Annotated in this window: 37 protein-coding genes and 1 CRISPR repeat array (1 of these 38 running past the window's edge); of the genes, 19 read left to right on the forward strand and 18 right to left on the reverse strand. The window is 51.4% G+C overall.

Annotated elements, in window-relative coordinates:
• Window positions 1-41 precede the first annotated feature (41 nt).
• Window positions 42-1,481, forward strand: coding sequence for an aminotransferase class V-fold PLP-dependent enzyme (locus HY774_15845; protein MBI4749959.1), 1,440 nt, complete (start codon window positions 42-44; stop codon window positions 1,479-1,481).
• 158 nt (window positions 1,482-1,639) lie between these two features.
• On the opposite strand, the gene HY774_15850 is transcribed toward HY774_15845, so the two are convergent.
• On the reverse strand, window positions 1,640-5,452 hold the full coding sequence (locus HY774_15850; GenBank protein ID MBI4749960.1) for an IPT/TIG domain-containing protein: 3,813 nt from the start codon (window positions 5,450-5,452) through the stop codon (window positions 1,640-1,642).
• 479 nt (window positions 5,453-5,931) lie between these two features.
• Here HY774_15850 and HY774_15855 point away from each other — a divergent pair, with 479 nt between their 5' ends.
• The 3 genes from HY774_15855 to HY774_15865 all read left to right on the forward strand — a co-directional run bounded on the left by HY774_15855 (window position 5,932) and on the right by HY774_15865 (window position 9,107).
• Entirely contained in the window at window positions 5,932-8,196 is a 2,265-nt protein-coding gene (locus HY774_15855; GenBank protein ID MBI4749961.1) for a methyltransferase domain-containing protein, read from the forward strand.
• Window positions 8,197-8,348: 152 nt separating this feature from the next.
• Window positions 8,349-8,672: an AbrB/MazE/SpoVT family DNA-binding domain-containing protein gene (locus tag HY774_15860; protein MBI4749962.1), complete on the forward strand. Its 324-nt coding sequence runs from the start codon at window positions 8,349-8,351 to the stop codon at window positions 8,670-8,672.
• A gap of 3 nt (window positions 8,673-8,675) precedes the next feature.
• On the forward strand, window positions 8,676-9,107 hold the full coding sequence (locus HY774_15865; protein MBI4749963.1) for a type II toxin-antitoxin system VapC family toxin: 432 nt from the start codon (window positions 8,676-8,678) through the stop codon (window positions 9,105-9,107).
• A 53-nt stretch (window positions 9,108-9,160) separates the two neighbouring features.
• On the opposite strand, the gene HY774_15870 is transcribed toward HY774_15865, so the two are convergent.
• The 3 genes from HY774_15870 to HY774_15880 all read right to left on the reverse strand — a co-directional run bounded on the left by HY774_15870 (window position 9,161) and on the right by HY774_15880 (window position 16,287).
• Window positions 9,161-9,298 (reverse strand): hypothetical protein, encoded by a 138-nt coding sequence (locus tag HY774_15870; protein MBI4749964.1) that lies wholly within the window; start codon window positions 9,296-9,298, stop codon window positions 9,161-9,163.
• 99 nt (window positions 9,299-9,397) lie between these two features.
• Window positions 9,398-15,391 carry a DUF4132 domain-containing protein gene (locus HY774_15875; protein ID MBI4749965.1) on the reverse strand — a complete coding sequence of 1,998 codons (5,994 nt, stop codon included), beginning with the start codon at window positions 15,389-15,391 and terminating at the stop codon, window positions 9,398-9,400.
• A 191-nt stretch (window positions 15,392-15,582) separates the two neighbouring features.
• Window positions 15,583-16,287 carry a hypothetical protein gene (locus tag HY774_15880; protein MBI4749966.1) on the reverse strand — a complete coding sequence of 235 codons (705 nt, stop codon included), beginning with the start codon at window positions 16,285-16,287 and terminating at the stop codon, window positions 15,583-15,585.
• Between the two features lie 272 nt (window positions 16,288-16,559).
• Here HY774_15880 and HY774_15885 point away from each other — a divergent pair, with 272 nt between their 5' ends.
• Both HY774_15885 and HY774_15890 read left to right on the forward strand, forming a co-directional pair.
• Complete coding sequence (locus HY774_15885; protein ID MBI4749967.1) at window positions 16,560-17,567, forward strand: NAD(P)-dependent alcohol dehydrogenase; 1,008 nt, start codon at window positions 16,560-16,562, stop codon at window positions 17,565-17,567.
• 237 nt (window positions 17,568-17,804) lie between these two features.
• A complete protein-coding gene (locus HY774_15890) occupies window positions 17,805-18,413 on the forward strand; it encodes a hypothetical protein (GenBank protein ID MBI4749968.1) in 609 nt (202 codons plus the stop codon).
• Here the strand turns inward: HY774_15890 and HY774_15895 are convergent.
• The 3 genes from HY774_15895 to HY774_15905 all read right to left on the reverse strand — a co-directional run bounded on the left by HY774_15895 (window position 18,410) and on the right by HY774_15905 (window position 21,233).
• Window positions 18,410-19,102: an HAD family phosphatase gene (locus HY774_15895; protein MBI4749969.1), complete on the reverse strand. Its 693-nt coding sequence runs from the start codon at window positions 19,100-19,102 to the stop codon at window positions 18,410-18,412. The genes HY774_15890 and HY774_15895 overlap by 4 nt on opposite strands.
• Before the next feature lie 142 nt (window positions 19,103-19,244).
• Window positions 19,245-20,000: a DeoR/GlpR transcriptional regulator gene (locus tag HY774_15900; GenBank protein ID MBI4749970.1), complete on the reverse strand. Its 756-nt coding sequence runs from the start codon at window positions 19,998-20,000 to the stop codon at window positions 19,245-19,247.
• Window positions 20,001-20,018: 18 nt separating this feature from the next.
• Entirely contained in the window at window positions 20,019-21,233 is a 1,215-nt protein-coding gene (locus HY774_15905; protein MBI4749971.1) for an MFS transporter, read from the reverse strand.
• A gap of 506 nt (window positions 21,234-21,739) precedes the next feature.
• Here HY774_15905 and HY774_15910 point away from each other — a divergent pair.
• A complete protein-coding gene (locus tag HY774_15910; GenBank protein MBI4749972.1) occupies window positions 21,740-22,351 on the forward strand; it encodes a metallophosphatase domain-containing protein in 612 nt (203 codons plus the stop codon).
• A gap of 86 nt (window positions 22,352-22,437) precedes the next feature.
• Here the strand turns inward: HY774_15910 and HY774_15915 are convergent, their stop codons facing one another.
• Window positions 22,438-24,765: a hypothetical protein gene (locus tag HY774_15915; GenBank protein ID MBI4749973.1), complete on the reverse strand. Its 2,328-nt coding sequence runs from the start codon at window positions 24,763-24,765 to the stop codon at window positions 22,438-22,440.
• Between the two features lie 543 nt (window positions 24,766-25,308).
• Between HY774_15915 and HY774_15920 the strand changes: the two genes are divergently transcribed.
• The 9 genes from HY774_15920 (at window position 25,309) to trpA (ending at window position 33,530) form a co-directional block, all read left to right on the forward strand.
• Window positions 25,309-26,238, forward strand: a complete 930-nt coding sequence (locus tag HY774_15920) for a bifunctional 3-deoxy-7-phosphoheptulonate synthase/chorismate mutase (GenBank protein ID MBI4749974.1) — start codon at window positions 25,309-25,311, stop codon at window positions 26,236-26,238.
• A 207-nt stretch (window positions 26,239-26,445) separates the two neighbouring features.
• Window positions 26,446-27,900 (forward strand): anthranilate synthase component I family protein, encoded by a 1,455-nt coding sequence (locus HY774_15925; protein MBI4749975.1) that lies wholly within the window; start codon window positions 26,446-26,448, stop codon window positions 27,898-27,900.
• A gap of 291 nt (window positions 27,901-28,191) precedes the next feature.
• Window positions 28,192-28,782, forward strand: coding sequence for an aminodeoxychorismate/anthranilate synthase component II (locus HY774_15930; GenBank protein MBI4749976.1), 591 nt, complete (start codon window positions 28,192-28,194; stop codon window positions 28,780-28,782).
• 136 nt (window positions 28,783-28,918) lie between these two features.
• A complete protein-coding gene (gene trpD, locus HY774_15935) occupies window positions 28,919-29,905 on the forward strand; it encodes an anthranilate phosphoribosyltransferase (GenBank protein MBI4749977.1) in 987 nt (328 codons plus the stop codon).
• Window positions 29,886-30,653, forward strand: a complete 768-nt coding sequence (locus HY774_15940; protein MBI4749978.1) for an indole-3-glycerol-phosphate synthase — start codon at window positions 29,886-29,888, stop codon at window positions 30,651-30,653. The genes trpD and HY774_15940 overlap by 20 nt, the downstream gene beginning before the upstream one ends.
• Window positions 30,650-31,264 (forward strand): phosphoribosylanthranilate isomerase, encoded by a 615-nt coding sequence (locus tag HY774_15945; GenBank protein ID MBI4749979.1) that lies wholly within the window; start codon window positions 30,650-30,652, stop codon window positions 31,262-31,264. The genes HY774_15940 and HY774_15945 overlap by 4 nt, the downstream gene beginning before the upstream one ends.
• Window positions 31,265-31,338: 74 nt before the next feature.
• Complete coding sequence (locus HY774_15950; protein MBI4749980.1) at window positions 31,339-31,638, forward strand: hypothetical protein; 300 nt, start codon at window positions 31,339-31,341, stop codon at window positions 31,636-31,638.
• Window positions 31,568-32,746, forward strand: a complete 1,179-nt coding sequence (gene trpB / locus HY774_15955) for a tryptophan synthase subunit beta (protein ID MBI4749981.1) — start codon at window positions 31,568-31,570, stop codon at window positions 32,744-32,746. Before HY774_15950 ends, trpB begins: the two co-directional genes overlap by 71 nt.
• Window positions 32,727-33,530: a tryptophan synthase subunit alpha gene (gene trpA / locus HY774_15960; GenBank protein ID MBI4749982.1), complete on the forward strand. Its 804-nt coding sequence runs from the start codon at window positions 32,727-32,729 to the stop codon at window positions 33,528-33,530. The genes trpB and trpA overlap by 20 nt, the downstream gene beginning before the upstream one ends.
• Window positions 33,531-33,550: 20 nt before the next feature.
• Here trpA and HY774_15965 read toward each other — a convergent pair whose 3' ends face one another.
• From HY774_15965 to HY774_15975, 3 genes are all read right to left on the reverse strand, one after another.
• Entirely contained in the window at window positions 33,551-35,698 is a 2,148-nt protein-coding gene (locus HY774_15965; protein ID MBI4749983.1) for a DUF4157 domain-containing protein, read from the reverse strand.
• Between the two features lie 167 nt (window positions 35,699-35,865).
• Window positions 35,866-37,266, reverse strand: coding sequence for a hypothetical protein (locus HY774_15970; protein MBI4749984.1), 1,401 nt, complete (start codon window positions 37,264-37,266; stop codon window positions 35,866-35,868).
• Window positions 37,267-37,540: 274 nt separating this feature from the next.
• A complete protein-coding gene (locus HY774_15975; GenBank protein ID MBI4749985.1) occupies window positions 37,541-37,978 on the reverse strand; it encodes a hypothetical protein in 438 nt (145 codons plus the stop codon).
• 146 nt (window positions 37,979-38,124) lie between these two features.
• Between HY774_15975 and HY774_15980 the strand changes: the two genes are divergently transcribed.
• Window positions 38,125-39,174, forward strand: a complete 1,050-nt coding sequence (locus HY774_15980; protein ID MBI4749986.1) for a Fic family protein — start codon at window positions 38,125-38,127, stop codon at window positions 39,172-39,174.
• 56 nt (window positions 39,175-39,230) lie between these two features.
• Here the strand turns inward: HY774_15980 and HY774_15985 are convergent, their stop codons facing one another.
• The 5 genes from HY774_15985 to HY774_16005 form a co-directional block, all read right to left on the reverse strand.
• Entirely contained in the window at window positions 39,231-42,347 is a 3,117-nt protein-coding gene (locus tag HY774_15985; protein MBI4749987.1) for an efflux RND transporter permease subunit, read from the reverse strand.
• Between the two features lie 455 nt (window positions 42,348-42,802).
• The gene (locus HY774_15990) at window positions 42,803-44,068 is read right to left on the reverse strand and encodes an efflux RND transporter periplasmic adaptor subunit (protein ID MBI4749988.1); all 1,266 of its coding nucleotides are present in this window, start codon (window positions 44,066-44,068) and stop codon (window positions 42,803-42,805) included.
• A 383-nt stretch (window positions 44,069-44,451) separates the two neighbouring features.
• Window positions 44,452-45,450: a CRISPR direct-repeat array (repeat unit 37 nt; unit sequence GTTTCAATCCCCGCGCAGGTCAAAGGTCAATTCCGAC).
• 293 nt (window positions 45,451-45,743) lie between these two features.
• Window positions 45,744-48,908 carry a CHAT domain-containing protein gene (locus HY774_15995; GenBank protein MBI4749989.1) on the reverse strand — a complete coding sequence of 1,055 codons (3,165 nt, stop codon included), beginning with the start codon at window positions 48,906-48,908 and terminating at the stop codon, window positions 45,744-45,746.
• A gap of 260 nt (window positions 48,909-49,168) precedes the next feature.
• A complete protein-coding gene (locus tag HY774_16000; protein MBI4749990.1) occupies window positions 49,169-52,774 on the reverse strand; it encodes a CHAT domain-containing protein in 3,606 nt (1,201 codons plus the stop codon).
• Window positions 52,775-52,929: 155 nt separating this feature from the next.
• Window positions 52,930-53,271, reverse strand: a complete 342-nt coding sequence (locus HY774_16005; GenBank protein ID MBI4749991.1) for a heavy-metal-associated domain-containing protein — start codon at window positions 53,269-53,271, stop codon at window positions 52,930-52,932.
• Window positions 53,272-53,460: 189 nt separating this feature from the next.
• On the opposite strand from HY774_16005, the gene HY774_16010 reads away from it, so the two are divergent.
• Window positions 53,461-54,243 (forward strand): crotonase/enoyl-CoA hydratase family protein, encoded by a 783-nt coding sequence (locus tag HY774_16010; protein ID MBI4749992.1) that lies wholly within the window; start codon window positions 53,461-53,463, stop codon window positions 54,241-54,243.
• Between the two features lie 250 nt (window positions 54,244-54,493).
• Here HY774_16010 and HY774_16015 read toward each other — a convergent pair whose 3' ends face one another.
• Together HY774_16015 and HY774_16020 are read right to left on the reverse strand one after the other, a co-directional pair.
• The gene (locus HY774_16015) at window positions 54,494-54,976 is read right to left on the reverse strand and encodes an NUDIX domain-containing protein (protein MBI4749993.1); all 483 of its coding nucleotides are present in this window, start codon (window positions 54,974-54,976) and stop codon (window positions 54,494-54,496) included.
• A gap of 110 nt (window positions 54,977-55,086) precedes the next feature.
• The gene (locus HY774_16020; protein ID MBI4749994.1) at window positions 55,087-56,793 is read right to left on the reverse strand and encodes a hypothetical protein; all 1,707 of its coding nucleotides are present in this window, start codon (window positions 56,791-56,793) and stop codon (window positions 55,087-55,089) included.
• Window positions 56,794-56,912: 119 nt separating this feature from the next.
• On the opposite strand from HY774_16020, the gene HY774_16025 reads away from it, so the two are divergent.
• Window positions 56,913-57,671, forward strand: the 5' portion of a protein-coding gene (locus HY774_16025; protein MBI4749995.1) for a hypothetical protein. Its footprint extends 468 nt past the window's final position; the window shows 759 of its 1,227 coding nt (coding positions 1-759); its start codon is at window positions 56,913-56,915; the stop codon falls past the right edge of the window.

The following is a 57,671-nucleotide window of genomic DNA, read 5'->3' on the forward strand; positions in this document are numbered from 1 at the left end:
CCGAACCCCGAACCCCGAACCCTTAAACCCTGGTTTAACCTATGTCAACTCACGTTCAAATTGCTCCTTCGCTGTTACTTGATGAATCACACCGCCGTGAACTCTGGCAGCACGTCGTGAACCAGATTGAAACCTATGTCAGTCAGGTGGGTGAATTCCGGGTGGCACCGCCGCTCGATCCAACGGCAATCCGAAAACTGCTGACACCGCTTCAATTCGATCAGCCAATGGATGCCATTCAGGCAATTGACTTTATCGCTGATGGGTTGCGGCGGTATCAGGTCCACAACCCACATCCACGGTATTTCGGCCTGTATAATCCTTCGCCCACTACGATGAGCATTTATGCCGATGCGCTGGTGGCGGCCTTTAACCCGCAACTCGCCGCCTGGAGCCATAGCCCACTGGCAATAGAAGTCGAAAACCACCTGATTCGGACCTTTGCCGATAAGTTTGGGTATGATCCACAGACCGCTGACGGAACATTTACCTCCGGTGGTGCCGAAGCCAACCACACCGGCGTGTTGACGGCTCTGGTCAGGCAGTTTCCGAGTTTTGCCACCGGAGGCGTGCGATCCCTCCCAGCCCAACCCGTGATGTATCTTTCAGCCCAGGCGCATCATTCGTTCCAGAAAGCCGTCAGGTTGTGTGGGTTAGGGTCAAATGCAGTGCGTGAAATCCCGGTCAATGATCAGTTGCAACTGGATGTGACCGTTCTGCGAGAACAAATCAAAGCCGACCGGCTGGCAGGATTTATACCATTTTTGGTGGTAGGAACGGCTGGAACCACCAGCGGCGGCATCATTGATCCGCTTGCTGAACTGGCCGAAATTTGCCGTCAAGAGAAGCTGTATTTTCACGTTGATGCCGCCTGGGGCGGGGCCGCCGTCTTTTTGGACGAACTCAAGCCCGTTCTGACCGGCATTGCCCGGGCTGACTCAATCACGTTTGACGCCCACAAATGGTTTTCGGTCCCAATGGCGGCTGGAATTTACCTGACCCGGCATCCGGGGTTGTTGACGGAAACCTTTGCCACGGCCAATAACTACATGCCGATTGATGCGCACGGCCTGGAAGTGATTGATCCCTATGCCCATTCCATGCAGTGGTCGCGGCGCTTTATTGGCCTCAAAGTCTTTTTGTCATTGCTGGTTGCCGGATGGGAAGGCTACACAGTAGCCATTCGCCACCAGATTGAGATGGGGCAGTTTCTGAGAAACCTGCTTTCCCAAACCAGATGGACGGTTCTGAACCAAACTCCGCTTCCAGTGGTGTGTTTTATTGATGGAGCGCATCCCGAAGGTGCAACCAGAGCCTATCTGGACAAGATTGCCAGTCGGGTGCTGGCATCGGGGCAGGCATGGATTTCAACCACGACGATTGCCCCCCAAACACCGGTTTTGCGAGCCTGCATCACCAATTTCCGAACTCAACCGGAAGATATTCAGATACTGATCGAAGCGCTGGAAGCCGCTCTTTAATCCTGAAGACTGTGGTTCGTTTGGATTGGGAATCCAGAGAGGGAGAAGCCATGGAATTCACTCAAATGTTCATCCCAAATCCGTGTTCCTGAAACAAAAAAAGGTAGTGTAATTGTGAATTACACTACCGAGAGAAGGTTGAGACTGAGAAGATCCAACTACCGAGAATAGCTAAAGGCATACGGAGCTGAGGTTTGCCCCGCCACGGTGACCGTAATTTCGTTCATTCCATTTCTGAGATTCAGCTTTTTCGCCGAACCAGTCAGCGTAATGGTTTGATTGTTGAGTTGCGACATTCGGCTGGACATATCGCTACCGTTAATACGCACCTGAGCGGTTGCCGATCCAAATCCAGTACCTTCGATGGTCAGCATCGGTTTGGTGAAAGACACCTTGTTGACTGTAACTTTTGTGGATGGGTCCCCTCCGCCCTGGGAGTGAGGCACCGCCACACCTTTCACAACGCGGATGGCATTGTGGTTCTTATCGAGAATAAACAAGTTTCCGTGGGTATCAATTTCGAGTGAGGTGACTAACCCAAAACTGGCCTGGAGGGCTGGTCCACCATCCCCCCGGGGGCCAGCTTTTCCAGTACCGACGATTGGAGTAATGTTTTGTCCAGTCTTATCCATCTTAAAAACTCTGTTCCCAACTCCAACAAAGATCGTGTCAGCACCGTCAATCGCCAGCCCCGTGAATCCCACGCAACCCTCATCGCTCGAATCGATCGGGTTGTCGCCAAGACCAAAGGCCGGATTTGTTCGCTCGACAAATACTGTCATCTGACCGGTTTGGGGATTAATTTTAAATATCCGATTGGCACACGGCGAATCGTCATCCGCAGTCGCAAAAATATTGCCCTTAGAATCGAGAGCCAGATAATGAAACAACTCGATCTTCCCCTCGGGTATTCCCAAATTGGCAAGCGTCTTGATTTGATTCGAGGCAAGGTCAATCACCTGCACCATGCACAGATTGGCAATAAACACTTTTCCATCTCTGACTTTGATGGAATCACCACCAAAAATCGCTCTTTCAGTTGCTGGGCCCGGACTTGGGTCAACCGTATACCCGGCATTGCCAGCCACCGTGGTGAGAATCCCCGTTTGGGCATTTACTTTGCGAATCAAACCGTTATACGAATCAGAAAAGTACACATTTCCATCCACATCGCTTTCAATTCCAAGTGCGCCGATGGGCACACTTAAGGCGGGTACATCCTGGCCAATAAATCGTTTGACGTCACCATTTCCAGCGATTGGTTTGATGATGCTGGTTTGACTGTCCACTCCCAAAATCCGTCCATCGGCGCTTATCATCAGGTCACCCGAATCTGTAACATTCAGATCATAGGTATTAAAAAAGGGCGCGCCAATGGCCACCTGATTCTGGCCGGTGAACGGATCCACCTTTTTCGGAACCAGGGTTGTAATGACACCCGTTTGGCCATCCACTTTTCGAATTCCAAAAAAGGTATCCGCAATGAAAATATTGTCTTCGCCATCTAATGTAATGGAGACTGGGAACACATAGGCGTCCACGGCTGGTCCACCTTCGCCGTTGTTTTCGGGGAACTCATTGAAGAAAATTTCTTTTCCGTTTCCGGCAACCGTGGTAATTATTCCAGTCTGGTTGTCAACTCTACGAACCCGGCGATTCCACAATTCACTAATAAACAGGTTTTGATTTGAATCAAACGCCAGGCTGTAGGGTGCAACGCTCGCCTGAGTGGCTGGTCCCCCGTCACCCAGGTTGGAAGCCTGATTCCCCTCACGGCCTGCAATCCTGGAAATAATCCCGGTTCTGGCATCCACTCGCCGAACTGCTGAAAGACCGGCAATCAAGACATTTCCAGATGGGTCAACCAATAAATCCTGAATTTCCAATTGGGCTTTCAGGGCTGGACCATCATCCCCTTTATTGCCACGAATTCCTGTCCCGGCAATAGTCTGGATAATTCCGGTTTTGGCATCAACGCGACGAACCCGGGTCTGATCCGCAAGGTACAAATTATCCTGGTCATCAATCCCCAGACCAAAAACTTCTCCGCCAGCCGATGTTGCCTTTCCTCCATCACCGCTAAAGGTGCGGTTCCCATTCAGGGCAATCGTGGTGATGATATTGGTTTGGGCGTCAATACGCCTGACCCGACTGTTCAAATGATCGGCAACAATCAAACTTCCAGTACTGTCAACGACAGCCCGGATTGCACCAACTCCAGTACTGATGGCTGGAACATTATCTTGAGTGGATTGATACCCCCCATTTCCGGCCACGGTATTGATCACACCTGTTTGGGCATCAATCCGACGGATGCGGGCAGTATTAAAAACTGGTTCAACAATAAAGAGGTTTCCTTTGCTATCTAAAGTCAGTCCTCCTGGGTAAACAATCGCGTTGGCGGCTAACTGACCATCACCCAGATAGGGGATTCCTCCCGCCACAGTGGTAATTTCACCATCCCTCAATTCCGACAGGGGTTGAGGAAGTACCGTCAATCGGCGTTGGGCTAACCCGCCTCTGGTTTGAACCGACACCGTCAATCCACCTGGGAGCGAAACCTTTGGCATCCGAAATCGGATTTGGGTCGCGCTGTCAACGGTTGTATTGCGGATGACCTGATCACCAACCACAACCAGAGATTCCGGCGCAAAGTTCTTGCCGGTAATAATAATTTCCTCCTGGCTATCCATTCGAACGGTTTCAGCACTCAAACTGGAAATTTCAGGGGCGCCAAACGTGACCTGCTTCAAGGCGGCTTCAGGGTCGGTTGCCGGAGCATCCAAAACATAGGTTTTTGCCCCGTCTACCGTGACACTGGTCGGCTGATGAAAAGTGCCGGCTTGCGCCAATTCAACAACTTCCAACTGGTTTGCCTGCACCGGCGTGATGATATAGGCGCCGGTATCGTCCACCACAGTCAGGTTCTGCCCGAACCCAAAACTAACTGAAGCTGGCTGGTCAAACCGAAACCTGTCATTTTGGGCCGGTGATGAGTTCAATGCCTGGCGATTGTGCGGCGCCACGCCAACCGTGGACACCTGACACGTCAGGCGGCCAGTATCGGTTCGGGACAGGCTCAGGAATCGCACCCGGCCATTGTCCTGATCGGCCACGGCCAATACTTGCCCGGAACGGTCAAGTGACAGACCAGCCGGGCGGGAGAATCTGGCTTCGCGGCCTATCCCGTCGGAGGTGCCTTTTTCACCTGGATTTCCAGCCAGCAACTGCAGGCGGTGTTGTTTAAAATCAGCATAATAAATGGCGTGGTTGTCACTGTCTGAAATGAAAAGATTTCCACCCAGATCCGTTGCCGTTCCACGTGGTCCATTTAATTTAACTGCCTCAAACCTGGCCTCCAGATTTTCGTCAAACGCTGATTTTCCGGGAGCACCGTTCCCCAGGATTGTTTCCACCTGATTATTGTATCCAATCCGGCGGATACTATGGTTGAGGGTATCTGCAATGTAGACTCCCCCTTTCGCTCGATTATCAATTCCAATGGCTGTGGGTCCAGCAAAAAGTGACTGGTCAGACGTCCCGTTTCGAAACCCTCGGATTCCCTTAGTACCGGCAAAGACTTTGGCCGAGGCGCTTAATGCCTGACTGGCCTTCATAATCACATTCTGCTGAGGGTTGCTTAGATAGAGTTGTCCGTTCAAATCGGTTTTGACATCACCAGGGACATTTTCTCCCTTGCCTTGATCAATGCGTGCCACGACCACAAAGACTGATGCCGTCATACTGCCATCCACGGCGGTAATGGTTGCAAATCCGCGCTCCAGACCCTGGACCTCACCCGTCAGGCTATCAACTTGAGCAATCTCGGGACTGCCTGAGACCCAACGCACGCCTGAAAGGGGGGATCCCTGGCCATCAATTGCTGTCAGCCGAATTTTGTTTCCTTCATTCACCACTGGATTTCGCTGTTTGATCTTAATTGAAGCAGTATCAGCCTGAGTGCTTCTCATTAGGATTTGGGATGACGGAAGGATCGCGGAGACAAATAATAAAATACCCAAACAACTGATCAGTCTATACTTTAGAGGGTTTTTCATAACACACGTTCCCTGAATTTATTCGAAGAGATAAAGATTGAAACTCAATACTGAGGTTGATTGGCGAACCATTGGAGAAGATGTTCAGAATCAAAGCCCTACGGCACGCAAGCTGGCTTGAGATTCAGGTTGGTAGCCCTGATTTGAACATTCCACTCAAAATTGAAAGAAAACAATGGATCTCAGTGTTGAGATTGACTAGCTTCTATTCTCAAACGCGGGCCACAAGGCTGAAAATTGTCATTCAATACAAATTTTTCATTTCGATGAGAAAATACCAGGTTGTAGTCAGTAGTCAGTAGTCAGTAGTCAGTAGTCCACTAAGTTCATTTGATTGAATTACTTGACCATTTTCTAATACGAGTGCTTCATTCAAAAGAGTATCATCAGATATGTCACACAACTTTGAAGATCAGACCTACGCCAAACAACATCGCGGAAATGAAGCTGCCTACAAATCCTATTTCGCCGGAATGGACGCTTCGGTGCAGCAGAAAATTGCGCTCACCACGGCGCATTTTCCAACCCATGGGCGCATCGTGGATATGGGAAGTGGTTCTGGACGTGGCACATACGACCTGGCCCGGTTGTATCCTGGACTGGAATTGATCGGGGTTGACATCAACCCGGTGTCAGTTGAACTGGCGGCGGAAACCTACCAGTTGCCAAATTTAACGTTTCAGGCCGGCGATATTTCACATCAACTGTTTCCTGAAAATTCGGTTGATGGAATTTTGAATTCTTCGGTGTTCCATCATGTGACCAGTTTCAATGGCTTTGACCTGAATCGAATATTTGAAACCCTCGACAACCAGATTGCCCAGCTCAAACCCGGAGGCGTGTTGATCATCCGGGATTTTGTTGTCCCCGACGGCCCGGAAATGGTGTGGCTGGATGTGCCGGTCACGGATGGCACCACAGACGGTCCGATTGCTTCGCTTTCAACGGCAGCCCTTTTTGAACGCTTTGCTGCCGGGTTTCGCAGCAGTCAGAATCCAGATGGCCCTGTACCCTTTCAACACCTTGGAACAATTGACGATACCTGGGTTCGGTTTGAATTGAAGCTCCGCGCGGCAGCCGAATTTGTTCTCCGCAAAGACTACCGGACGGACTGGGATGCCGAATTGCTTGAGGAATACACCTACCTGTCACAATCCGGGTTTGAAACCGCGTTTCGTGAACGTGGCATGCGGATTGTGGCGTCGTTTCCGATTTTCAACCCCTGGATTTTGACCAACCGGTATCAGGGAAAATTCAGGCTCTTTGACACGGCTGGAAATCCATTGCCGTTCCCGCCGACCAACTATTTGATTGTGGGAGAAAAACTGCCGGCAGGCTCGGGGGTTTTCCTGACCGAAGCCCAATGCAAGCTCTTGGATCACCCGCAGTTTCTGCAGTTTCACCAGTATCAACATGTAGAAACCGGGAAAATTCACGAACTGGTCGAACGTCCCAACCAGACCATTGATCTCATTCCCTGGTTTGAAGCCAACGGACGGTTGCTGGTCGTGGCGAAGAAAGATTTTCCACGTCCGATCACCAATGCCTGTGCCGACCATCCAAATTTGACGGGGGCCACGCGCTCCGGCTATATCACAGAGCCACTCTCGATCCTGGCCGAAGCCTCTGAAAACATTGATTTTGTGATTGAAACGGCACTTGATGAACGTGCCGGGATTTCGGCGAATGAAATCATCGGAATCAGTCCATCGTTTACCTACTACACTTCCCCCGGAGGCATCAACGAACGAGTTTTCGCCCGGCTCGTCCAGATTTCTCCACGACCAGTTCAGACACCGTTTGCGGATTTATCGAATTACACTCCATTTTCCAATTCCGGGAGCGTTCGCGAACTCGACGCCGGGCAGGTTTTACGGGCCTGCCACGTGAGCGGAATGTTTGATGCTCGATTGGAAATCAACATTTACTGGCTCTTGTTGCGGCTGAACCTGTCGGTTGGTCCGTGGATTGGCGCGGCTTTGACCCCAGGTGATCAACCCGTGACGCTTTCCGGCTCGGAAAATGCACTCGGCCCGCTTCCAAATGCCGCCTTTCAATCGCTGACAACCACGGAACCGGCTGATTTTCTTTCAATTCGAAGCAGTCTTTTTTCAGAGCTGGATGCAGTCAATTCGACATTGAAAACCGTGGAATTTGAATATGTGACACCGTGCCGCTACAGTCACAACACAGTGGTGATTGCGCCATTCGTCAAAACCACCGCCGGAGTATTTCTGGCAGTTCAGCACCGGGATCTCCCCGCCGCACAATGTTTTACCGGGAATTCAATGCTGGTAGTGGCACCCGGCTGGCGGGTTCCATTTGAAATCACAACCCAGTGGGAACTCCCGACTTTTATCAAAGCCAATTTGAAACGTGAATTTGGCGTGACCGCCAGAATGATTCAGGAGCTTGGCGGGCCGTACTTTCCAACCCCAGGCGCCACGCCAGAAATTGTGTATCCATTTGCAGTGGAGGTTACGGCCCAATCGCTAGAAGAAAGTTCATTGCATCTGGTCGGAATCAATGAATTCGTGAGCCAGCTTGAATCAATCGAAGATGCCCATTTGCTGATTGTTGGGTTGCGACTGGCGCACGCGTTGGGGGTTTTGCAGGCTGCTTCAAATCTCCATAAATCCAACTCGGTAGTGTTCTGATTCTGTTGAAAAGGTCTTTTCCAATGTGTCAGTACTGACTGCAATTTGCTTGCTTTCGGCTTTTTTTGACCTATGATGACTATGGGTTTTACTGTTTTACAATTCAACTATCAAACTGCATGACGTTTGAAAGGAAAGACACAGGGGGCACTATGTCATTAAGCAAGATCAGCCGCAAAAGACAGGTGGTGATTCCTGAAGAGATTTGCCGGGCAATCGGCGCGCATATTGGCGATTTTGTAGAATTTGTACAGAGAGAAAACGAGGTACTTCTCAAGGTCAAAAGGGTAGTGGACGCTGACCTTGTTCCTTGGGGTAAGCCAGGCGGTCTGCCTCCTGCTCTGTCCTATGAGGAACGAATGAGAATGCTCAAAGAGCTAGAAGGTGATGCCGAAGATGACACCTATGATATTCCGATTGAAGAAATCAGGGCGTCACGCACCAGAAAGGAATTGCAAGTATCTCTTGACGATTAACTTATGCCCTATCTTCTTGATACCAACCACTGTTCATATTTGATGAATGGTCTGTACAAAAAGGAAAGCCGCCGCAAACCGGAAGAAATCAAAACCATTGAGGCGTTCAACAAAATTACCACAGACGGGGTGTATATGTCCGAAGCATCCATAGGGGAAATTTCCTATGGTGCTGAAATCTCGGCTCATTCGGCCAACATTTACCAAAGGCTCGCCAAGCTGAAAAATATCATTCTGGCTGCTCCGGTGGATGTTCAATGTTGGGAGTTGTTCGGAAAAACCAAAGGTGAATTGAAGCGCAATGGCAAAAAGATTCAAGATATAGATTTGCTCATTGCGTGCGTGGCGCATCGGCACGGTTGCATTTTCGTCACGAATGATGGCGCGTTCAAAAACCTGCCTGCCAGTTTTCAAGTCGAAAATTGGTCAAGCTAAATCTAAATCCCCCAATTAATAATGCGAATGAAGGGTTGAAGCAGTTTTGGTTCTTAACCTACGAAGTAGGTGACGGCTCGTAGCCCAGGGCGAGTCTTCGAGCCCTGGGAATTCGGGTCATTCCCCACCGTTTCCCCGCCCGGCCAGCCGCCGCCGTAGGCGGCGGCTGGTCGGGCGGGGTGAGGAGACAACTTGTTCCCAGGGTTGCACCCTGGGCTACGAGCCTTCCACTCGCTTCGCGGGTTCAAATCCGCTCATTTTTTCAACTCTGGGCTGGTTTGGTCAGGCTTTTAACCGGGGTGATCTCTCTCTTTGATCCGCGTCCAGGCCAGTTCGAAAATCTCGTGGATTGGCTGCAGCGGAAGCAATCGTTTGAGCGGCTTCCAGTATGAGTTGGACGCATACGATTTGGCACCGTACAGTTCCAGTTTCCATTGTTCGATTGGTTCGTCAGGTGGTTTGGGCGAAATCCAGACGCCGGGCAGGAAAATGTTGCGTCCGGCGCGTTCGCGTTTGGCTTCGATGACGACTTCTGAGGCAACCAGTTCGCTGGCGGCTTTTTTGTATCTGGCGCTGTTCCAGTTATTCCACAGGCAAATGTTACGGGTTGATGGCTCAATCAACGCCAGCGTTTGCAGGCACAGCGTTGCAGCGTCGAGGCTAAACCTATAGACTTCAGCTATTTCTGAAACAACGTGCGGAGTGGAATACAGCGGATTGCATTCGTATTGACCCGCCGGAACTGGTGTCTGTTCAATCCGGGCAACCAGATCACGGCAGCCCTGGGTGAACGGGAACAGATATTCCAGGCGAGGCGACATTTTCACCATCGCGGCGATTTCTTCGAGCCGCTCAAAATTTGGGATGCGTCCTGTCCGGACAAACACCTCGACTTCGGCTGATTTGTCATCCTGTTTTCTCAACAACGCAACACAGTCACCAGCATCACGTCCCAGATGTTGTTCATTGGCTGGGGTTTGTGGCCCAACGTAGGGAACATCTCCGAACTGGTCGAAAAACGCGTCTACCTGGGGCTGGAGCGCGCCGTGTGACGCATGGAAATATTTATAGTCGAGTGACAGGAAAAATTTCGGATTTTTGAGCCGTTCCCAAATCAGGTACATCAATGCCGGCAGGTTTGACCGGAGCGGGTCTCCCACTGGCAATGTTACAAACAAATAGGGCAGCAAGATTGACCACGAAGTAACCACTTCGCGCCTGAAAAACTTTGAGTTGTTATATTTTGCCCAGTCACAGCCAACCGGGTAACTATATGTCAGCCAGGTATTTGGGAAAAACAACCGCCATTCCTGATCGTCGCACAGCCATTCCGATTGAGCTGGATTGGCCAGCATGGTCAGGAGTTCGACCGCTTTGATGTCAGTGTAATACTTCTCTTTTGTAATGGTCGCCACTAGCTCCGCCGGGATTTCGATTTGTTTGCCGACATGCCGATTCCAGGAGGCAATCAGGCGATGCACCACCGAATGTGGATCCGTTTCACCAGTTCCGAGCGGCGTCCACAGCGTTTCAATCTCGTCGGGCAATACATCAGACCACACCGGCAACCGGATCGGCACCGGGCACATTTTCTCCAATTCGATCCGTGCGGAATTGACATCAAGTACTTTCATTCCAAGCTGTTCGCGGAGCGTAGCTGGAAAAAATCGTGATTCGTCGTGCCCTTCAAATCCTGGAAATCCCAGCCAGAGCACGGCGGCGGCATTTCGGCTCAAGCCCGTTCCGCGAGACAGCGCATCCGCAATGTGTGGATCCCAGGCAACCGGGCCACGAGTTTTGACCAGATTGATCAGTTTCCGGATATTGTCGCGACCAAGCCAGCCACCATTGCGCCGCGTGTTCAAAACCGAAGTTCCCGGCAACTCTTTAAAGTTTCCATCGGGGGCATATTCAATCGCGGTGTAGGAAATCCCGGAATGTTCAATGTAATACTCATTATAGGTTCTGACGAAATAGCGATTGCCTTCCTGTTCAATCAGCGTGGCGTGATCCAGTTTTTGCCATTCGGCTGCCGTTGCTTCTGGAACCGTGATGCGGCCATAGAGGACACGGATTTTGTCAGGTTCGCCGGCAAAAATGGTATCTGACCAGGCTTCAAGAAACTTCAGACGGGTTTCGCGATACTGGTAATATTCGACTTTTTCTTCAGCGGATTGATAAGCTGTCGCGACCAGAAATCCCACCATCCCCAGGTTTCCAATCAGGTCAATCCAGCCGATCCCGGTTCCGTTATAGCCTTGCGGGAGCTTCGGTTGCAGCACGTCAGCCGATTCCAGGCCCGCCAGATATGCCTGAATCGTCAACAGTTCCTGATTGAGATCGCGGCAAAATCGCCAGGCGTAATTGTGTGGAATGATTTGCTTAAATGCCCGTTCAAAATTATATCGCGGAGGAAACTCAACGGCGGGTGCCGGTTGCGGCGCTGAGACCTTGTGAAAATACGCTGGACCAACCAGCCGGGCCAGCCGGGAAACCGCCCGTGACGCCTCAACCACCAGCCGGTGCATTCCAATTTTCAACCGCTGGTGCATTCCCTGGGGGACAAGTGCTTCAAGTTTGAGCCACGTATGCGGAAAATCTCTGGCAAGTTCGGGAATCTTGTCCACATTGACTTCACCGAGTGGGAGCACGGGGCCGGTCTGAGCTTTCCAGTCATTGAGTTCAGACAGGGCGGTTTGCAAAAACTGATCAGCGGTTTCAACCGAAAACTGGCGCAGAAATTGTGATCCAGCGTCATCGCGAATTTTCAAACAATGCAGCCAGACAAAAGGGAATACTCCAGACATACCTTTGGCGTAGGTCGGACGAAATTCACGCATGGAAATTTCGAACGCCGGAATCTGCCCAACTTCGTCCCAAAAAGCCAGTGTTCCGCGGCTGTAACACACAGGGTGAAATCTATCCGTTCCCGGAATTGGAAGCAGTCCGACAATTGAAAAAGGGTAGGCAAATTTTCCCCTCCACTGCCGACTATCAATCCCTTGAAACTTCCCCCAACGCATTGTTTTCTGGTCATCGGCTTTCACGTGGCGGAGCCGTCCTCCAATCAAACCATCCTTGGTCCCAAGCAACGTTGATTCCAGTCCAGAGGGAACGGGCAACAAATGGGATCCTTCAATATCGAGCAGATAGGTTTTAGCCTGAAATTCGTCAAAAAACTGTGGCAGTGATACTCCTTGCTCTTTCCCCGTTTTTGGGTCAATTTCGCACAGGCCAAACTGGCCATCCTGGTAATGCCTTACCCAAACTCTTGTTCCATCTGAAAAAACTGATCCCGGTCCAAACAAAGAATCAGGATTTGAGTCACCCGCTCGGCTGGCTTTTCTGCCAGTGGTCACCCCCAACCCAGAAATTTCAACTAATGGACCGCGCGGCAATAATTCCCGGCTCGAAATATGGGTTTGAAACCGATCTGCAGGTGTTCCACTCCAATAACCACGTCCGGTGCCTTTGGCACGGTAGAGAACCAGCAACTGATCATCAACAAATGCCAGGTCAACCAGTTCTGCCTTTGCTGGAAGTTGCAACTGATGATCAAGTATTCGACCAGTTGGGCCAACCACTACCGCCTGCGCTCGATCAGTCACAACTGCATAGGGGAAAAAACCGCAAATGGCTGGATTTGGTTTGCCATTCGCTGTCATTTCATCAATCACGACTTCGAGTTCCGGCCAGCCAAATTCATCCCAAATTCCGCCCTGGAATGTTCTGGCCAGCATTTCGGAACCAGTAATCGCCACCAGTTTTTCAACCAGTTCCGGAAAATCCTGAAACAGGTCTTGTGTCACTGAATCTCGTAACCAGCGAAGCGCTTTTTCAAACCGACTCAAGGGCGAAGTCTGCAAAATCTTGATTTGGTTGAGATACCAGGCACGGCGGGCTTTTTCAAATCCGGGTTTGCCCTTCATTGCCTGAGCAAACGAGCTTTGCCGGATGGGATCGTCGAGCGCCTCAACCAGAAACGGAAAAAACCGATCCTCTTCGGCCAGGAGTGGAACATCTCGCCTGGTTGTCACATTCAATCTGAGGTCCTGTGACGGGTCAGCCACCAAGATTCCAGCTTCGAGTGCCGCTTCAATCAAACTGGCAAAACACCACACCTGGTTTGAACCGTCAACGGTTTCAAATGACACGATCACATTTTCTGATTTGAGACGGCTTGCCATTTGTGCCAGTAACCTGAGCAGCGGTTCCGGGACGTCAAGTTCACTGTTCGGGGGAGTCCGACTGACCATTCTTTTAAACCACGGATATGCTCCGGAAATGGGTTTGGCTTCATCTGGAACCTGTTCATCAGGAAGAGTTACTGCCTCCAATGCACCACACGCATCCAGGAGTTCGAGCCATTCGGTATCAAACAGCCGGGGCGGTGGGCTGGTTTCTCCTCCAAGTGGAAATAAATTCAACAGAATCCCGCGAATGCGCGGAGATTGTCTGGCCAGTTTGACCAGTGTCGGCTGGATTTGTTTCCAGAAAGCAGGTACGGCAATGCGCAAGACGGGTAATTCGAGCAGCGACTCGATCAGCTCGGCTTCTTCCTGGCCGGCATCAAGCCCCGCCGCCCTGGCCAGCGCCCGGAGCGTTTTCGGCATTTCGGGCCAGGGTGTGACTCCGGCCAGGGTTCGGCGGTAACACAGGTCGCGGAAAAAGTCGTAAGCAGCTTTGACATCCGGACTGGCCAGCAGGTCTCTTCCAAAATCAGTCAGGGCTTTCGGCGATAAAACACCGGCTTCCGCAAATTCAAGGTAGGCTTGCCGGCGTTGGGCTTCGTCAACTGTCAGCCCATAGACCCGTTCGGCTTCGCGGGCTTTGTTAAACAATTGCAACGCAAAGGCTGGGTTGCCAGCTTCAAGGAACATCCGTGCGGCTTCTTCATAAAAAGTCAGGAGCAATCGCGGATCAGCCGAAACCAGAGGTCGCGCCAGAACTTCGATTCGATCTTTGGCATTTTTGGGTTTTGCGGAGATGACTTTCCGAAGGGCTTTTAATTCTTTGGCGGTACTCAGAGCCAGTTCGACCTGATCGGGAATACACACCAGCGCCCAGGCGGGAAACCCAAGGGCTCGCTGGGTTTGATAGGCACCCAGCAATGTGATTTCAGTGCGCTCAAATCCGAGCAGCTCCATCTCTCGATCAAGCCCAAATCCCAGTTTTTCGATTGAGAACCGTCTCACACTTTGCTGGCCAAGCGCTGGATGGTGGTACGTTCGAACCGCAACCAGGTCAATGGTTTCAATGCCTGGTTTTTCAACTTTCTGAATGACCATTCCGCCAGCGGCCAGAATGTCATCGGTTGAGAGCGGAGACCAGAGGTACGGGGAACCAGACGAAGCACTATCCAGCTTTGAATGTTCAGTCGCTGGTGGTTCGGGGACCCCCTGTTTGGCGGCTGAAACAATCGTCTGAGCCAGGCGGCAGCCTTCGGAAAAAGCGACTGGGCCGACGGATGTAACCGGAATCAACCGACCTCGGCCATCACACCAGCCCAGATAGCCAGTGGAGGCTGGATTTTCGGGGTATCCTTCGCCAATCCAAAACATCACCTCAACCGACGTTCCGCGATCCCACACCGTTTGGCTGGCAAATCCCTGGCGAATCCGAATTCCAAGCGAGCGACAGCGGGATAAGGCGTGGTTGAGTTGTTCAAACTCAGCATTGGCAAATCCGTGAAACCGAAACGGGTCCGGTTTCACCACATCGGGTTGGATCCAGATTTCGCGAAAAAGCTGCTGGAGGGCTTGTTTTTCGCCGAGTTCAACACACAACTCTCGCCAATCTTGAAGGTTCGGCAGGAGGACCGGATGCGGAATCACCATTTGCTCGGGAAACAACCAGCGGGTTTCACCTTCCAGATCAACCACGCCAAGCCCACGAATGGGGTCAACGGCTTTGAGCAATCCCGCCTGACCACATTCAGTTGTGAATGAAGTCTCCACTGGAACCATCACGGTGTTGGTAAATACCTGATTCCAGGCTGGATCGTCCCAGAGATGGATCACCAGTGATGTCGGAATCGGAAGCGAACGCAACATCCATTGTTCGAGTTGTTCAACGCATTCGGCCTGGTGTTGCTTCAGCCAGCTTGCGACGTTGCGCAGTTGCTCAGTCAACGGCAGGTCTTTTACCTGTTTGGGCAACGATTGCAAAATTTGCCCTTTGGGGTTACGCGCCATCAGTTTCGATCCGTCCAAAGCAAGCCAGTACCCGCCTTCGGCCTCTATCCAGACGGGCTCGGGAAGTGGTTGGGATGACGATTTTGACATGCGATCAGGTTCCTCAGACATGAAAAAAGTCCAGGATACCGCCTTCTGGCGAGAGTTTTTTGTTTTTTCTCGTCTAAAGCCGATACTCTGAACTTTTTTGATTTCGAAAGCGGGATTGCAAAAAAAGAAGGGACAACCCGTGATGTGATTTCACCAAACCAACCTGGTGAACGACTGACGGCTGGCTGGTTCTATTTGGTTTTCAAGGTTTTTTCAATGAACTCTTCAATCTTCTGATCCATTTCATCTTCGAGGTCTTCGATTTTGGCTTCAAGTTCTTCCTCAAGCTGGGCAACTTTATCTTCCATCGTTTCTTCGTCTTCAGTGTCTTCGGCTTCTTGAATCAAGGCATCATATTCAGCTTCGAGGGCCTGGATTTTGGCATCATATTCGGCCTTGATTTTGTAGACTTCAGCTTTTTGCTCAGGCATCAATTTTCGCGTTTGAATCTCTAAAATCCGAATGTCGGCATCCTCTTCGAGAGCTGCGATTTTGTCTTCCTGTTCAACTTCCAGATCAGCAATAGCCTGCTCACGTGCTTCCTCGTCCCGAATTTTTTCGGCTTTCGCGATGCGTTTGTCATAGTCGGCTTCGATCAATTTCACCTTCTTTTCGGTTTCCTGATCAATCCGATCCATTTCCTTTTCCGCTTCTTCATCCGTCATGAGTTTAATGTCCTTGGGAGGTTGGGGTGTGGCCGGCTTGGAGGCTACCGGTTTGGAAGCGACTGGTTTAGAGGCTGTGGGTTTGGAAGCCGCTGGTTTTGGTTTGGGGCCCCCCTTTTGCTTCTTTTGGGCCCAAACCGGGCCTTGATTGGTGGAAAACAACAATCCAATAACCATCAACAACATACCCTGGCCGGCAAATTTCAGGCTCCGGCGACACAACGATTCCATAAAAACTCCTTTTAATTTCGACACACTGAAAAAAAATAAGGTTAAAAGCAACCTGCTTTCTAATAGTTCAGGTTCAGCTTTGCAAGAATTCTGCGGAAAGAAACCAACGGGCAGGCACATAGATGCGAAAATTTGGGCAAAGATGCTCTCAATCGCATTTTTGGGTGTGGTGGCTTGACACTTTGGCGGCAGTATTGTGGAGTGCAGCGGCAGTAATTTTTAATTCAAAAGCGGTGTCAAGCCACCGCACTCCACATACTGAAGGAGGAGCAATGAAAGCGTGGGAAATTCGAGATAATTTTGGACTTGAAAACCTGAAACTGGCCGACCGGCCTGAGCTGCACCCCGGCCCCGGACAGGTACTGGTGCGAGTTCGTGCCGTTTCACTCAACTACCGGGATTTGATGGTTTCCAAAGGCTGGTACAACCCGAAACAAAAACTTCCGTTGGTGCCCTGTTCAGATGGTGCCGGCGAAGTGGTGGCGATTGGCGAAGGCGTCAAAAGCGTCAAGCCCGGTGACCGCGTGATGAGTTGTTTTTTTCAACGTTGGCAAAACGGGGAGTTAACCGATGTGGAGGCACGATCAACGCTTGGTTCTCCGGCAGATGGAATGCTGCGAGAATTTGCAGTTTTGGAAGAATTTGGCGTGATTCCGACCCCTAGCTTTTTGACGGATGTGGAAGCGTCTACCCTGCCCTGTGCCGCGCTGACTGCCTGGCAGGCGCTGGTCACACTCGGAAAAATCAAAGCCGGAGACACGGTGCTGGTTCAGGGAACTGGAGGCGTTTCGATTTTTGCGCTTCAGTTTGCCGTGAAATCAGGCGCCAGAGTGATTGCCACGTCGAGCAGCGATGAAAAATTGCAGCGAGCGATTGAACTGGGCGCTGCGGATGGGATCAACTATAAAACTACTCCGAACTGGGAAAAACGGGTCCGTGAATTAACCAGCGGCATCGGAGTTGATCACGTGGTTGAAGTCGGCGGGGCCGGAACCCTTTCCAAATCAGTGATTGCCGTCCGCCGGAGCGGTACGGTCAGTTTAATTGGCGTGCTTTCCGGACCTGGAGATTTTAACCCGCTTCCGATTTTGATGAATGGCACGCGGGTGCAAGGAATCTTTGTGGGTTCGCGGTCAATGTTTGCGGATATGAATCGGGCGATTGAACTTCACAAGATTCATCCAGTGGTCAGTGATGTGTTCGCCTTTGACCAGTCACCTGATGCCTTCCAGTTGATGGAACGCGGCGGGCATTTCGGGAAAATTTGTATCACCCTCTAATACCAGTCAGTAGTCAGTAGTCAGTAGTTCACTAAGTCTATTTGATTGAATTACTTGACTATTCTAATATAAGGGTTCCACTACAAAACGGTACGGTGTGGAAAACCGCCTGAATCTCAAACAGATTCAGGCGGTTGTATTTTTTCGTGTATTTCGTGTGTTTCGTGGTTCAAAATAGCTTGAAAGTTCCCAGAAGCCACGCCCGACACTTCATCTGGAAAACCGGTAACGCCGTCCATGGAACATAAGCCATCACGCTGGAAACAATTTCTTTTTTCTAACCGGGAACCACAATTCAATCCCTACGTGGTGCCGCGAGTTGACCCGATTGAAGAAGCCGTTGCCCTCAGACGGCAAAAATGGGCTGAGTTTCAGTTGATTGAACCGGTTGTGTTTAACCACCAATCGAAAAAATTTCTGGATGGGGTTGATCCCTACCCTACCCATATTAGGGAGGATGACTTTGCTTTATTCCTTCTCACACTTGGAATAAGCGTTATTGTTGTCATCGTTGCAACATTTCTTTGTGAAAGTGTATTTGTTTTTCTATTTACAAGCTTTCTGGCCTGTTATGTGAGCGAGATAATTGTTGGCCCCAAATATTCTCACCTCAAGGCATTAAATGAAAAAGGAAAAATAACCCTTGGTGAAATTGACCAGGTTAAAATCTTGAGTTTTCCTGTGTTAATGAATCCCAATCATGAATATTGGGTGTGTTTTCATTTCAACATCCCAGACGGTCCCCTCGTCAAATGTGAAACCATGATTCGCACACCGTGTGAAATAAAGCCTGGGAGCGAACTCGTGGTTTTGTATCTTGATGAGGAAAATTATTGGCTGCTTTAAGCCAATGTTTGAACCGAAAGTTCAGCTTCCTGGAGCAAACCCAGGAATGACTTGTCGTCGAGGTCTTCCAGCGTAGTGACTACCAGATCAGCATCAAGTTCCGGGTGGGTTGTCAGCACGCCAATCACCTTCATGCCAGCCCGCCGGGCGGCTTCGATTCCGAGCGGGGCATCTTCCACCACAACACAGCGATGGATTGGGATTTCCAATTTTTCCGCTGCAGCGAGAAAAACGTCTGGAAACGGTTTTCCGTGGGCTACTTCTTCGGCTGAAACGTGCGCATCCAGCAGACTGAAGGGTTCGATCACTTCAAAAGCCACATCAATGTTTGGGCGCGGAGCTGAACTGGCCAGCGCCTGTTTCCAGCCATTGGCTCGAACCCGATGCAACCAGGCTTCGGCGCCCGGAAGCAGGTCCAACCCGTTGGTGCGGACTTTCGAACGGTACGCTTCCTCTTTGACCATGGCCAGCCGGTTCAACTCAGCTTCAGGTAAATCAGGCCCTAAATATTGTTTTAAAAAGAGATCGTTCCGGATTCCCAGATGAGCCAGGAAATCATCATAGGTGTACGTTACGCCCTGACTTGCCAGCATATCGCGCCAGCCTTCAAAATGATAAGTGGCTGAGTCAATTAAGGTTCCATCCAGATCCCACAGGATGGCAATTGGTTCGATGTTATTTTCTGACATTCAATCTCCTTTTAAAAACCAGGGCTCAGGGCTTGGGGCTGAAGATGTCGGGTTGAAGAACTGGTTTTATTTCATCCCTCATCCTTCATCCCTCATCCCTTGGTTTCAGCCCTCAGCCCTGGTTTTCACAATCCGAAGTTTTCTAAACCAGCATCGTTTTAATTCCAAGTTGTTGATATCGCTGAAGAACAGCCTCAGGTGCCGTTGATTCCGTGACCAGATGGGTGAGTTCCGAGAGCGGCGCCACTGCAAAGGTCGCCACGGTTTCCAGTTTTTCAGTGGAGGCCAGCGCCACGACTTCGGCTGAAGCCGCAATCATTGCGCGCTTGACGTAAGATTCTTCCAGGTTCGGGATCGTGATTCCCGCCTCGTGATGGACACAACAGACACCTAAAAAACAAATATCAGCTCGAATTTCGCGAATGGCTTCAACGGTTCCAGCACCGATGGTCACCAGTGATTCTTTCAGCATTCGGCCACCGATGAGAATGACTTCGAGGTGGAGGTGATCGGCCAGGGCCGTGGCATGGGGCGGACTATTGGTGATGACCATTCCGCGCAAATCGGCTGGCAAATGATTGGCAACTTGCAATGTGGTGGTCCCGCCATCGAGAAACACAACCTGACCGGATTTGACCAGACTGGCGGCGGCTTTGGCGATGGCATTTTTGGCCTGGGGTGTCTGGGTCTGCCGTGCCGCGTAGGTTGTGGCGGCAGGTGATTTCAGAAGCGCCCCTCCGTGAACCCGCTGCAGGAGCCCGGCTTCGGCCAAATCCCTCAAATCACGACGGATTGTGTCTTCCGAGACTCCCATCTTCTGGCTCAAGTCAGGCGCATACACTTTCCCGTCTTGCTGGAGGATTTCCAAAATGAGTTGTTTTCGTTCGGCGGTCAGCATGATTTTCCCCCAGAGTCGTTAGTCGGCCAGGGAAGGCGCTGGATTGATGGAAGGTAATTTTGTTCCACTCAATAAAATTTCTGAACCGTCGCTTTTCTCAGAAACGGCGGGAGCCAGGCTGGCAATCAGAGCACTAAGCAGCACAATCAATCCCAGCGCACCGCGCAAGGTAACCACTTCCGACAAAAAGCCAATCACCGGTGGACCAAGCAATAAGCCGATATACCCAAGGGTTGTCACGGCGGCGAGTGCAATTCCCGGCTGCATCACTTTTGATCGTCCCGCCGCGCTAAACACCGCCGGAACAATACAGGCATACCCGGCGCCCATTGCCGCGAACCCCAGAAGTGCCAACCAGTAAGTGCTTGAAAATAAAGAAAATGCCAGTCCAGCTCCGGCCAGCAGGCTTCCAGTTCGAACCGTTGAAACCGAGCCGAACCGATGCGTGATGGCATCGCCGGTGATTCGGCCCGTCGTCATAAACAATGAAAAGACAATGTACCCGGTGGCAGCCAGGGCATCAGATGTCTTTAAGGCGGTGTGGAGGTACACAGCACCCCAATCGGCCATGGCGCCTTCGCTCAGAAAGGCGCAAAAGGCAATCAGTCCAAGGGCCCACAGTGCTTTTGAAGGTTTTACAAACATTGGCTGGCTTTTTGATTCGTGGGTTGGCGCCGTTGGGAGTAAATACCGTGATGCCGCGCCAGCGATGAAGGTAAAAACGAGCCCAGCACACAGCCAGTGGACTGCCGGAGGGATATTGAAAAAAGCGACTCCACCACCCATTGCCGCGCCGGTTAAGCCTCCGACACTAAATAATGCATGAAACGACGCCATAATGTGGCGACCATAGGCTTGCTCGACTTCAACCGCCTGGGTATTCATCGCCACGTCCATGGCCCCTGATGTAATTCCCAGGATTAAAAGCGCCACAAACAACGTTGGGCCATTGATTGCCCAACCCGGCAAAATCAATGAGATACAGGTGGCAATTGAAGAGATCGTTGTCACTGGCCGGCTTCCAAATCTGGCAATCAACCATCCAGCGGTGGGCATGGCAATCAAGGCACCAATTCCCGGCCCCAAAAGCGCCAATCCCAACATGCCGTCGCTGAGGCTGAGGTTTTGTTGAACCGTCGGGATTCGGGATAACCAGTTGGCATAACTGGCCCCCAATAGAAAAAAACAAATGGAGACGGCCTTTCGTGAAGCCGTGAGTGATACCAGAGACATATCAACGTTCCTTGATTTCAATTCAAATATGCGAGCGCCAGTTCAACGAAAAGAATTGCACGAAAGTTCGTATTTCTGCATATTACTGCAAGTTTTTACTTGTTTAAAGCCAGATTTACCGGATTTTCGATTGATCCAGGCAAAAAACCGCTCAAAAATTATTGTTTTTCAGGTGAGTGCATTGTGGAATCCTGATGACAGCGCTTTATTTCCAGTTCTGAAAGAATGAATGGCCGATTGTAAAATGTGCCAATTCCTAAAAGATCCATCTGCCTGGCAATCGAAAGCCTGTGTTACCCTTTTGGAAATAAGGGAGTCGGATGGAAATATCATACCACCAGGGTTCAGGGTTCAGGGTTCAGGGTTCAGGGTTTAGAGCAAGATACTCCAGCTTGAGCAGTACCTGCCGGTTCCCCAGCCCTCACTTGAGTGGGATCAAGTCACTTCATCGCCTCAAACCCTGAACCCTGAACCCTGAACCCTGAACCCGATTTCATTGGGATTTTATTTTCTTCCGGGTCCCTAATTTAATTCATGCCGGAGATTTGACCGGACACGGTCAACTCGAAGAAATAGAAGAATTTAATTCCTGGCTCGGGATGCTTCCGTTTCAGTATAAAATTATTATTGCCGGCAATCACGATTGGGCTTTTCAGCTTACTCCGGACATGGCCCGGCGCATGCTCACCAACGGTATTTATTTGCAGGATTCAGGGATTCAGTTGATGGGGCTGAAGTTTTGGGGGAGTCCCTGGCAGCCGTGGTTCTTCAACTGGGCCTTTAACCTGCATCGAGGGCGGCCACTTCGCGAAAAATGGGACTTGATTGCGCCAGATACCGATGTGTTGATTACCCACGGACCACCCCAGGGGATTGGGGATTTGACGATTTCAGGAGATCAGGCAGGATGTGAAGAATTGCTCGCGGTTGTGAAACGAGTGAAACCAACCGTCCATGTTTTTGGTCACATTCACGAAGGCTACGGAATTGTAAAACAAGGTGTTACAACCTATGTCAATGCCAGCACCTGTACATTTTCATATCAGCCGATCAACCAGCCGATTGTTCTGGATGTGTATCCGCGTGATTATGAATTGGAAACCGGGTTGGCAATGTAGGCTGATTACAATGGGCACGCAAAACACAGATTTTAGCCTGCAAAAGCAGGCTAAAACTTGAGTTTCGCCAGCTTGCTAAGGGAGCGTTAAAAAACAACTTCCCGATTTTCATTTGGGTCGAAGCCATTTTCTTTTGAGTTCGGTGGCACTTTCCCTGACAAAAGCTCAGACCCCGTTTCAACCGTGATTGCCTGATCAAAGGCCAGCATCAGCGGCTCAGGATGTTGTAATCGAAAATGCCGGATCATCGAACACATTGCCGCGGCTGCCGTTTTGGCGGTTCCGACCGACGAACTCGACACCCCGGCCAAAACCGCCTTCAACGTCTCCTCAAAACAGCCTTCGAAGACACCAGGTGCGGTTTCGATAATTTCAAAAACCAGCGTTCCGACGGCTGGCTGCGTGGATCGGGTGTGGGCGAGCAAGCAATTGGCCACCGGCGTAAAGTGTTCTTGAGAAACCGTTTCCGCCGCAATTGGCAGCAGCATCCGTGCAAGTTCTTCGACTTCGATAGTTCGTACCAGTGACTCGATGATTTTTGAGATTCGGTGGGGAACCTGATCACACACAAACGTCCAAACTTCTCTTAATTTGAGTGTGTCACGCGTTTCAGGGGTTTTCGGAGCACCACTTGATTTGGGTTTGGTGAGGTCATTGATGACCGGAATCAGGGGTTGTTCACCTTTTTTAAAGAAAGGAATCGCGCTCCGTTCAAAGGCTGCCGCTAATAACAGAGCATCGTGGCGATTCCAGGCGGTGTTGATCAACCAGCAGTAGGGTTCGTGCCATTCCTTGCGCCTGTCATTTTCCTTGCCGGTTGGGAGCGGAAGATTTTGAATGGCGTCGCGAACCAGTTCGTGAGCGATTGGTTCCGGGCGCTGGTACAACCGTGCAAGCAAAAGTTGAAATTCAAGTTGGGTGTTTGGCTGGTCAACGCCGGCTTTTAACCAGGGGGCGAAAAACGAATCCGCCAGAATTCCGCGCTGTTCACGAATTTCGAGCAGTGGCGGCCAGAGGTCAAAGGTTGGTCCGTACAGGCCAACTTCGGTTCGCCAAAACTCAACCCAGGTTTCCAGTTGGGTCTCGGGCAGGAACATTCCCGCCACGTAGTTAAGTTGCTCCAAATCCCAGGTGACTTCGAAAAAGAAATCCCGAAATTCCGAAAAATCCGACCAGGCAGGAAGTGTTTTATTCCCTCGGCGTTGTTTGACTTTGGCGGCCTGCGGTTTGGCGGTTTCAATCAACACTTTCAGGAAGTCATTGGCCCACGGCGCTTTGGCCAGATCCAGTTCGGAAATGAAATCACGTGGGCGCGGTTGGGCCAGATATTTCCGCAGGTCGGTTCGAACCCCAGACTCCGGCAGCGAAATCTTGGTCAAATCCAGGAATTTGGCCCGCCCGCCTTTTTTCCGTCCAAGTTGGGTTTTGAGCACGTCAATGAACAACTTGAGCCGATTGGTCAGCAGCTTGGTCGCGGGTCCGGCTGGCACTGGCGCCACACCGGGCAGTTGGGGAAGTGCGGCTTTTTTTGCCGGGGCCAGTGGCTTTGGTTTGGGTCGAGTTTCCTCAACCGTTGCGTGGGAAACACCCTGGAGCCCCAGTTTTGATTTTTCCTCAAGTTGTTGAAATATCAGGGCTTGATGCACATTAAATCGGGAATACAAAGGCCGGACCGGTTTCAGAATGGTTTCATTGCTCCAGGGGTCGGCATCAATCAACCACTGATGTTGTCTCCAGGTCTGGGCGGCTTTGACCGCCTGGGCATCATTTTTCTTAATCAGTCCCCACCAGGCAGGTTCGAGCGTTTCTTCCAATGCCTGCCGATAAAACTGGAGCGTTTGCCGGTCTCGCCCCGAGTTCCCCTGAAAGGTTTGTTCAATCGGAAGTTGGGCAAACCCAATCAAATATTCCTCCAGCAGCAATCCAAAATCTGGACGAATGGCAATCAACGTCGAAGCCATCATTTCAATGCAATCCATCGCATATCGGTGGGCTTCGGCATACTGACTGTTGCGCAGCGGAACCCAGGAATATTCTTCCTCAATGATGTGTTGGGCTATCGGACTGGCAAACCCGGCGTAACTTCCGGCCAATCCGTCCTGGGGTCTTAAAACTGGTCGAAAAGAGTCTAATGCCTCAATTAAATGAAAATACAGGAATTTCGCCGCACTGTTTCCAAGCTTGGGCAGGTACTTTCGGCAAAATCGGCGAACCGAAACCGAAGGCGACATCAACCCCAAAACAAACTGATGGCTCATTCCATCCGTGGTTTCGAGTCGCAGTAAAATGTCTTTGGAGAGTGAGGGAATTTCGTTTTGCTTGAGGGTTGAAAATGTTCCAATAACCGAAAAAGCCTGTTGGAGATCACCAGCAGACAGTAACTCTTCGATCTGCAATTGTTCTTGTGGTGACATGGCGGGTGCGTTCCTCAGTAGACAAAATAGAATTCGATTACCGAGTAATAGCATAACTCCGTAATTTTGCAAATGGTGTTTTTTAGGTTTTCCGCTTGTCTGCGAAAGAACGAGGTGGCGTGAGTCCCCTCCGAAGTTTGCTGGTTGATTTCGGATTTTCTCGGATTTGAATTCGAACCGGCTTGACCCGGCCCAGCAGGCAAAAGAAATTCCGGTACGGTTTGAACCATTCATTTGGAATTTGGTAACCCATTGAATTTTCAGCCGTACCACCTGTTTTTCAAAGACTGAATTCTTAACTTGAACCAAAAGCGGAAACCGAGGGAACCACCCAGGCCACAAAAAATACTGGTTGACAAATCCGTGAAAGTTTCCTTATATCTTGGCCAGATTTTCAACCTGCTTTCATACATTTTCAGGACTCGAATGAACACGCAATTCTTTACGGCACAATATTGGTGGTATTACTGGTTTAGCCCGCCGGTGGCCTGCCCAATTGTGTCAACCTGAAGCGTTGCCGTGTGAAATCAAAACACCAACGAAATTCAAAAGACCGCAGGCCCCCAAACTCAGGGGCCTGCGGTTTTTGCTTTTTCCGAACACTTTTTCAGCCCACAGAAAGCGAGATCAAACACGATGAAACCCTCCCTTCTCGTCGCAAAGTCCGCCCCGAACCGGCAAACCCAGATACCGCTGGGAAGTTCGGTGGTCGGGAGTTCAGAACTGGTGGTAATTGCCGGCCCCTGTACCATCGAGTCTTACACCCAGGCCCGCCTCGTTGCCGACACCCTCGTTGCCAACGGCATTTCCTGTATGCGCGGCGGCATTTTCAAACCCCGAACTTCCCCTTATAGCTTCCAGGGACTCCACGAAGAAGGCTTCGAAATCATCCAGGCCATCCGCCGCGAAACCGGACTGGCCATCGTCAGCGAAGTGATGAGCCTTGAACAGCTTGAACTGGCCGTTGACCAGTTCGACTGTATCCAGATTGGTTCGCGCAATATGCAGAATTTCGAACTGCTCAAAGCCCTTGGGAAAATCAATCGCCCGGTGCTGCTCAAACGCGGACTGGCCGCCACGATTGAAGAATTTCTGCTCGCTGCCGAATACATTCTGGCCTCTGGCAATCCAAACGTGATTTTGTGCGAACGGGGGATCCGCAGTTTTGATCCGGCCACTCGCAACGTGCTCGATCTGGCCTCAGTGGCGCTGCTCAAGGAACAAACCCACCTGCCGGTGATTGTTGATCCAAGCCACGCCACTGGGAAACGGAGTTTGATTCTGCCGACCTCGCGGGCTGCCGTGGCGGTTGGCGCCGATGGATTGATCGTCGAAATCCATCCGGTTCCAGAGCAATCGGTTTCGGACGCCGATCAAGCCATTTCATTGGAAGATTTCACCCGGCTCCTGACCCAAATCGAACCAGTGGCCAGCGCGGTTGGCCGGACCATGTTTGAATGTGTTGCTCTGTAATACCAGCTTGTAGTCAATAGTCAGTAGTCAGTAGTCAGTAGATAAAACCAGATCGTTGAATCCGTGGATTTCCTGAAGAGAATTGCTCCTAAATGACTCAAATAGAACCAAATCCACTTGATAGATAATTCAAAATCCCAACACTCGACTACTGACTACTGACTACTGACTACTGACTAACTGACTACTGACCAGGGACAAACCACTATGTCAAAGCAAAATTCAGCCCCACACTCAACCACCGAACTGCCGTTTATGGTCACGGTTTTGTCCGATGTTGAAACACCAGCATCGCTCTTTCACAAACTGTGTTCTGACGAACCGACGGCCTTTTTATTTGAAAGTGCTGAAGGCGATACCCGGCTGGCACGGTATTCGTTACTTGGGATGGACCCGGTGTTGACCGTTACATTCCAAAACGGAACGGCAACCGTCATTCGAACCGAAACAAAGACCACGACTGAATTTTGCTTTGACAATCCTTTGAAAGTTTTGGAAACGCTGCTAGCTGAAGAACGGCAAGGGTTTAGGGCAACGTTACCGCCTGACTTTCCGTTTGCCGGAGGATTCGTCGGATATTTGGGCTCTGCGGCAACGCAGTATTTCGACCGAATTCCGCAACCGGAAACGAGCCCGTTTGGAATTCCGGAAGGGTTTTATGGGCTGTATGACACCTTCATCGTGTTTGATCACCTCTACCGGAAAATCAAGTTTATCTCGTACCGAAGCCAGTCACACCTCGACCACCTGCTTGAAAAACTCACCACTTCACCTCACTCGCTCCGCCCGCTGATTGCTCCCCAACCTCCGACAACCGAACCTGATCTTTTTGAAGGCGTCCAAACCGTGTTTGATCGCGAGCAGTTTTGTAGTGTTGTCAGGAAATGCAAAGAGTATATCAGCGCGGGCGAAGTGTTTCAGATTGTGCCGAGCCAGCGGTTTTTTGTGCCGATTGAAAGCCAGCCGTTTGATATCTACCGCAATTTGATCAGCTTAAACCCTTCCCCGTATGCCTATTTTCTGAAATTCCCTGGGTTTACCTATCTCGGTTCGTCTCCAGAAACCTTTGTTGAATGTCGCCAGGGAAAAGTCGTGCTGCGGGCACTGGCAGGGACGCGCCCACGTGGTACCACTCCCGAAGCCGACGAAGCGTTGGCCCAGGAACTCAAATCAAATGAAAAAGAACTGGCCGAGCATTACATGTTGATTGACCTGGAACGCAACGACCTGGGACGAGTCTGTGAAGTCGGAAGTATCGCTGTCGGCGAGATTGCGCAAATCATCCGCTACAGCCACGTCATGCATCTGGCAACGGAGGTCAGCGGCACGCTTCGGGCTGACAAAACGGTGTTTGACGTCTTTCAGAGCTGTTTTCCGCGTGGGACGGTTTCCGGGGCGCCCAAAATCAGAGCCATGCAACTTCTGGCTCAGCTTGAACCTGAACAGCGGGGGATTTACTCAGGCGTGGTTGGGTACATTGATTTTAATGGAAACGCGGACGGTGCGATTGCCATTCGGTCAGCACTGGTCAAAGACAGTGTCGCCCATCTGAATGCAGGTGCGGGTGTGGTGTATGACTCCGACCCGGAGGCCGAATATGAAGAAACCCGAAATAAAGCCAGGAGCGTCCTTCGGGCGATTGTTTCAACCAGACACTCGTGAAATCCAGTTGGGTTCAGGGTTCAGGGTTCGGGGTTCAGGGTTCAGGGTTCAGGGTTCGGGGTTCAGGGTTCAGGGTTTAAAAGACAAAAAGGACAAAAAGGACCTAAGTTCGAAAACCCGGAAACCGGAACCCAAAGCTCTGACAGGATGACAAAATGGCAGGGTGAAAAAGGTGATTTCTTTCATCCCTCATCCCTCATCCTTCATCCCTTCGAAGAACCCCGAACCCCGAACCCCGAACCCCGAACCCCGAACCCTGTTTTTATACCCCGAACCCTAAAAGGTCTCTCTATGTCAGTCTTGATCCTCGACAATTACGATTCGTTTACCTACAACCTGTATCAAGTCATGCAGGCACAAACCTCTGAATCAATTGAAGTTTTCCGTAATGACGAAATTGATTTTGATGAGATTGCACAGCGGCGACCGTCGCGAATTGTACTCTCGCCAGGACCCGGTCATCCCAAAAATCAGACTGATTTTGGCGTTTGTCGCGAAGTTGTGACCCGCTTTGACCAGCTCGGCTGTCCGGTGCTTGGTGTGTGCCTTGGCCATCAAGGAATCGCTCAGTTTTTGGGTGGAACATTGATCCAGGCACCGCAAATTGTTCACGGAAAAACCAGTCTGGTGAACATCACGCACGATTCGCCTTTATTTGAGGGCCTTCCGAATCCATTTCGAGCCATGCGCTATCACTCGCTTCTGGTTTCAGATCAAGACTTTCCAGCCGATTTGATCCCAACTGCCCACGAAGCGACACAGGGGCTGATTATGGCCCTGCAGCATCGTTCCAAACCGCTGTATGGCGTTCAATTTCACCCTGAGTCCATCGGGACGCCCGAAGGCGCTCAATTGCTCCAAAACTTTTTGAATAGATGTTGACCTGAGCAAATGAGCAAATTGAAAAATAGTCTCTCAAGTCCTCGGAGAGGGCGAAAGAGTTAAAGCCTCGGGTGGAGGGAGCGTCAGCGAGTGTAACCCGTGGAAAATAAATGAAATAACGAGTTGCAGGATTGAAATGAAATTCCAACCCCTGGCAATCGGTGCCGCCGATATTTCCGACTTAATTCATCTTCGGTTGAGTGAACCTGATGCCCGCGAATTGCTGGCAGGTTTAACACCAGACCGGGTAGACGCGGCCCTGTTTGCGAGAATCGTCCAGGTATTGCGCGAAACCAACGAGTGCCCGCTCACCATTGCGGAACCATTTCTGGATTGCTGCGGAACGGGTGGAAGCGGCATTCCGCACTTCAACGTCTCGACCACGGTTGCTTTTATTCTCACGGCGGGCGGCGTGAAGGTGGTGAAATTCGGAAACCGGGCCATCACCAGCCAGAGCGGGAGTTTTGACCTGTTGGAACAGTTGGGCATTCCAGCCGTGGTTTCATTTCACCACACGCGGGCCATTTTTGAATCAACCGGGCTGGCGTTTTTGTTTGCTCCGCAATGTTATCCGGCACTGAGAGCGTTTACGGTACTTCGAAAAACGCTTGGGGTACGAACCATTTTTAATTTTGTAGGGCCGTTGCTCCATCCCTTAAACCCGGCCTACCGCTTGATGGGCGTTTCACACCCCAAAATGCAATCGCACGTGGCACGCGTACTCAGTCAGGACCAGACGAACCGTCGCTCCTTGATTGTCTGTGGAGATAAAACACTCGATGAACTGACCCCGTTTGCGAGCAATCGCTGTTTTGATGTTTCTCAGGGCGTGACTCAGGAACTGAAACTATCACCAGTGAATACACTTCGTTCCAGTCACCCTGAACTGCGGTATACTGTGGGTGAAAACCTCCTCCTTTTTCAAAAGATGATCGCAGGCGAACTGGTCAACACGCCCGAACACCAGTTTGTTTGTTTCAACGCCGGTGCCGGCTTTTTTACCGCTGGCGTGACATCATCCATTGAAGAAGGCACCCATCTGGCTCGTGAACTGCTCGCCACGGGGCGGGTCAAAACCTTGGTCACTCAGGTAACAACCGCTTATGCCCATCACGCTCAATGACATTGTGGCCCACAAACGGGCTGAACTGGCGACGCGCACTGTCGGGTTTCTTCCCGAGGAACTCTCAACCGATCTGGAACCAGGCAGCTTTGCCTTTGAACGCACACTGGCCGGCAATTCAGTCAAGGTGATTGCTGAAATTAAACCAGCTTCACCTTCGGCGGGTGTGCTCCAGGAAGAGGTGAATATTCACGCCATTTTGAAGGAATATCACCGCTTTGCCTCAGCCCTGTCGGTTTTAACCGATGAGAAATTTTTTCACGGCAGCCTTCATTTACTGAACGATGTGGTCAAAAACACAAGCTTGCCAGTATTGCGCAAAGATTTTGTGTTGGCCCCGTTGCAAGTCTATGAAGCCCGACTGGCCGGCGCCGAAGCCGTCTTGCTCATCGCGAAAATCCTGACTGATGTTGAACTTGCGGAGTTGTCTGGATTGACCCGACAACTTGGAATGTCCGCCGTGATCGAAGTCCAAACCCAGGCAGAACTTGAACGCGCCCTCCGACTCCGGCCCCGCGTCGTGCTTATCAACAATCGCAACCTGGATACCTTTGAAATTTCCTTTGAAACGACCCGTCACCTGGCACCGTTGATCCCGAAAGACACCATCGCGATTTCAGCCAGTGGCATTCAAAGCCGATCCGATATTGAAGAACTCCTCCCTTTTTGTACCCGATTTCTGGTTGGAACTGCCCTGATGCAAACCACCACGCTTTCCCAAACCTTAGAGGAGCTGACCTCAATATGACGACGAAGGTAAAAATCTGCGGACTTACGTCCATTCACGATGCTGAAATGGTCGTCGCGGCAGGTGCTGACTACCTTGGATTGATTTTTGTCAAAGAAAGTCAGCGCTGCCTTTCGATGACGATTGCCGAACAGATTCGCAAAGCCGTTTCCGGGCGAATCTCAATCGTCGGCGTTTTCCGAAATGCACCCGCCACCTTTGTGGCCGAAGCCGCCCGCCGTCTGGCGCTCGATTTTGTGCAATTACACGGCCACGAGTCACCCGACTATTGCCAAACTCTTTCGACTCCGGTGATCAAAGTTCTGGAATTGACCGACCAGCTCAATCAAGACTCCATTGATCAATATTCCAGTTGTGCCAGGTATCTGTTATTTGATCGCCCCAAGCGGTTTCATGAGCCAATCCCAACGTTTGACCCAATTGCCACCCTTCGTGGGTTGGAACTGAAACTTCCCTTCTTTTTTGCCGGGAATCTGTCACATGAAACGGTTCGAAAGCCGATTGACGAGCTCAATCCATTTGGAATTGACGTTGCCAGCGGCGTCGAGGCTGCCCCCGGTATCAAAGACCCGGACAAAGTGCGGGCTTTTTGTGAAGCCTGCCGAATTTGAAACCTGACAAGGTGACAAATGACAAAGTGACAAGGTGACAAATAACAAGGTGACAAATGACAAAGTGACAAAAGTTGTGGTCATCTGGTCACGCTGTCACCCAGTCACCTGGTCACGCTGTCACCCAGTCACCTGGTCACGCTGTCATCTGGTCACCTTGTCACCCAGTCACCTGGTCACCTTGTCACCCAGTCACCTGGTCACCTTGTCACCCAGTCACCTGGTCACCTTGTCACCCAGTCACCCAGTCACCTGGTCACCTTGTCACCCAGTCACCTTGTCATCTGGTCATCTTGTCATTTTATGAAATCACTTGGAACCTTTGGAACTTTTGGCGGGGTGTATGTCCCCGAAACGCTGATTCCGGCGCTTGAAGAACTCGAAGCCGCTTATCTGGTTTTAGGCAGCGACGAGGCATTTCAGGCTGAGTTTACCGGGTTGCTCAAAAACTATGCCGGGCGGCCCACGCCACTCTATTTCGCTCGCAATCTTTCGGCCCGGTGGGGCGTGAATGTCTTTCTCAAACGTGAAGACTTGCTCCACGGCGGCGCACATAAAACCAACAATGCGATTGGTCAGGCGCTGATGGCCAAACGGATGGGAAAAACGCGGATCATCGCCGAAACTGGCGCCGGTCAACATGGCGTGGCAACAGCGATGGCCGGAGCGTTGCTGGGGCTTGAAACCGAAATTTATATGGGCGAAGTGGACATGCAGCGCCAGGAACAGAATGTGTTTCGCATGCGCCTGCTCGGTGCCACAGTGCACGGTGTGAAAAGCGGTTCCCGGACGCTCAAAGATGCGATTAACGAGGCGATGCGCGACTGGATTTCGAACCTGCGGTCAACCCACTATGTGCTGGGAACCGCCGCCGGCCCACATCCATTTCCCTCGATGGTAAAATTCTTCCAGCGCATCATCGGCGACGAAGCCCGGCGGCAAATGATTGAACAAACCGGAAAATTGCCTGACTACGTGCTGGCCTGTGTCGGTGGTGGGTCAAACGCCATTGGAATTTTTACAGCGTTTCGCGACGATGCCGGGGTGCAATTGATTGGTGTGGAACCCGCCGGCAAGGGACTGGAAACACCCGAACACGGCGCCGTTTTGGCCAAAGGAACGCCAGGAGTGCTCCACGGAATGATGAGCCTGGTGTTGCAGGACGAAGACGGCCAGATTTTTGAGACCCACAGCATTTCCGCCGGGCTCGATTACCCGTCAGTTGGTCCGGAACACGCCTTTTTGAAAAATATTGGCGCCGCCCGCTACGAATCAGCCACCGATGCCGAAGCCATTGCGGCTTTTCATCTGGTGTGTGAAACCGAAGGCATTATCCCGGCGCTGGAAAGTTCGCATGCGGTGGCCTATGCCGAAAAAATGGCCCGAACCTTGCCGGAAGGCACTACCCTTTTGATCAATGTGTCAGGTCGTGGCGACAAAGATTTGCAGCAGGTGATGAATTATGACACTCAATCGGTATGATCGGCGGTTTGCGACGCTCCGTGAAACGGGCCAGAAAGCCTTTATTCCCTTTACCATGCTGGGTTGGCCGGACCGTGACCGCTGCCTGGAGACAATTCGGTTGATGATTGAAAGCGGGGCTTCGGCACTGGAACTGGGTATGGCGTTTAGCGACCCGATTGCGGATGGCCCCATCATCCAGCGGGCGACATTTGAAACGCTGGCTTCCGGGTTTAAAGTCAAAGACGCGTTTGCGTTGATCGAGGAAGTTCGAAAACTGGACGCTGAAATTCCAATTGGATTGCTGGTTTACTTCAACACCGTGCTGGCCAAAGGAATTGACGGTTTTTACCAGCAGGCGGCCCAGGCCGGAGTTGATGGGGTTTTGATTGCGGATTTAACCCCTGAAATGGCGCCGCAGGTCGCCGAAACGGCTTTGAAACATGGGATTGCGCCGATTTTTATTATTTCCCCGCTGACCAGCCCTGAGCGGTTAAAAATCATCACCGAGCACGCCGGAGGATTTCTGTATGTCGTTTCCCGGCTTGGCATTACCGGCACCGAGCAGCGCTTTGACCATGCCCTGCACAATTTATTGGCGACGGCTCGTCAACACACGCCCATTCCATTGTGTGTCGGCTTTGGAATTTCCACGCCTGAGCACGCCCGCCGGATGCTCGAATTTGGCGCCGATGGCGTGATTACCGGCTCAAAGATTATCCAGCTCATCCAGGAAGCCAACGGCCAGCCGCTCGATGCCGTGTTGCGACCATTTCTGAAGGCAATGTGGAGTGCGGTGGCTTGACACCGCTTTCACCATTCGTTTTATTCTGCCCTTGGAATCCGCAGTTGCTGGTTGACTTGTGGTCCGGTAAGCGTGTTCATGACATTGCGATTGAGGGCCATGATCTCAACCCAATTGTCCCGGTTTCCGGTGGTGCGGAAGGCAAAGTCCCGAAGTGACTCACCGTGCTGGATGGCCACTGTGTCATCCGCGGCGGCGACGTCCCCGGCTCGTAGGAAAACCAATACCATCAGGAATCCGGCTTCAAGTCGTAAATTCTTCATTTGATTGATTTGTGCTTCCCCAACTGGGGGTGTGATGCCGTGGATTAACCCTCGTACTTGATTAATCCGGGTAGCGAGCGCGTCACGCGTAGCTGGAGCCGCGGCAACCGGGGCGGCTGAATTGGCGGGAAGTTGCATCGGAGCCACCTGCCGGTTCCCCATTGTCACAGTGGATTGATTCCAACCCTGGGCTGCTGCCTGAAAATTCAGTGAAGGCGAACCCATTGAAACAATTCTGAACGGATACAAATGAATCTGGTCGTTGCGGGTATAAAAGCCCCACTCGACTGAGCCAAGGTACGTCCCATCCATGGTGCCTTTGATACATAATGCCGCTGTCTCAAATCTCCGCGATGAGGTCACCGCATCCTGGGCCAACCTCGTCTGGGTCATCGGGTGGCTTGGACGGTCATACATCATTGCCGGGCGAGTTGCATTTCCTTCCTCTTCTTCCTCCTCTTCCTCTTCGTCATCGTCATCGTCATCGTCATCCTCCAGGTCAGTGCCTCGTCCTGAAAAGGTCAACACATCTCTGTCACCAGGATAACCCAACCCGGTGGCTGGTTCCATATGTTCACCCAGCACCCCCATCACGACATCGCCTAAGGTGATCCGCTGTGCACGGCTAAAATCCACGTCAATGATGACCCATCCACTGTCATCATCAGTTTCTGCCTTTTCCTCAATGATCTCGCTTTGTTCCTCATCGAGGGTTAACAGAAACTGGTTATAACTGGCTTGCCCCTGGAAGATGGCAACCGGGTTGCCGCCAGTAAACACCGGGTTGATGTATTCTTGCTTCTTATCAATAAACTGACCTGGATTGACCGCACGGTTTTGGGTATCTGGCCAGCCAGCCGGATAAGCTGGAGCCCCATCATCCTGATAATCAACCATTTGTACCAGTCCATATTTTTCACAGGCAACAAACGGGAAAATTTCAAACCTGAGAAGCATACTGCAGCCAACACGAGTCGGGTCAACCTCCCGGTTAATGTCCATTGCGGCATAACCTGTATCGGTAAACGTCCCTCCATAGGTGGTGAGGGTTGCCCGTTGGATCGTTGGTTCCGCCGCCGAACTTTCTTTTCCGGCAAACTGGTTGAGCAAATCTTCGGCTGACCGACCAGCGGCCACACGTTCGGCGACGGCATCGGCGTGTTGTTCATACACATCGCCGACCTTGCCGACACCTCCGGCCAGATGGACACCCGCCTGTTGCTGGATCACATGGGCGGCTTCGTGCGCGGCAGTGCGGATGTCTGGTGTTCCACCAAACACCACGTGATTGCCAGTTGCAAACGCCTTTGCATTCATGGCTTTGGCGCTGTTTGTCGCGTCTGAGCCAGTATGGGATTGGATCTGGCTGATGTCGTGTTTTCCAAATGAGCGTTGAATCTGCTCAGCAAATGGAAATCGCTGGACAGGTGCTCGAACTCCGGCCAACGCTGCAGTTCGAATGGCTTCCGTTTCAACATCGGTTGCGTTCGAGGCGCCAGGAATGGACTTTCGCTGGATCACCTCAAACCTTCCTTGAACCGGCTCTTCGTCTTCTTCAGGCAGGTCACCAACGGAAGCTGACATCAGTTGAATGGAATCCGTATCAGGCTGGGTTTCCATCAATTCTTCTTCTTCCAATAATTCCTGACGCTGAATGGTTCGCGTTGGTTGAAGTGTACTGGAGCGGTTTGAAAGGGCGGTTGCCAGTGCCGTTTGTCTCTGGACTTGTGGACTTTGATTGAGTTTCTGCTGCAATTGAACCGCCGTAGCCAGACGGCTATTTTGATGAACAGCCGGCTGCATCTGAATCGGAGACTGAATTGTTGATTGTTCTCGGGAGAATGGACTTGTGGTTGATTTCAATTGCGACTCACCGTTTTTCTGAGCAAAAGTTCCCATTTTCATTCTCCTTTGGACGTCTTATACCATTTTGGAATGAAGCGGTCGTATTAGAAAACATTCAAGTCATTCAATAAAATGAACTTAGTGAACTACTGACTACTGACTACTGACTACAAACTGGTATTACCTGATATCAGACAACTGGTGTAACCAATACCTCCGACAGGTGTTTAATCAAATTCATGTTTGCCAAAGGTATAATCATCGGAACTCTGGTTGGAATGTGGTGCCGTCGGATCAATTCCCCACTGGCGCATGGCTTCCGGCAGAAATGAATGATTCAACAACCCCTGAGCTTCTTGCGGATTCAGGTTGTACCCTACCAACGCCAGCCGTTGCCGATGTCGTTCCAACATCTGGAGTGCCAGTTCCATCGCAGCCGCCCGGGCTGAACCGTGGCTGGAATGTTCTGGATGACGTTCCGCCCAGCCAATCCCTTTTGCCAGTTCCTGCATGCCAAACGGCACACCTGAAACAAAATATGAAGCGTCAAATTTGGAAGCCAGCAGCGAAGCGATGTACTGTGCCTGCTCTTGTTGATTGGAATTGAGGTAGATAATTACGCTATCGGTCCGTTCGTTAATGGAACCTGGCCCCCCAATCTTGGCCGACTTGATTCCGTAATTTCCAACCAACTGGGTGGAAATGTATTTCCAGACTTCAGTTGCTGTCAGAGGGTTGAGCCGTAGTGTCAAGCGGGAATAAGTAGAATCATTCTTGACACTTTTGGTGCTTTCAGCGCGATAAAAGTCCTGATCTAATTCGCGGGTACTTCTTCGTGCTGGATTTTTGGTGAGTGTTCGGTTGGTGGTATATCGGTTGGTATGAGAATCTTCCCGCTGAGGATGCGATTCCACATCCATATCCCGGCTATCAAAATCAATATCCACCAGTGTATCCAGGTATTTATCATAATCCTTTTTGGGTAACTGGCTTGGAGGCGTGTACTCAGAGTAAGTGTCGTAAGCCTCCTTTTCACTTTTCTTCCCTGAACTCAACATCTTTGAGCCGAATTCCTGCATTCCTGAGACAGAAGTGGTCAGATTCAATCGTTTCATTCGGTCTTGTTCCGACTCTTCCATTGGTTCTCTGGTGGTTTGATCCATCCAGACTTCGTGCCCATCTTTTCTTCTTTTGAGCCGGTAGCGATTGCCCCACAAACCAAGCACGTCGTACCAGTCGCCGGTTTCTTCATCTATGTACACGTGGTTGATCGGGTCGCCGACAAATTTTCCCTGGATCACGCCTTTCGCCATCGTCGAAGCCGGTGAGCCAAATCTTGAAACTGCATTTTTATTTGCCATTGCCTGCAGTTGAGCAACTTTTTGAACCCGCGGGCTATGGTTTGCTACGGCGGTAAGTGCTTTTAATTGATTCACCTGTGAGCTTTTATTGGCCTTCGTTTGTAACTTCCGCTGCGTAGTTGCTTCAAAATATTCATCTTCCAGTTCAAGGGATTTTGGTTCCGCCGAATCAACCGAAACACGCTGGATTGTGGGCGATTGGAAAGTCTGGCGGGTAGTGGTGTTTCCCTGACCGGAGTGACTGCTTTTTTGGGATAAAGCTTTCATAAGTTCCGTAGATCCACCTGGGTTAAACAAGCAAAGGGAAGGGCTATCAAACTGTTACAGGGTTGAATGATCTTGTACTCGGTTTCCGCATTTGAAGCAAGTTAATTCCTTTCTTGTTTCTCTGTCGCGGAGAAGTCATCTAAGCCTGACAGTTCCCACCCGAGGGGCAATGGGAAGTAGCCCGACATTGGGCTATACTTGCGCCATCTCTTCGGGATGAAATCAAAAAACACACGTGAAAGGTTCAAGATTCCGTGAACGACAACCTCCCTATTCAATGGGCCTGAGTGCTCTTCGAAGTGATGCAACGAATTGGAATCCAGTCGTGAAATTGAAATATGCCTGTGACGTATCGCGGATGCAACCTGGAAACATTCAAGAAACTCCGTTGCGGAAAGGTCACTTGAGTTTGACAATCACCGCCCGGAGGGCGCTGGATAGTAGCCGGTGGTTTGCCGCTTTGGGCATACCACCGGGATTCGTACCCATTTCCCTCGCGCCCGGATGGGCGCTGGAAGCTTTCATCGGCAAAGTTTCGGTAACCGTTCCATCGTGCCTGGGATTTTGATCCAGCGCCTATCCGGGCGCGAACCGTTGGCGGTCCGTATTCCGGTGGGTGCGCCGCAAAGCCGGCTTCCACACCGGCTACTTTCCGGCGCCCTCCGGGCGAAATCCGACCTTTCCGCAACGGAGATTCAAGAAAACGAGACAAATTCTGTTTTTTTCTACAAATAGGCTCGAACGGTCTACAATTCTGAACCCTGACCTGACCAGTTCAAGAATCGCCCAGTTGTGCAAGGGAGGATAGACTTATGGGTGTTTATGGGTGTAAATATGGAGGTTTGACGGGAGACCTCTATGTTCAAAACAGATACTATCCAAATCACACACGAATTGCTGGCCCTGATTGCTGAGATTGAGGAATTCAAAGGCGCCTGGCGCGCTCTTGGCAGCCTGGCTCCGGACCGGCTGAGCGCCTTGCGCCGGGTGGCCACCATCGAAAGTATCGGTTCTTCAACCCGTATCGAAGGAAGCAAGTTATCAGATCGCGAAGTTGAACGCCTGCTTGCCAACCTTGAAATCAAATCCTTTGCAACCCGCGACGAGCAGGAAGTGGCTGGCTATGCCGAGGTTATGGAGACTATTTTCCATGCCTGGGATGCTATCAAAATTACGGAGAACCATATCCGGCAATTACACCGCGACCTGCTGCGCTACAGCGACAAGGACGAGTGGCATCGGGGAAATTACAAAACTTCATCAAATAGTGTGGCGGCCTTTGACGAAACCGGTCAGCAGATCGGCATTGTGTTTGAGACTGCTACCCCATTTGACACACCGCGCTTCATGGCCGAACTTGTCGGTTGGCTCAACGAAGCCCGCGAGATTGGTCACAGCCATCCCTTGCTTGTCATCGGTGTGTTTGTCGTGGTGTTTCTGGAAATCCACCCCTTCCAGGACGGCAATGGCCGCTTGAGCCGGATTTTGACCACCTTGCTCTTGTTGCAAGCCGGCTATGCCTATGTTCCCTATAGTTCACTTGAGAGCGTTATCGAACAAAGTAAAGAGGGCTATTATCTCGCCTTGCGCCAAACTCAAGGTACGATCCGAACTGAAGAACCAAACTGGCAGCCCTGGCTGAAATTCTTCCTTCGCACCCTGCACCAGCAAATGAAGCGGCTGGCCGCCAAGATGGAACGCGAAAAGCTAGTGCTTACCGCCCTGCCAGAACTGGCGGTCCAAATTCTGGACTTCAGCCGCGATCATGGCCGGGTGACGATTGGCGACATGATCCGCCTCACCAGTGCCAGCCGCAACACCTTGAAGGAGCATTTCCGTCGTTTGGTTGAGCAGCGGCACCTGGTCCAACATGGCACCGGCAAAGGCACCTGGTACACCCTGGCCTGACCCGACTGAGTGATACTGCGGCAAGATTTTGGTTTTAACGACGAAACAGGTGCGGACTATAATTCTGAACCCTGAACCCTGAACCCTGAACCCTGCTCTTCTCCGGCAACGCCAAAGAGCACCAGCTTCGGCTTTTCAAACAGCAAATACACAACGGGTGTCAAATATAAGGTCAGCACCTGCGAGACGGCGAGACCTCCGACAACGGCCAATCCAAGCGGCTGGCGTGATTGCGCGCCCGCGCCGATGCCCATCGCAATCGGAAGTGTTCCCATCAAGGCCGCCATCGTTGTCATCATAATCGGACGAAACCGGATGATGCAGGCTTCAAAAATGGCTTCTTCGGCTGGACGGTTTTCGGTGCGCTGGGCTTCGAGGGCAAAGTCAATCATCATAATCGCGTTCTTTTTCACGATTCCGATCAACATAATCAACCCGACGAAGGCATACACGCTTAAATCCATTTTGAAAAACATCAGCGTCAGCAGCGCCCCCAGTCCGGCAGAAGGCAGCCCAGACAAAATCGTCAGCGGGTGGATAAAGCTTTCGTACAAAATCCCCAGCACCAGATAAATCACCAGCACCGCAATCAATAATAATAAGGCCAGTCCAGTCAGCGACGATTGAAACACGTCTGCCGTGCCCTGAAATGTGGTCGTGATTTCGGAGGGCAATGTGTCGTGGGCTAGCTTTTTGACCGCTTCGGTGGCGTCTCCGAGGGCTGCTCCGGGTACCAAATTAAATGAAATTGTAACAGATGGAAGCTGGCCTAAGTGGCTGATGACCAGCGGGCCAACATCCCGTTCAAATGAAGCCACCGTGCTGAGCGGCACCAATTTTCCATTGTTGGAACGCACATATAATAAGGAGAGCGATGATGGGTCGCGCTGGTATTCCGGCTTGAGTTCCAAAATCACCTGATATTCATTCGTCGCCGTGAAAATTGTCGAAACCTGCCGTGTGCCGTAGGAATTATTCAGCGCGTCTTCGATTTGCTGGGCGGTCAGGCCAAGCGCCGACGCTTTGTCCCGATCAATCTTTACCGTTAGTTGGGGATTGTTGACCTGCAAATCACTTGCGATGTCCTGAATCAGCGGAATCGTGTGGAGTTTCTGCTCCAGTGCCGCGGCTGAGGCAAATAATGTGTCGGGGTTCGACCCTTGCAACGTGAACTGGTACAGGCTTTTTGACACCTGACCGCCAATTGAAACCGTGGGCGGGTTTTGCAAAAAGACTTCGATGCCGGCAACTTGCGCCAGTTGTGGTCGAAGCTGGATGATGATGTCATCGGCTTTGGCGGTGCGTTCGTGCAGAGACTTGAGCAAAATCAACAACTTCCCCGAGTTTGACGAAGCACTCGCGTCGCTGGTGCCAACCGTTGAGGAAACCGCCCTCACATTCGGATTTTTGCGGATGATATCCACCAGTTGCCGGTGGTTTTCAGACATTCGCTCGTAGGAAATGCCTTCGGCAGCTTCGGTGTAGCCAATAATCTGGCCGACGTCATCGCTGATCAAAAACCCTTTTGGAATCACAATAAATAAATGCGCGGTCCAGACCGTCAGGGCTACGGCAATCAAGAGCGTCACGACTCCGTGTCGCATGACATATCGGAGGCTCACTTCATAACTCTTCAAAAACAATTCAAATCCGCGTTCGGTCAATTTCAAGAACCAGTTGTGTGATTCCGCATGTCCGCTTTTCAAAAACCGGCTGCACAACATCGGTGTCAAACTGAGCGAAACAAACCCGGAAACCAGAATTGCCAGACTGATGGTGACGGCAAATTCCTTGAACAGCCGTCCCAAAATGCCGCCCATAAACAGGACTGGAATAAACACCGCGACCAGCGAAATGGTCATGGACAGAATCGTGAACGAGATTTCCTTTGAGCCGTTAAAGGCTGCTTCCAGAACACCTTCACCCAGTTCCATCCGGCGCACGATGTTTTCAAGCATGACAATGGCATCATCAACCACAAACCCGACTGAAAGCGTCAAGGCCATCAGCGAAAGGTTGTTCAAACTGTAGTCGAGCAAATACATCGCCGCATAAGTCGCCACAATCGAGGTCGGCACCGCCAGACTGGGAATAATCGTCGCCCGCACATTTCGCAGGAAAATGAAAATCACCATGATCACCAGCGCCACGGTCAGCACCAGCGTGAATTGCACATCGTGGAATGATTCGCGGATGGCCTCTGACCGATCATAGAGAACTTCCATTTTCAGCGCGGCTGGAAGTTGTTGCTGAAAGACGGGTAACAGCGCCCGAATCGCATCAACCACCTGAATGGTGTTTGAACCCGGCTGGCGCTGAATGGCCAGCGTGACCACCTGCTGATCGTTGAGCCAGTTGCCGACCCGGTTGTTTTCGATGCTGTCAAGGACAACGCCCAGATCCCGGAGTTCAACCGGCGAGCCATTTCGATAGGCCACAATCAGTCGGCGGTAGGCATTGGCATCCACCAGTTGACCGTTGGCCTGAATCGTCAGTGATTTGTAATCTCCGTACAGCGTCCCGACGGGCAGGTTGACATTTCCCTGTTGAACCGATTGCGCGACTTCGTCAATGCCGATGCCTCGCGTCGCCAGCGCTGTCGGATCAAGCTGAACCCGGACGGCATATTTTTGCGAACCAGTCACCGCCACCTGCGCCACGCCGCTGATGGTTGAAATCCGCTGGGCAATGGTGGTTTGGGCAAATTCGTCAACCTTTGAAAGCGGAAGGGTTTGCGAAGTCAGCGCCAGGTACAAAATCGGCTGGTCCGCCGGGTTGACCTTCTTGAGTGATGGCGGGCTGGGCATTCCAGGTGGAAGTTGTCGCGTCGCGGCTGAAATTGAGGTCTGAACATCCTGGGCCGCCGCGTCAATATCACGGCTTAAATCAAACTGGAGTGTCACCTGGGTGTTGCCCTGAGTGCTCGTCGAGTTCATCGCCGAAAGCCCGGCAATGGTCGAAAACTGGCGCTCCAGCGGCGTCGCCACCGAAGACGCCATTGTTTCGGGGCTGGCACCGGGAAGGCTGGCCGTGACCTGGATGGTTGGGAAATCAACGTTCGGAAGATCGCTCACCGCCAGCGCCCGATAGCCGATAAAGCCAAACAACAAAATCCCCGCCGTGACCAGCGTGGTCATAATCGGACGGCGAATAAACAATTCAGCAAAATTCATGGCAGGTCCCAGTTTTTTGTCAGTGGTTAGTGGTTAGTGGTTAGTGGTTAGTGGTTAGTGGTGGGAATTGAGAATTTGTGTCAAGTGGATTTTGTTCTCTTTAAGTAATTTACGAATAATTCTTTCTACAAACTTAACTATTACTACAGCGAGGGTTCGGTTTTAACCTGCGAAGCGGGTGATGGCTCGTAGCCCAGGGTGGAGTCTTCGAAACCCTGGGTTTACGGTCACCCCCAATTTCTCCCGCCCCACCGGCAACCGCCTACGGCGGTTGCCGGTGGGGCGGGAGGGAGAGCGGGCCGTTGGTCCCAGGGTTGCACCCTGGGCTACATGCCTGCCGCCCAGTTCCTGGGCTCAAACCCCGATTTTTTTATTAAAGCCTCGCAGTAGTACTATCCGGATTTTATCTACTGACTACTAATCACTAACCACTAATCACTAACCACTGACTGGCATTATTTGACACTCACCTTGGCGCCTGGAATCAACCGCAAATGCCCATCGGTAACGACCTGTTCACCTGCCTGTACACCGCTGGTGATCACCGTGAGATTCTCAACCGTTGGTCCGATGGTCACTTTTCGAATTTTGACGGTTTGATCGGCTTCGACCACGTACACGATTGGGCCTTCCTGACCGGTTTGAACTGCCCGCGAAGGCACCACCAGCGCATCTGGCTGGGTCGTGAGCGTCAGCGTTACATTCACAAACTGACCTGGCCACAACACACCTTCCGGGTTTTGAAATGAACCTTTGAGCCGGATGGTTCCGGTCGTCAGATCAACCGTGTTGTCAATGAAGGTCAATTGTCCATTCACTTTGAGCCTGTCATTGTCAGGAGGATTCGCCGCAATGCCGAAGCTGCTCGACGTCCGATAGGTTTTGATTTGATTCAGATCTTTTTCCGGCACTGAAAATGAGACAAACACCGGGTCAAGCTGATTGATCGTCACCAACGGCGTGGTGTCGTTGGCCCGGACCAGGTTCCCCGCATAAACCATCAAATTGCCGGTTCGACCATCCATCGGAGATTGAATTTTGGTGTAACTCAATTGAATTTTGGTGTTTTCAATTGCGGCCTGATCGGCCTTGAGAATGGATTGTGCATTGTTAAGCGATGCTTTGTCAGCTTCCACGACGGCAGCGGCGGTTTCGACGTTGAGCCGGTACTGGTCGCTCAATTCCTGGGAAACTACGCCTTGTTTGAGCAATTCCTGATAGCGTTCGGCCTGCTTTTTGGCATTGTTGAGCTGGGCCAGATCGCGTTCGAGGACAGCTTTGGCCACGGCTTCCTGGGCCTGATCTTTGGCGAGGTTGGCCTGGGCCTGGTCAAGGGCTGATTCAAAGGGCCGTTGATCGAGCGTAAAGAGCAACTCTCCCTTTTTCACCGTCTGGCCTTCGGCAAAATGGACTTTGAGCAACTCGCCTGACACCAGCGACCGAATCTGCACCGTTGACGACGCTTCGACGTTGCCAATCGCCCGAATCTGAATCGGGATGTTTTTCTTTTCAACCGGCTGGGCTGAAACCGGCACCGGATCGGGTGTCGGTGCTGGTCGTTTGGCACCACGACCTGGGAATTTTGAAGCGACGGTTGCTCCGACAATGGTCACGACCACCAGCGCAACGGCAACCATCCAACCACGACCGCGTTTTTTGGGAGGCGCGGGTTTGGGTTCAGGCTGCGGTGCAGCGGGTGTTTCAAGTGCCTCATGTGACATTGGTTTTGTCTCCGACAAGGTGAGATATGAATGTGAGCGTTGGAAAAGTTGCTCAGGGAAGCTGTGTGCCGGGCGGGCAAGTGACCGGTTGAGGTCGGCATCGGACAAGAAGACGGTGTGAGGACGGTCCTGTAGCGGACCTGCGTGTCCGCCACTGTGTGTTCGCCCCTAACAGGGGAAATACCTTTCAATTGGATTCCTGTCAAGACGGATTAACCTGTTCCTGGAAAACGGAGGGGCGGACCACCGTGTCCGCCCCAAGGTATCTGCTGGTTAGAACCAATTGCCGCACAGGTCTCAGGTCAATTCCAATGTTGGAAAATACAAAAGGCGGACACGTAGGGGCGGACCTACGTGTCCGCCCCTGCGTGTCCGCCTGATTGTTTTCAATCCCGCGCAGGTCAAAGGTCAATTCCGACGCCAGATTGAGATATCGGTCGTCTACCCATCACCACGTTTCAATCCCCACGCAGGTCAAAGGTCAATTCCGACCAAGGATCGAGGTGCGAACAGTGACGCCTATGTTCGAAAGGTTTCAATCCCCGCGCAGGTCAAAGGTCAATTCCGACGGGTTAGAAAATCTCTGGAAAACTGGAATACCGCTTGTTTCAATCCCCGCGCAGGTCAAAGGTCAATTCCGACACAAGGAGTCATGTATGAAAACTACCGTACCGCCGAGTTTCAATCCCCGCGCAGGTCAAAGGTCAATTCCGACTCGGATCAAGTCTGGGATCAAGTCTGGGATCAAGGTTTCAATCCCCGCGCAGGTCAAAGGTCAATTCCGACGTGATAAAGCTTTGGGTGAATGGCCCATGAATTGTCGGGTTTCAATCCCCGCGCAGGTCAAAGGTCAATTCCGACAAAGAAAAACGTTTCGACGCAAATTACCCTGACGTGCAAGTTTCAATCCCCGCGCAGGTCAAAGGTCAATTCCGACGGGAAATCAGTCCAACACGTATTTGTCTATACTCCTGATGTTTCAATCCCCGCGCAGGTCAAAGGTCAATTCCGACGAGAAGGCGATTATGGAAAATTTTGGCATTGCTTGGGTTTCAATCCCCGCGCAGGTCAAAGGTCAATTCCGACGGAACGAGGTAACACCAATAGCGGTGTCTCTCAATGTTGTTTCAATCCCCGCGCAGGTCAAAGGTCAATTCCGACGACGAAATGAAAGTTCCGATCGGTGGCTTAGTCGGCTAGTTTCAATCCCCGCGCAGGTCAAAGGTCAATTCCGACACCGTCGAGTATACGTTGTCAGGCATCCCCACCCAATTGTTTCAATCCCCGCGCAGGTCAAAGGTCAATTCCGACTTCGTTCACCGGACATTTTGGGCGTCTGTTATGAGTTTCAATCCCCGCGCAGGTCAAAGGTCAATTCCGACAGCGGCATACTTAACTTGTTTCGCTACAATAGGTTACAGAGCCAAAATGGCTAACCCAATCGGATTGTGGGGAAAGGTGAAGCATGATTTTTTCGGAATTTGTCTAAATTATCAACGAACTGGTTGATGGAAAAGGGTTTATGGTTTTCGGCTAACCTCCCCGGTTTTGAGGGTAGGTTGGGGTTAGCCGGAATGTGATGTGAAGTGTGGAAACATCTTACTCTCGTTCGCTGCCAGGGTCAAAACTTGATTTGTTTGATTGGGAGTTTTTTTCTTTATTCTCAATTCTTCATTTACCGCTTGCCGTCCAGATTGGCCCATTCGCCGGATTGGATAAAGGATGCCCAAAAGTAAGGATGCCGCCGTTTTGGGTTCTTGAGCATTTTGAGCTGGACGGTTCGCAGGGCAGCACTCCGGCCAGCTCCGGCTTTGAGTCGCTGGTAATACTCAACCATGAGTTCAGTCGTGGCTTTGTCTGAAACCGCCCACAAACTCATCATCTGGGTTTCGCTCCCCGCCAACACCAGGGCCCGGCGCAGGCCATAAATGCCTTCCTGATTATTTTTCACCTCTCCGAGCCCGCTGTCACAGGCGGAAAGGACCACCAGCCGGGTACCCCACAAATTCAGTTGCGAGGCTTCCAAAGCGGTCAGAATACCATCGTTTTCCTGGCTTCCGCCTCGATTTGCTCCCGCAAAAAAAAGCCAGGACCGCAACAGCGGGTTGATGCTCTGGATAGTTCCAGGTTGTGGAGCCGGTTCACTTTTCAGCCCAATCTGGCGCGGTGTGCCGTCGGTGAGTGTATTCGCGTCTGAAAGGTCATCTAAAAAATAGCCGTGCGTTGCAATATGAAGAATCGAAGGCTTGGAAATTGATTTGAGAGTTGTTTCGGTTGCCTCGCGCTCCATTTTCAAACTTGCCCCAGGGAGGAGCGCCTTGAGCCGGGTGCCTTCCTGGTGGGTTCCTTCCAGTCGTGAAAGCGGGGAAAATGATTGACCGAAGAGCTGCGGCCCATTTCCGTCAGCATAATCCGGGTCAGCCACCACCAGCGGCGGTGACTGGCTTTCAAGCTTGACCTGTAATCGAACCAGGTCGCGCCCGCTCGTCAGGTAGGTAATCAAATATTTCTCAACCAGGAAATGTCCTTTTTCATCAATGAATGCCGCAAATGGAACCAGATTGAGTGCTCTGTCTGGTGAAATGAGCAGGTGAGTACTGGTACCAATCAATGCTCGCACCGGTTTCATCACCAGTTGATCAAGTTTTTGGGCAGGGGAAATCAGGTTTTGTTGTGAATGGTCTGGTTTTCCAACAACTTGCAGGATCCGCGTCCCCTGGGTCAGATAAATTGACTTTCGGAAACTGGCAACGGCCTGATCAATTGCAGTGGTATCTCCCAGATCGGCCCATTTCGGATCGCCCTGACTGGTCAGCACATACACCGCATAGCGCCGCGGACCAAGTCCACCCGTTTTCAGGTCAGTTTCCTGATAGGTGGCATATTCGACCAACGCCGCACCGGGTGGAATCGCTTTTTGGACAGCTTCAAGTGAAATTTCCTGTGTCTGAGCGCGAAACTCAGCACTCCGGGCACTGACGTTGCCTTCAAGCTGATCAACGGTTGCTTCCAGTTGTTTGAGGTCAGCACGGTACTTTTCAGGATCGCGCGGTCCAGGTCCTTTGAGCATCAGGTTTGAAAGCCGGGTTTTGGCCGCTGCCAGCTTATCCAGCAGGACCTTATCTTCCGGAGCTGCCTGTTTGCGCAAAGTCTCGATTCCTTCGGCCATCGCGTCAAGAATCCGCCCTTTGCGCTGCAAAACTATTGTCACTGCTGCCCGGAGCGCCTCCCGGTTTTGCGGCGCTGACTGAATGTGTAAAGCAATAGTCCGCTCGGTTCGGTTGCTTGTGGTATTTAAATAGAGCAACTTCTGGCGTTCTGAACCCCAACCCAGATTTCGTCTCAAATCGTGCTCCGAGGCTTCGTTACTGCGCACTCGCACGGCAATCGCTTGCTCCAAATCACCTTTGCACTGATAGAGCACCGACAAATTGCTCAAGGTTGTGGCCACCTGCCGATTTTCAGGGCCTAAAATTTGCTCTCGAATGATCAAGGCTTTCCGGTAATTCACTTCCGCATTGGCCAGATCACCTTTTTTCTGATACAGACCCGCCAGATTGTTATAGTCAGTGGCCAGATCTGGATGGTTTGGCCCAAGAACCTTTAGATTTCGAGCGACTACCTTTTGCAAAATCGGTTCCGCCCGCTCTAAATCTCCCCGGTCCTGATATAAAAAGGCCAGATTGCTCAGAGTCGTGATGGTTAAGGGGTGCTCCGGCCCAAGTTTTTGTTCCTGAATCGTCAGTGCTCGCTGAAATATTTGTTCCGCTCGGGCGCGGTCACCCTGTTTGAGAATCAACCCGGCCAGGATGTTGAGCGTGTTGGCAAGGGTCGGATGATCAGCGCCATACACTTTTTCCTGAACTGGCAGGGCTTTTTCAAAATATGATTCAGCCCCTTGCAGGTCTCCCTTTTCAGAATAGAGCATACCAAGGTTGATATAACTGGCGGCCACGCTTGGGTGAGAAGGACCAAAAACTTTCTCATGGATGGCCAGTGATTGCCGAAAATAAGGCTCGGCCCGGAGATACTCGCCCTTGTCCTGATAGAGCAATCCCAGGTTATTGAGACTGAGCGCCACACCTGGATGGTCTGGCCCCAGGACTTTTTTCCGGAGTTCAAGCGCCCGTAAAAACAATGGTTCAGCTTCGTCAAATTTGCCTTCCAACCAGAACAACCGTCCCAGACTGTTGACGCAAAAGGCAACGTTGGGATGTTCAGGGCCTAATTCCTTTTCAAAAATGGTCAATGCCCGTTGAACCAGCGGTCGAGCCCGCTGATAGTCGCCCTTGGCCCGGTACAGTTCAGCAAGATTGTAGACACTTTCCGCCACATCCGGATGGTTTGGGCCAACCGTCTTTTCCATAATGGCAATTGCCCGGAGATACAGCGGTTCCGCCGTCGGGTAATCCCCTTTTGATTTACAGACCAGGGCGAGAATATTCAAGCTTTCAGCCAGGTCGTGATGTTCAGAACCGAGTTGTTTTTCTCGAATGGAAATCGCTCGCCGGGCACACTGTTCGGCCCGCGCGTAATCCGCTTTGTCATAAAGGATTGTCGCGAGCAGGGTTAAACATCTGGCGGTCAGCGGATGTTCGTCACCAAAGGTTTTCTCGCTTTGAGCCAGGGCTTTCTGTACAGTGGCCAGAGCCTCGTCGTATTTGCCCGCTTCTTCCAGCTTTTTTGCCTGAGTGTACAGGGTTGTGATCTCGGTTTCAGCCGATTTTGAAGAGGTCGCGGCCTGATCTTGAGCCAGCATAACCGGTGGGAACACCAGTGTTGAAACCAGCAGGCAGGTCACAACGGTCAGGATACTTCTCAGAAAACCAGAGTTCTTCATTTTCTGGACTCCATCAGACTAATACTACAACGAGGTTTTAATAAAAAACCGAGTTTTGAGCCCAGGAACTCCCGCGTAGGCACGCTAGCCCAGGGTGCAACCCTGGGACCAACGGCCCGACCTCCCTCCCGCCCCACCGTCAACCCAGGGTTTCGAAGACTCCACCCTGGGCTACGAGCCATCACCCGCTTCGCAGGTTAAAACCGAAACCTCGTTGTAACTAAATACTCCTGGAAATTTATGGCTTTCCAGAAAAAGGTTCAGAGTATCGTCTTCAGACGAGAGATTTTTCTTCCGTCCGACTCGGTATTTCTCACGCCTGAAGGCGTTACTCTGAACTTGTTTTCTCGCTTGCCGTCCAGATTGGCCCATTCGCCGGATTGGATAAAGGATGCCCAGTAATAGGGATGGCGGCGAACCGGGCTTTTGAGCATTTTGAGTTGTACCTGGCGGAGCGCTTCGCTACGGCCTTCCCCAGCTTTTAAGCGCTGATAGTAATCAACCATCAAATCACGGGTGGCGGTATCTGAAACCGGCCACAGGCTCATCATTTGTGATTCGCTCCCGGCCAGGACCAGTGCCCGACGCAGTCCATACACGCCATCGCCAACTTTGACATCTCCCAAACCGGTGTCACAGGCGGAAAGGGTAACCAGTTTGGTGCCCCATAAATTCAGGCTGGCGGCTTCAAGCGCGGTCAAGGTGCTGTCGTTTTCGGTCTGACTGTCACTGCGATTGGCGCCGGCAAAAAAGAGCCCGGAGCGCAAGAGGGGATTGGTTTGATGAACCGTTTCCGGGTTGAGATCAAGCGAGTGGAGTTTGGTTAAATTCCGGGTGCCGCCCTCAGTCACGGAATCAGCCTGGGAGGTTCCTTTTAAGAAAAAGCCGTGCGTGGCAATGTGGACCAGCGCTGGTTTGACGGCTGATTTCAGCGCCTGTTTGGTGGCCTCGGATTCCATTTTGAGGGTGGCTTCCGCAAACAAGGCTTTGAGTTGCGAGCCTTCCTGATGGGTTCCGCCAAGCCGAGCCAGTGGTGAAAATGATTGGCCAAAGAGTTTTGGGCCAGAGCCTGTGTCATAGTCTGGATCGGCCATCACCAGAGCTGGGGACTGGCTTTCGATTTTGACTTGCAACCGGAGCAAATCGCGCCCGCTCGTCAGGTAGGTCAAGGAATACTTTTCGACCAGAAATTTCCCTTTTTCATCCATCAGCGCCGCAAAAGGAATCAGGTTGAGCGCGCCATCCGGCGAAATGAGCAGGTGTTTGCGCGAGCCCAGGAACGAACGCACGGGCTTCATAACCAGTTTTTCAAGCCTCTGGGCTGCCGGCTTCACCTCTTGAGCCAGATCTTTTTTGGCACTGCTCAACGTCTGTCGTAAGGCCCCAACCGCTGTTTCAATCAGTTCGGCATCGCCCAGGTCCGCCCATTTGGGGTCACCGGTTTGGGTCAGCACATACGCCAGATACCGGCGCTTCGCAAACGTATCGGTTTTGGCGTCATAGGGCCGATAGGAAACAAACTCGACCAGCGCGGCATCATCGGGGACGGCTTTTTGGATTGATTCAAGCGAAATCGGCTGGGTTTGGGCGCGATATTCGGCGCTACGAACACTCACTTTGGCTTCAACCTGGTCAACCTGATCGGTCAGTTCTTTGATTTGCGCCTGATACGCGTCACTCGTTTGAGTATCAGGACCGCGCAAGATCAAACTGGAGAGCCGGGTTTTGGCCTGCGCCAGTTCACTCAAAAGTCCTCGATCTTCGGGCGAGGCCCGGCGTTGCAATTCTTCGATGCTTTCAGCCATTGCATCCAGCCCGCGTCCTTTACGCCGGAGAACAACGGTTAACCCGGCACGCAACGCAGCACGGTTTTTTGGTGCCGTCTGGGCGTGAAGCGAAATCGTGACATCGGTTTTGGGGTTGGTCGTCAACAAATAGAGCAATTTCTGGCGTTCGGAGCCGGTCACCAGATTGCGGCATAAATCACGCTCGGTCACCTCATTGCCCCTGGACAGCAATGCAACCGTCTGGTCAACGTTGCCTTCAGCCAGATTGAGCAACGCCAGATCAGTCAGGCTGGCGGCCACGTCTGGATTTTCCAAACCAAGCGCCTTTTCCCGAACTGTGAGCGCCCGAGTGAGCAAGGGTTCGGCGGCGGCAAATTTTCCCTGCTGGCGATAGATTGCCGCCAGAAGTTGAAGGCTCAGGGCCACTTCAATGTGTTCGGGACCCAAGAGTTTCTCGCGCATGGCCAAAACCTTGAGGTGGAGCGCTTCGGCCTGGGCCAGATCACCTTTTTCCTTCATCAACTCAGCCTGTCCAAAAAGGCAATCCGCCACGAGCCGATGCTCTTTTCCAAAGCCTTTTTCCCGCAACACCAATGCGCGCTGATAAACGGGTTCGGCTTTGCCAAACTCACCCATCGCGCGATACAAATCACCCAGGTTCACCAGATGAACGGCGACACTCGGATTGTCAGCGCCTCTGGCTTTTTCCCACAGCACCAGCGCGCGCTGATAATAAGGTTCGGCTTTTTCATAATCACCCTTGGCCCGGTACATCGAAGCCAGGTAGTCGAGCGTCTGGGCGACATAATTACTTTCCGGAGCAATCTTTTCCGCCAATACCAGCGAACGGTTCAAGAGCGGTTCGGCTTTGGCATAGTCGCCGGTATCAAGGTAGATCGAAGCCAAAATGCACAGGCTCTGGGTAATCTTCCAGTGATCGGGCCCGACGGTTGTTTCCCAAATGGCGTGGGTGCGTTGATAGAGTTCTTCAGCCCGGTCAAAGTCGCCTCGAAGTTGATAGAACAACCCAAGTTGATAAATGAAATTTCCGACTCGTTCGTGGACGGGTCCATGGATTTTTTCGGCAATGGCGCAGGCACGTAAATAATAAGGCTCCGCCGGGGCATAATTGCCGCTATCCTTATATAATAAGGCCAGCCCGTTGAGACTGACGGCGACTTCCAGATGGTCTGGTCCCAGCGCTTTTTCCCGAATGGCAAGGGCTTGCTTATAGAATGGCTCCGCCCGCTTAAAATCACCTCCCAGTTTGAGCATCACGGCATAACGATACACGGCACCGGCTACTTTGTGATGCTCTGGCCCAAACACCTTTTCGCGGAGTGCAATCGTCTTCAGGTAATACTCTTCAGCTTTGGCCCGATCAGGTTTGGTGCCGTAGGTGATGGAAATATTCAGCAGACAATCTGAAGCCAGCGCCGTTTCCGGTCCAAATACAGCAGTGCATTTTTCAAGCGCCTGGGTCGCCGTGGTCACGGCTTCGTCATACTTGCGGGAACTCCGAAGTTTTTGAGCTTGTTCAAGCAGTTTTCTGACTTCCTGTTCGGCCAGATCCTGGGGAGTTGCAGGGCGCAGTGCTTCAACGGTTAATCCATATTTTCCAGGGGAGGCGGTTGAAACCAGGGGCGAGACTTCAAACCGGTAGTCACCCGCAGTTTCAACCAGCAGCGAAATCGGGTCCCGGCTTTGATCGCCCTCCGAACCATCTTGTTCAAGGATTTGTTTGCCATCGGGACCAAACAGCCGATATACCAGCGGAAGGTCCGTTTGCTTAACCAAAACACTCAGGTACTCGCCGGTTTTGAGCGATGCCTGGTACGTGTGCCGGTCACCGCCTTTGATCTCCCGGTCGAGCGAGAGACCAGGGGTCAGGGGTCGGGGGTTAGGGGCCAGGGCTTGCAAAACCGGATTCCGGGTTCCGGGTTCCGGGTTCCGGGCATAAACATGGGGTGTGAGCGATGGTTCAAAGATTGCGGTAGGCAACGCACACAGGAAACCGCCTTGCATCAAAGTGAGACAGGTCAGACTGACAACAGCGATTGATTTGACCTTGATCAGCATAGCCACCACATCTCCATAGCTTTTTGATGAAGGAAAATTCGAAAACCCGGAACCCTAAATCCTGACAAGATGACCAACTGACAAGGTGACAAGGTGATTTCTTTCATTCCTCATCCCTCATCCCTCATCCTTTCCGAAAACCCGAAACCCTGTTTTCAAGCCACTTTCGCTGTGTAACCCAATTTCTTGATTCGCTCAATGATGATTTGCTCTGAAACGGCAATCGGGTCAAAGGTGATTTCGGCGCGTTTCTTGTCCAGGTTGACTTTGCAACTTTTCACGCCAGCGATTGAAGCCACATCGGTTTCAATTGCCCGAACACATCCGTTACAATGCATTCCTTCAATTGCAAACCGAACCGTTTTGTTGGCCTTCACCGCTTTGCTCAGGAGTGGTCTCAGCGAAGGTGTTTGAGGAATCACCGCCGCCGTCACATCCAGGTTGGTTACAACCAGCCAGAAAATCGTCAATAAAAACAAGACTGAGTCTATTTTCATAAAAACCTTTTCAATTGAAAAATGATTTGGGATTGGAGGAAACCGGACTTTACCACATTTAAAGCGAGTAGTGAGTAGCGAGTAGCGAGTAGTCAGGTTAAGTGAAATAGCAAAATGGCGAAATAGTGAAATAGCGAAATAGCCTTTTTCAGAAGAAGATTCCCTCCTGGGAACTACAAGGAGAAACCTATGTCTCTTCGAATTGAAAAAAATGGACCGTTGACGACTGTGATTTTAGATCGTCGCGAAGTCCGCAATGCGGTTGACCGCCCGACGGCTCAAGCCCTGGCTGATGCGTTCCGTGAATTTGAAGCTGATTCAAATGCCCTGGTTGGGGTGTTGTGCGGCGACCACGGAACGTTTTGCGCCGGAGCTGATTTAAAAGCGATTGCCACCGGAACCGGAAACCGGTTGGAACCGACCGGGGATGGACCAATGGGGCCCTCGCGAATCGTGCTTTCCAAACCTGTGATTGCTGCCATTTCGGGGTATGCCGTGGCTGGCGGACTCGAACTGGCCTTGTGGTGCGACCTTCGCGTGATGGAAGCCGATGCCGTGGCAGGTGTGTTTTGCCGTCGGTGGGGAGTTCCTCTCATTGACGGAGGTACGGTTCGACTTCCCCGATTGATTGGGCTGAGTCGTGCCCTGGATTTGATCCTGACCGGACGGCCAGTTCTGGCAGAAGAAGCATTGAGCCTGGGACTGGTCAATCGGGTCGTTCCGACAGGGAAAGCTCGCGAAGCCGCCGAGGAACTTGCCTGGCAACTCGCCGCCTTTCCACAAACCTGCCTGCGGGCAGATCGCATTTCCGCTTATGAAAGTTTTGACCGACCACTCGAAGCCGCCATGGCCTTTGAATTTGAGAATGCCAAACCTGTGTTACAGGCTGAAACCCAGGCCGGAGCCCAACGCTTTGCCGAAGGCGCCGGACGTCACGGCGCATTTGATTCCAAAGCACCAACAAAGTCTTGAAAAGAGCCTTGCAAACCTATTTTGTCCACGCGTGGACAAACCACTTAACTCTCTGAATTGACTTGAGTTCTTCAATCATTCGTGACGAGTTTTTGTATGTGTTGCCCGTGGACAAAAGACTAACAAATTGATACCACTGTGACTGAATAAGAATCCAGCAAGAACCCCAGGTCTTTTATCTTCATTCTTCATTCCTCTTCGGTTTTCCTCTGTGTTCCTCTGTGTCCTCTGTGGTGAGATTTTGTTTCCCTTAATTGATCTTCCTGGTTTGATTCAGAAAAGGCTGACCTTCGGCAGTAAGAATCGTCAGTGGATAAATCGCCGTCCCGTAAGCCACCTGTCGGAGAATGTTTACGACTTCCTCGCCGCGCAACGGAAGCTGATCAATTTCCTCCAGGGTTAACCAGGCAGCTTCGAGGGAGTCTCCATCAGGAGTGCTCTTCGGCGGAGTGTCATCAACTGGATGCGCCGTAAAAATCACTCTGAAGCGGGTGCTGCCTTCCAGCGAGGGTGAGTGCTCAAATCGCAGCACACCATCAACTTCGATTGGAATTCCAGCTTCTTCAAGCGTTTCGCGTTGGGCGGCTTTCACCAGGGACTCACCCGGCTCAACCCGTCCTGCCGGAAGGTACCATAACTGGCCGTGCTTGCGTTCGTGAACCAGTAAAAACCGGTGGCCGAGTCGAACCACTACCAACACAAAAAACCAGGTTGGGGTCGGTTGTTTTACCATTGAACCTCCTTTTTGTCCACGCGTGGACAAACCACTTAACTCTCTGAATTGACTTGAGTTCTTCAATCATTCGTGACGAGTTTTTGTATGTGTTGCCCGTGGACAAAAGACTAACAAATTGATACCACTGTGACTGAATAAGAATCCAGCATAAAGGCGTCGGTGACTTCCTGCCGGGTGAAATACACCGTGTGATAGACCTCCGGCGTTTTGCCAAAGTCCAGTTTGTCTTTAATGAAGTTTCCAGCCTGCGGATCAATCCGGGTCATGGACGGCGTGTCCACCACCAGATCATTGGCCGTTCCACGCATCAATTCATCCACCACGCCATCCGCGACCCACTGCAACAGCCGTTTGGAGAGTTCCTTGGGTTCGTGCCTCCCAAGGAGTTTGGGTTCGAAATCGGCCACCACGGCAAAATAATTGCTGGTTTCAGCCGTTGGCTGCCCAGGCTGCGTCTGGTTGATGGTCCGAATAAAATCACCGTCTGGCTCCATCGCGGCCAATCCTGGCACGGCTTTATCCGTGATTGCCGCCGTGGAAAACCATTGAATGAAATTTCCAATCCCGGACAGCATTTCGCCCAGCAGGTCGCCGGTTGCCGGATTTCCTGAAATCACTCCGATCACTTTTTCAGCCGCAACCGCCAGATTGGTATACAGGTCAATTAAATATTGCCAGTTCTCCGGTTCGGCCATCAGCGTTCCACCATTGGCGGCGGCCACAAAGACGATGTGGTCGAAACCGGCTTTCCAGGTGGCACCCGGCAAAACCAGTTCGGCGAAGCTCCGAAAAACCAGCCCGCCTCGGCTATGCGTGACCACATCAAAATGCGGAGGCTGATTCCACTGGTACTGGCTCAGCGTGGTGAGCAAATCAGTGGCGTTCACTTTCGGGTCTACGCTCAGGGTTTTGTGGTCAAACCCAATCACGGCATCATAGTTCGCCAGGGCCGTTTCCAGAAACTTCTTACCATACTCGCTGGCCGTGAGTGCCCCAAAGGCACCTTTGGTACTGCTAAACGTGCCGTGGATAAAGAGCAGAATTCTGGCTGGACGATCAGACCGACTGGCCACCGAAGACAAATCAACCCCAGGTTTCCAATCTTCCAAAGTGCTCGAAGGCATCGAAATCAGTCCCTGCTGGATATCGCGTTCCAAAAATTCAGCCGTCTGGCCAACCACCCAGTCACCAGCAAACTTCAGAACATAGGCTTTGATTTTATCGGCGAGAAAATTTCCCAGAAGTCCCCGCTCCTTTGGCTGGTCTTCTCCGGCATCGGATTCCACACTAAACTCAAAGTCGAGTAGTTTTTCTCCGGCAGTTTCAACTTGTTTCAACAATGTGCCATCGTCTGAGGCTTCAACTTTGGGAACCTCCGGGAGCTTTGGTTGTGGAAAGCTCCAGGTATACATCCCATCCTGTTCCAGCAACACAACCGCATGCTCAGAAGGCAACACCGGAAGGCTCATTTTGAACGTCTGACGTTTGGCTAGCCTTCCAATCAGTTTCAGTCCTTCGGGCGGCAACAGGGAAACCGGCTCTAATTCAAGCTGATCCATCTGTTGAAATCCTTTTTTCAGCATGGATTGAATCAGTTTATCCCGGCCTTTAAACTCTTCGAGTGTATCAAGAAGCAACTTCGGACCTTCGGGAAGCTCTGGCAGGTCAGGAAGTTCAGGCGTTTCAGGAAGTTCGGGTAACTCAGGAAGGATATCGCTTATCAGTGATTCATCGTGTTGTAGCTCGGCTTCAAGGAGCTTAAAGGCATCTGGAAGCACAATTGACAGGCCGCTCCGTCGCTTGATGGTGTTCATAAGGCAGCATCCTTTGTGGTCAGGCTGAAGGGAATTGCAAAGTTAGAAAACTGACAGGGGTTGTTGGAAAAGTATGTGCTATCTTAGTTGGAGTTTTTTGAGAAGAAAAGGAGAAGTTTATGTGGTTTACTTTTTTTCGAGTTGGGTTGATATTTTTGTGGCTTGCCTTCTTTAGCCAGCCTTATCTGGCAATCCAAATTCCTCATCAACCCGGCACCAGTCAGATAAATCCATCGGATGATACCGCCTGCTTACCAGGTCAATGGGTTCGTAAGGCTTATCCCAATCTGGTGGTTGGCAAAGTGATTCAAACAGTAGTCAGCAAAAAGTATGACACGACAACTCATTATCAGAGTGAAGTAGTTGTAACAAATGTACTTAAAGGAAAACCTGATTTACTTGACCAAAAATTCTCCGTCAAAAGTTATGACGGGAACTTTGAATCCGATTTCCAGGGCATTTACCCACCACTCCAACCTGATGAAATTGGAATCTGGCTGGTGTTATCTCCTCTCAGTGGTCGAAGACCAATCGCAATCCTTAATGGAAACTTTTCACATCTATTTCCTTGCCGAAAAAATGTGCACCCTGAATTTGAACAGATTCTCGAATTTGCTCAGATTGTTTCAGAAGTTCATCAAACGGCACCAGAACTGCAGACCCAACTGGTCAGACAGTATGCCGTCAGTTTAAACCGCGAAGTTTCGTTCTTTGCTGTCTGGTGGCTGTTGCATTCCGAATGTCCTGAAAACGTGGAGTATTTGAAGCAGATGTTTTTTGAAGGGAACCTCCCGGTTTTAAGCCAACTGTATTTTGATCGCCAAATGGGAAATGTCTATTCAAAACAACCTTCCGCTGCCGAACAATGGCGAAATCAG

The organism is Acidobacteriota bacterium, from assembly GCA_016208495.1.
Taxonomy (GTDB): Bacteria; Acidobacteriota; Blastocatellia; order Chloracidobacteriales; family Chloracidobacteriaceae; genus JACQXX01.

What these genes read in the sequence shown, in the direction of transcription:
- HY774_15845 (MBI4749959.1), top strand. Translation starts at nt 42, where the DNA reads ATGTCAACTCACGTTCAAATTGCTCCTTCGCTGTTACTTGATGAATCA.
- HY774_15850 (MBI4749960.1), bottom strand. Translation starts at nt 5,452, where the DNA reads ATGAGAAGCACTCAGGCTGATACTGCTTCAATTAAGATCAAACAGCGA.
- HY774_15855 (MBI4749961.1), top strand. Translation starts at nt 5,932, where the DNA reads ATGTCACACAACTTTGAAGATCAGACCTACGCCAAACAACATCGCGGA.
- HY774_15860 (MBI4749962.1), top strand. Translation starts at nt 8,349, where the DNA reads ATGTCATTAAGCAAGATCAGCCGCAAAAGACAGGTGGTGATTCCTGAA.
- HY774_15865 (MBI4749963.1), top strand. Translation starts at nt 8,676, where the DNA reads ATGCCCTATCTTCTTGATACCAACCACTGTTCATATTTGATGAATGGT.
- HY774_15875 (MBI4749965.1), bottom strand. Translation starts at nt 15,391, where the DNA reads ATGTCAAAATCGTCATCCCAACCACTTCCCGAGCCCGTCTGGATAGAG.
- HY774_15880 (MBI4749966.1), bottom strand. Translation starts at nt 16,287, where the DNA reads ATGGAATCGTTGTGTCGCCGGAGCCTGAAATTTGCCGGCCAGGGTATG.
- HY774_15885 (MBI4749967.1), top strand. Translation starts at nt 16,560, where the DNA reads ATGAAAGCGTGGGAAATTCGAGATAATTTTGGACTTGAAAACCTGAAA.
- HY774_15890 (MBI4749968.1), top strand. Translation starts at nt 17,805, where the DNA reads ATGGAACATAAGCCATCACGCTGGAAACAATTTCTTTTTTCTAACCGG.
- HY774_15895 (MBI4749969.1), bottom strand. Translation starts at nt 19,102, where the DNA reads ATGTCAGAAAATAACATCGAACCAATTGCCATCCTGTGGGATCTGGAT.
- HY774_15900 (MBI4749970.1), bottom strand. Translation starts at nt 20,000, where the DNA reads ATGCTGACCGCCGAACGAAAACAACTCATTTTGGAAATCCTCCAGCAA.
- HY774_15905 (MBI4749971.1), bottom strand. Translation starts at nt 21,233, where the DNA reads ATGTCTCTGGTATCACTCACGGCTTCACGAAAGGCCGTCTCCATTTGT.
- HY774_15915 (MBI4749973.1), bottom strand. Translation starts at nt 24,765, where the DNA reads ATGTCACCACAAGAACAATTGCAGATCGAAGAGTTACTGTCTGCTGGT.
- HY774_15925 (MBI4749975.1), top strand. Translation starts at nt 26,446, where the DNA reads ATGTCAAAGCAAAATTCAGCCCCACACTCAACCACCGAACTGCCGTTT.
- HY774_15930 (MBI4749976.1), top strand. Translation starts at nt 28,192, where the DNA reads ATGTCAGTCTTGATCCTCGACAATTACGATTCGTTTACCTACAACCTG.
- trpD (MBI4749977.1), top strand. Translation starts at nt 28,919, where the DNA reads ATGAAATTCCAACCCCTGGCAATCGGTGCCGCCGATATTTCCGACTTA.
- HY774_15940 (MBI4749978.1), top strand. Translation starts at nt 29,886, where the DNA reads ATGCCCATCACGCTCAATGACATTGTGGCCCACAAACGGGCTGAACTG.
- HY774_15945 (MBI4749979.1), top strand. Translation starts at nt 30,650, where the DNA reads ATGACGACGAAGGTAAAAATCTGCGGACTTACGTCCATTCACGATGCT.
- trpB (MBI4749981.1), top strand. Translation starts at nt 31,568, where the DNA reads ATGAAATCACTTGGAACCTTTGGAACTTTTGGCGGGGTGTATGTCCCC.
- trpA (MBI4749982.1), top strand. Translation starts at nt 32,727, where the DNA reads ATGACACTCAATCGGTATGATCGGCGGTTTGCGACGCTCCGTGAAACG.
- HY774_15965 (MBI4749983.1), bottom strand. Translation starts at nt 35,698, where the DNA reads ATGAAAATGGGAACTTTTGCTCAGAAAAACGGTGAGTCGCAATTGAAA.
- HY774_15970 (MBI4749984.1), bottom strand. Translation starts at nt 37,266, where the DNA reads ATGAAAGCTTTATCCCAAAAAAGCAGTCACTCCGGTCAGGGAAACACC.
- HY774_15980 (MBI4749986.1), top strand. Translation starts at nt 38,125, where the DNA reads ATGTTCAAAACAGATACTATCCAAATCACACACGAATTGCTGGCCCTG.
- HY774_15985 (MBI4749987.1), bottom strand. Translation starts at nt 42,347, where the DNA reads ATGAATTTTGCTGAATTGTTTATTCGCCGTCCGATTATGACCACGCTG.
- HY774_15990 (MBI4749988.1), bottom strand. Translation starts at nt 44,068, where the DNA reads ATGTCACATGAGGCACTTGAAACACCCGCTGCACCGCAGCCTGAACCC.
- HY774_15995 (MBI4749989.1), bottom strand. Translation starts at nt 48,908, where the DNA reads ATGAAGAACTCTGGTTTTCTGAGAAGTATCCTGACCGTTGTGACCTGC.
- HY774_16000 (MBI4749990.1), bottom strand. Translation starts at nt 52,774, where the DNA reads ATGCTGATCAAGGTCAAATCAATCGCTGTTGTCAGTCTGACCTGTCTC.
- HY774_16005 (MBI4749991.1), bottom strand. Translation starts at nt 53,271, where the DNA reads ATGAAAATAGACTCAGTCTTGTTTTTATTGACGATTTTCTGGCTGGTT.
- HY774_16010 (MBI4749992.1), top strand. Translation starts at nt 53,461, where the DNA reads ATGTCTCTTCGAATTGAAAAAAATGGACCGTTGACGACTGTGATTTTA.
- HY774_16015 (MBI4749993.1), bottom strand. Translation starts at nt 54,976, where the DNA reads ATGGTAAAACAACCGACCCCAACCTGGTTTTTTGTGTTGGTAGTGGTT.
- HY774_16020 (MBI4749994.1), bottom strand. Translation starts at nt 56,793, where the DNA reads ATGAACACCATCAAGCGACGGAGCGGCCTGTCAATTGTGCTTCCAGAT.